Source organism: Faecalicatena contorta (assembly GCF_022835095.1).
Taxonomy (GTDB): Bacteria; Bacillota; Clostridia; order Lachnospirales; family Lachnospiraceae; genus Faecalicatena; species Faecalicatena contorta.
Genome location: NZ_BQNQ01000001.1, coordinates 3,803,924 through 3,861,594 on the forward strand (window position 1 = coordinate 3,803,924; position 57,671 = coordinate 3,861,594).

The 57,671-nt window shown below is 47.2% G+C and carries 49 protein-coding genes and 1 pseudogene (2 of these 50 running past the window's edge); 10 read left to right on the forward strand and 40 right to left on the reverse strand.

What is annotated here, in order from left to right:
- Positions 1-162, forward strand: the 3' end of a protein-coding gene (locus tag MWG26_RS17060) for a histidine kinase (protein WP_117440864.1). Its footprint begins 1,869 nt before the window's first position; 162 of the gene's 2,031 nt are visible here — the last part of the coding sequence; its start codon lies off the left edge, out of view; the stop codon is at positions 160-162.
- A 57-nt stretch (positions 163-219) separates the two neighbouring features.
- On the opposite strand, the gene MWG26_RS17065 is transcribed toward MWG26_RS17060, so the two are convergent.
- Positions 220-1,722: an L-fucose/L-arabinose isomerase family protein gene (locus tag MWG26_RS17065; RefSeq protein ID WP_117440865.1), complete on the reverse strand. Its 1,503-nt coding sequence runs from the start codon at positions 1,720-1,722 to the stop codon at positions 220-222.
- A gap of 139 nt (positions 1,723-1,861) precedes the next feature.
- Between MWG26_RS17065 and MWG26_RS17070 the strand changes: the two genes are divergently transcribed.
- On the forward strand, positions 1,862-2,740 hold the full coding sequence (locus MWG26_RS17070; RefSeq protein ID WP_025656511.1) for a helix-turn-helix domain-containing protein: 879 nt from the start codon (positions 1,862-1,864) through the stop codon (positions 2,738-2,740).
- Between the two features lie 356 nt (positions 2,741-3,096).
- On the opposite strand, the gene MWG26_RS17075 is transcribed toward MWG26_RS17070, so the two are convergent.
- From MWG26_RS17075 to MWG26_RS17165, 19 genes are all read right to left on the reverse strand, one after another.
- Positions 3,097-5,373 (reverse strand): bifunctional diguanylate cyclase/phosphodiesterase, encoded by a 2,277-nt coding sequence (locus tag MWG26_RS17075; protein WP_049915730.1) that lies wholly within the window; start codon positions 5,371-5,373, stop codon positions 3,097-3,099.
- A gap of 508 nt (positions 5,374-5,881) precedes the next feature.
- Positions 5,882-7,027: a 1-propanol dehydrogenase PduQ gene (locus MWG26_RS17080; protein WP_025656509.1), complete on the reverse strand. Its 1,146-nt coding sequence runs from the start codon at positions 7,025-7,027 to the stop codon at positions 5,882-5,884.
- 12 nt (positions 7,028-7,039) lie between these two features.
- On the reverse strand, positions 7,040-7,804 hold the full coding sequence (locus tag MWG26_RS17085) for a DeoR/GlpR family DNA-binding transcription regulator (RefSeq protein WP_025656508.1): 765 nt from the start codon (positions 7,802-7,804) through the stop codon (positions 7,040-7,042).
- A gap of 134 nt (positions 7,805-7,938) precedes the next feature.
- The gene (locus MWG26_RS17090) at positions 7,939-8,487 is read right to left on the reverse strand and encodes a BMC domain-containing protein (protein ID WP_025656507.1); all 549 of its coding nucleotides are present in this window, start codon (positions 8,485-8,487) and stop codon (positions 7,939-7,941) included.
- Positions 8,480-9,829 (reverse strand): 4Fe-4S dicluster domain-containing protein, encoded by a 1,350-nt coding sequence (locus MWG26_RS17095; protein ID WP_117440874.1) that lies wholly within the window; start codon positions 9,827-9,829, stop codon positions 8,480-8,482. The genes MWG26_RS17090 and MWG26_RS17095 overlap by 8 nt, the downstream gene beginning before the upstream one ends.
- 7 nt (positions 9,830-9,836) lie before the next feature.
- Positions 9,837-10,103 (reverse strand): EutN/CcmL family microcompartment protein, encoded by a 267-nt coding sequence (locus MWG26_RS17100; protein ID WP_025656506.1) that lies wholly within the window; start codon positions 10,101-10,103, stop codon positions 9,837-9,839.
- Between the two features lie 139 nt (positions 10,104-10,242).
- The gene (gene pduL / locus MWG26_RS17105; RefSeq protein ID WP_025656505.1) at positions 10,243-10,890 is read right to left on the reverse strand and encodes a phosphate propanoyltransferase; all 648 of its coding nucleotides are present in this window, start codon (positions 10,888-10,890) and stop codon (positions 10,243-10,245) included.
- Positions 10,891-11,111: 221 nt separating this feature from the next.
- Positions 11,112-11,390, reverse strand: a complete 279-nt coding sequence (locus MWG26_RS17110) for a BMC domain-containing protein (protein WP_025656504.1) — start codon at positions 11,388-11,390, stop codon at positions 11,112-11,114.
- A gap of 272 nt (positions 11,391-11,662) precedes the next feature.
- Positions 11,663-11,947 (reverse strand): BMC domain-containing protein, encoded by a 285-nt coding sequence (locus tag MWG26_RS17115; RefSeq protein WP_025656503.1) that lies wholly within the window; start codon positions 11,945-11,947, stop codon positions 11,663-11,665.
- Between the two features lie 75 nt (positions 11,948-12,022).
- On the reverse strand, positions 12,023-12,298 hold the full coding sequence (locus MWG26_RS17120; protein WP_009003872.1) for a BMC domain-containing protein: 276 nt from the start codon (positions 12,296-12,298) through the stop codon (positions 12,023-12,025).
- 12 nt (positions 12,299-12,310) lie between these two features.
- Positions 12,311-12,655: a BMC domain-containing protein gene (locus MWG26_RS17125; RefSeq protein ID WP_025656502.1), complete on the reverse strand. Its 345-nt coding sequence runs from the start codon at positions 12,653-12,655 to the stop codon at positions 12,311-12,313.
- Positions 12,656-12,681: 26 nt separating this feature from the next.
- Positions 12,682-13,893, reverse strand: a complete 1,212-nt coding sequence (locus MWG26_RS17130) for a zinc-dependent alcohol dehydrogenase (protein ID WP_025656501.1) — start codon at positions 13,891-13,893, stop codon at positions 12,682-12,684.
- Between the two features lie 16 nt (positions 13,894-13,909).
- On the reverse strand, positions 13,910-15,298 hold the full coding sequence (locus MWG26_RS17135) for an aldehyde dehydrogenase family protein (protein ID WP_117440867.1): 1,389 nt from the start codon (positions 15,296-15,298) through the stop codon (positions 13,910-13,912).
- Positions 15,289-15,810, reverse strand: coding sequence for a GlcG/HbpS family heme-binding protein (locus MWG26_RS17140; protein ID WP_025656500.1), 522 nt, complete (start codon positions 15,808-15,810; stop codon positions 15,289-15,291). The genes MWG26_RS17135 and MWG26_RS17140 overlap by 10 nt, the downstream gene beginning before the upstream one ends.
- A 71-nt stretch (positions 15,811-15,881) precedes the next feature.
- Entirely contained in the window at positions 15,882-16,691 is an 810-nt protein-coding gene (locus tag MWG26_RS17145; RefSeq protein ID WP_025656499.1) for a class II aldolase/adducin family protein, read from the reverse strand.
- A 124-nt stretch (positions 16,692-16,815) separates the two neighbouring features.
- Positions 16,816-17,286 (reverse strand): EutP/PduV family microcompartment system protein, encoded by a 471-nt coding sequence (locus MWG26_RS17150; protein WP_025656498.1) that lies wholly within the window; start codon positions 17,284-17,286, stop codon positions 16,816-16,818.
- 5 nt (positions 17,287-17,291) lie between these two features.
- Positions 17,292-17,654, reverse strand: a complete 363-nt coding sequence (locus tag MWG26_RS17155) for a BMC domain-containing protein (RefSeq protein ID WP_025656497.1) — start codon at positions 17,652-17,654, stop codon at positions 17,292-17,294.
- Positions 17,655-17,659: 5 nt separating this feature from the next.
- Positions 17,660-18,454, reverse strand: a complete 795-nt coding sequence (locus MWG26_RS17160) for a glycyl-radical enzyme activating protein (RefSeq protein ID WP_025656496.1) — start codon at positions 18,452-18,454, stop codon at positions 17,660-17,662.
- A 20-nt stretch (positions 18,455-18,474) separates the two neighbouring features.
- Entirely contained in the window at positions 18,475-21,006 is a 2,532-nt protein-coding gene (locus MWG26_RS17165) for a glycyl radical protein (RefSeq protein ID WP_117440868.1), read from the reverse strand.
- A 441-nt stretch (positions 21,007-21,447) separates the two neighbouring features.
- Between MWG26_RS17165 and MWG26_RS17170 the strand changes: the two genes are divergently transcribed.
- Positions 21,448-22,179 carry a phosphatase gene (locus tag MWG26_RS17170; RefSeq protein WP_025656495.1) on the forward strand — a complete coding sequence of 244 codons (732 nt, stop codon included), beginning with the start codon at positions 21,448-21,450 and terminating at the stop codon, positions 22,177-22,179.
- Positions 22,180-22,258: 79 nt separating this feature from the next.
- On the opposite strand, the gene MWG26_RS17175 is transcribed toward MWG26_RS17170, so the two are convergent.
- Positions 22,259-22,636 carry a helix-turn-helix domain-containing protein gene (locus MWG26_RS17175; RefSeq protein ID WP_025656494.1) on the reverse strand — a complete coding sequence of 126 codons (378 nt, stop codon included), beginning with the start codon at positions 22,634-22,636 and terminating at the stop codon, positions 22,259-22,261.
- A gap of 250 nt (positions 22,637-22,886) precedes the next feature.
- Here MWG26_RS17175 and MWG26_RS17180 point away from each other — a divergent pair, with 250 nt between their 5' ends.
- Positions 22,887-23,534: a Uma2 family endonuclease gene (locus MWG26_RS17180; protein WP_025656493.1), complete on the forward strand. Its 648-nt coding sequence runs from the start codon at positions 22,887-22,889 to the stop codon at positions 23,532-23,534.
- 387 nt (positions 23,535-23,921) lie between these two features.
- On the opposite strand, the gene MWG26_RS17185 is transcribed toward MWG26_RS17180, so the two are convergent.
- The 11 genes from MWG26_RS17185 to MWG26_RS17235 form a co-directional block, all read right to left on the reverse strand.
- The gene (locus tag MWG26_RS17185) at positions 23,922-25,175 is read right to left on the reverse strand and encodes an L-rhamnose isomerase (protein WP_025656492.1); all 1,254 of its coding nucleotides are present in this window, start codon (positions 25,173-25,175) and stop codon (positions 23,922-23,924) included.
- A 52-nt stretch (positions 25,176-25,227) separates the two neighbouring features.
- Entirely contained in the window at positions 25,228-26,643 is a 1,416-nt protein-coding gene (rhaB, locus tag MWG26_RS17190; RefSeq protein WP_025656491.1) for a rhamnulokinase, read from the reverse strand.
- 291 nt (positions 26,644-26,934) lie between these two features.
- Positions 26,935-27,228 (reverse strand): DUF6506 family protein, encoded by a 294-nt coding sequence (locus MWG26_RS17195; RefSeq protein ID WP_025656490.1) that lies wholly within the window; start codon positions 27,226-27,228, stop codon positions 26,935-26,937.
- Between the two features lie 255 nt (positions 27,229-27,483).
- Positions 27,484-28,992: a glycoside hydrolase family 43 protein gene (locus MWG26_RS17200; RefSeq protein WP_117440869.1), complete on the reverse strand. Its 1,509-nt coding sequence runs from the start codon at positions 28,990-28,992 to the stop codon at positions 27,484-27,486.
- 12 nt (positions 28,993-29,004) lie between these two features.
- A complete protein-coding gene (locus tag MWG26_RS17205; protein ID WP_025656489.1) occupies positions 29,005-30,948 on the reverse strand; it encodes a glycoside hydrolase family 127 protein in 1,944 nt (647 codons plus the stop codon).
- A 250-nt stretch (positions 30,949-31,198) separates the two neighbouring features.
- Positions 31,199-33,655, reverse strand: coding sequence for a glycosyl hydrolase family 95 catalytic domain-containing protein (locus MWG26_RS17210; protein ID WP_025656488.1), 2,457 nt, complete (start codon positions 33,653-33,655; stop codon positions 31,199-31,201).
- Positions 33,656-33,859: 204 nt separating this feature from the next.
- Positions 33,860-35,386, reverse strand: coding sequence for a response regulator transcription factor (locus MWG26_RS17215; RefSeq protein ID WP_025656486.1), 1,527 nt, complete (start codon positions 35,384-35,386; stop codon positions 33,860-33,862).
- Between the two features lie 73 nt (positions 35,387-35,459).
- A complete protein-coding gene (locus MWG26_RS17220) occupies positions 35,460-37,265 on the reverse strand; it encodes a cache domain-containing sensor histidine kinase (protein WP_025656485.1) in 1,806 nt (601 codons plus the stop codon).
- A 128-nt stretch (positions 37,266-37,393) separates the two neighbouring features.
- Positions 37,394-38,227, reverse strand: a complete 834-nt coding sequence (locus MWG26_RS17225; protein WP_025656484.1) for a carbohydrate ABC transporter permease — start codon at positions 38,225-38,227, stop codon at positions 37,394-37,396.
- On the reverse strand, positions 38,227-39,099 hold the full coding sequence (locus MWG26_RS17230) for a carbohydrate ABC transporter permease (RefSeq protein ID WP_117440870.1): 873 nt from the start codon (positions 39,097-39,099) through the stop codon (positions 38,227-38,229). Before MWG26_RS17230 ends, MWG26_RS17225 begins: the two co-directional genes overlap by 1 nt.
- A gap of 134 nt (positions 39,100-39,233) precedes the next feature.
- Positions 39,234-40,565: an ABC transporter substrate-binding protein gene (locus tag MWG26_RS17235; RefSeq protein ID WP_025656482.1), complete on the reverse strand. Its 1,332-nt coding sequence runs from the start codon at positions 40,563-40,565 to the stop codon at positions 39,234-39,236.
- 372 nt (positions 40,566-40,937) lie between these two features.
- On the opposite strand from MWG26_RS17235, the gene MWG26_RS17240 reads away from it, so the two are divergent.
- The 4 genes from MWG26_RS17240 to MWG26_RS17255 all read left to right on the forward strand — a co-directional run bounded on the left by MWG26_RS17240 (position 40,938) and on the right by MWG26_RS17255 (position 46,118).
- On the forward strand, positions 40,938-41,849 hold the full coding sequence (locus MWG26_RS17240; protein WP_025656481.1) for a glycyl-radical enzyme activating protein: 912 nt from the start codon (positions 40,938-40,940) through the stop codon (positions 41,847-41,849).
- 100 nt (positions 41,850-41,949) lie between these two features.
- Complete coding sequence (locus MWG26_RS17245; RefSeq protein ID WP_025656480.1) at positions 41,950-44,382, forward strand: pyruvate formate lyase family protein; 2,433 nt, start codon at positions 41,950-41,952, stop codon at positions 44,380-44,382.
- Between the two features lie 327 nt (positions 44,383-44,709).
- On the forward strand, positions 44,710-45,381 hold the full coding sequence (locus MWG26_RS17250) for a Crp/Fnr family transcriptional regulator (protein ID WP_025656479.1): 672 nt from the start codon (positions 44,710-44,712) through the stop codon (positions 45,379-45,381).
- Complete coding sequence (locus tag MWG26_RS17255) at positions 45,375-46,118, forward strand: YczE/YyaS/YitT family protein (RefSeq protein ID WP_025656478.1); 744 nt, start codon at positions 45,375-45,377, stop codon at positions 46,116-46,118. The genes MWG26_RS17250 and MWG26_RS17255 overlap by 7 nt, the downstream gene beginning before the upstream one ends.
- Positions 46,119-46,259: 141 nt before the next feature.
- Here MWG26_RS17255 and MWG26_RS23060 read toward each other — a convergent pair.
- The 7 genes and pseudogenes from MWG26_RS23060 to MWG26_RS17290 form a co-directional block, all read right to left on the reverse strand.
- A pseudogene (locus tag MWG26_RS23060) lies at positions 46,260-46,367 on the reverse strand (type II toxin-antitoxin system YoeB family toxin); the annotation flags it as partial.
- Positions 46,333-47,319, reverse strand: coding sequence for a PHP domain-containing protein (locus MWG26_RS17265; protein ID WP_240285816.1), 987 nt, complete (start codon positions 47,317-47,319; stop codon positions 46,333-46,335). The pseudogene MWG26_RS23060 and the gene MWG26_RS17265, both read right to left, overlap by 35 nt.
- A gap of 47 nt (positions 47,320-47,366) precedes the next feature.
- Positions 47,367-48,326 carry an AraC family transcriptional regulator gene (locus MWG26_RS17270; protein WP_025656476.1) on the reverse strand — a complete coding sequence of 320 codons (960 nt, stop codon included), beginning with the start codon at positions 48,324-48,326 and terminating at the stop codon, positions 47,367-47,369.
- Positions 48,327-48,381: 55 nt separating this feature from the next.
- The gene (locus MWG26_RS17275) at positions 48,382-49,167 is read right to left on the reverse strand and encodes a ParA family protein (protein ID WP_025656475.1); all 786 of its coding nucleotides are present in this window, start codon (positions 49,165-49,167) and stop codon (positions 48,382-48,384) included.
- Positions 49,168-49,182: 15 nt separating this feature from the next.
- Positions 49,183-50,298 carry an asparaginase gene (locus tag MWG26_RS17280; protein WP_276519063.1) on the reverse strand — a complete coding sequence of 372 codons (1,116 nt, stop codon included), beginning with the start codon at positions 50,296-50,298 and terminating at the stop codon, positions 49,183-49,185.
- Entirely contained in the window at positions 50,234-50,794 is a 561-nt protein-coding gene (locus MWG26_RS17285; protein WP_025656473.1) for an HD domain-containing protein, read from the reverse strand. Before MWG26_RS17285 ends, MWG26_RS17280 begins: the two co-directional genes overlap by 65 nt.
- A complete protein-coding gene (locus MWG26_RS17290; RefSeq protein WP_025656472.1) occupies positions 50,791-54,618 on the reverse strand; it encodes an efflux RND transporter permease subunit in 3,828 nt (1,275 codons plus the stop codon). Before MWG26_RS17290 ends, MWG26_RS17285 begins: the two co-directional genes overlap by 4 nt.
- A 372-nt stretch (positions 54,619-54,990) precedes the next feature.
- Between MWG26_RS17290 and fabG the strand changes: the two genes are divergently transcribed.
- Positions 54,991-55,719 (forward strand): 3-oxoacyl-ACP reductase FabG, encoded by a 729-nt coding sequence (gene fabG, locus MWG26_RS17295; protein ID WP_025656471.1) that lies wholly within the window; start codon positions 54,991-54,993, stop codon positions 55,717-55,719.
- Positions 55,720-55,787: 68 nt separating this feature from the next.
- On the forward strand, positions 55,788-56,516 hold the full coding sequence (gene pduB / locus MWG26_RS17300; protein WP_025656470.1) for a microcompartment protein PduB: 729 nt from the start codon (positions 55,788-55,790) through the stop codon (positions 56,514-56,516).
- Positions 56,517-56,530: 14 nt separating this feature from the next.
- On the opposite strand, the gene MWG26_RS17305 is transcribed toward pduB, so the two are convergent.
- Positions 56,531-57,671 carry the 3' portion of an MATE family efflux transporter gene (locus tag MWG26_RS17305; protein WP_025656469.1) on the reverse strand. 281 nt of this gene lie beyond the right edge of the window, so the window shows 1,141 of its 1,422 coding nt (coding positions 282-1,422); its start codon lies beyond the right edge, outside the window — the gene reads right to left on this strand; its stop codon occupies positions 56,531-56,533.

A 57,671-nucleotide genomic window follows, 5' to 3' on the forward strand; every position in this document is an offset into this window, starting at 1 on the left:
GAAAGCCATTTTATCCAGGCTATGACCCTGCTGTCCCGCCCGGAAATAAATATATACGAGATTGCCTCGGAATGCGGATACAACGACACACAACAGTTCTTTAACGAATTTAAAGAGCGGTTCGGTTACACACCCGAAGAATACAGGCGCCAGATGCTCTAAACTCACAATCATGAGTTTGATAAGCCGGTCCCGCGCCTGTTGATCTTCCATATACTTTTATTTATCCAATACCACTGCCGGTATCTCAAGCAAATCTGCAACTTTCTCATAAAGGGATGCATTGTGCCCGATGCTCATTGCAAAATGATGTGTCGGCGCCTCTGCAAACCATTCATCCATATAAGAATCCGGATCCTTTTTGAACTTAACAGGGGTCTGGGTGTTTCCTATAGTCATGATGTCGCCGTCCGTCGACTCCGCCTCCGTGATGATAAACTTGAGCTTTCCGTCCACGGTCTGGGTACATCCCAGGTTAGTAATGTCGCCGGTGCGCACTTTGGCTTCCACAGATACGCCGGTTCCCTGTTTCCCATGGTACAGCCCCATCCCTCTTAAGATTGGCTTTCCTTTTGCGATCTCCAGATGGAACGGGCCGTCATGCCCCAGAAGAATGGTGCCGTCTTCATAATCTGCCGTAACAATTTCACAGAAGCTCCCGCCCTTACCAAGGATGTCGCATATCTTCATCGCCAGGCAGGTTTTCAGGTCTCCCTCCCCGGCGCACGGAATTCCCCTGGCTGTTAAAAGAGAATGCCCGACAATAAAGCCTCCCTGCACCTCTTCGTAATGCCCTCCCGGCGCCCCGTGATAATAATAGGTCAATGCATCCAGACCGAACTCTTCCACCAGTTTCTCCTGTGCCACAGCCACTCTTGCCGACCAGTTCATCTGCTCATCCGTCGGTTTCTGGGCAAGAGGGTCTGCCGCCGCATCTTCGCTTATCGTAAAAAACGCCTCGATCTCCTTTCTTTTTGCCGCTGTCTCTTCTTCTGTCACACTTTGCAGGTGCCTGTCCAGATCACACATTTCCAATACCTGCAGATGGGCGCCGGTCTGTGCCTGAAACATGGTAAAATCGCTGTACATATCCAGCATTCCGCTGTAGGTATTGCCAAGGAACCCAAACCGGGCCCCCTTGAGGCCGCATTTTACTTTGGCGGCCTGAACCCACTCTTCAATCTGCCTCCACGCCCGCTTCGCCTCCGGGCGCTGTGCAGTATCTTCATCGGCAAGAGATATCTCCGGAGTATAGTCCAGTCCCAACAGGCCGTTTACAACCCGGTATTTGATTTTGGCACGGTGGAAGGCATTGGAAAGCTCAGGCACCGGGCACGCACCGCAGTGTGCCAGCCATTCCCCGGTCGTCGTCTTCTCATAATTAATCTTTGCCGCAGGCTGCAGGTTTAGAATCACGACCGGTGCGCTGCAGATCTGATGCAGCGGGAGCACCGATGCACTCGTAACATAAGTCGCGGAATGCGCCAGTATCAGATCCACATGGTTCTCATTGAAATACTCTCCCGCTTTTTTCCCTTCCTGTTCACAGTCCACCAATCCATAGAAGCAGGTATCTGCCCCGAATTCTTGTACTTTTCCTGCGATAAATTCCCCATATTCTATCAGCCGTTCCCGCAGCCCCGGAAACTGCCCCCAGTAATGCTTCAGTCCCATGGAATAAATTCCGATTCTTGGTTTTTTTACTTGTTTTCTTGAATTCATCGTTTTCCTCCTGCTTTCATGATAAAAATAATATATTAGTATTGTTTCTATTTATGTTTACAAACCCATTATATTCCTGTAAAATAGAGATTGCATCCAAGCAAATTGTTTAAAAATAACAGAATGTTGTGGTGACATTATGAGACAGAACACAAAGGTTTTGGAGCGCGGCTCCCACACCTGGAGTGAAGACTCCATCCGGATGATACTCACACCCAGCAGTACGGCACGGTCCACCTACTTCTATACGCAGGAGGTAGGTTATTTTAAGACGTTCCATCCCTATTTTTCGGAACGGGAGAATCTGGACTCCTTCCTGATCGTCTACACGGTATCGGGCAAAGGATATCTGGAATATGAAGGGCAGACTTATCCAATTACAAAGGGGCAGTGTTTTTATATCAACTGCGAACAGCACCATCTGTACCGCACGGGCCGGGAGGAAGACTGGGAGATCCTGTGGATTCATTTTAACGGAAACAGTGCGTTGGGTTATTACAAGGAATTTACCAGAAATGGATTTCAGATATTGAGCGTGCGCGACGAATTTTTCATGGAGCGCACGCTCTGGCGCATTATTGCGCTCAATCAAAAAAAGGATCTGACCACCGAGCTGGTCACATCCAATTTAATCAACGGTATGCTGACAGAACTGCTGCTTCAGACAGCTACAAATAATGCAGATACCTTTCTGATCCCGGATTATATCAGGCAAATCGTGCGGGAAATAGATAAGAATTTTAAATCCGGCCTCCCGCTGTCATATTTTGAAGAATTTACCCACCGCAGCCGCTATTATATCTTAAAAGAATTCAAAAAATATATCGGCGTCACGATCCATGAATATATTATCACTGCCCGCATTTCCTATGCAAAAGAGCTTCTGAAGTATTCTGATCTTCCGGTCAGTGAGATTGCCTTTGAAGCCGGAATGAACAATGTGACTCATTTTATTAATCTTTTTAAGGCCAGGGAAGGCGCCACCCCACTGGCATACAGAAAGGCATGGAGGAATTAAAGCTTGCATACCTTTTTTACTTATAAGAAAGTTGGTCTGTAAGATAAAAAGCCCGCCCGGCGGGATGCGCACTGCGGCGTAAGCAGTAGATGCCGCTATGCGGCCGCCTCAGGCACGAGTTTCTCTAGAGAAACTCTATTCTTATGATATAGGAAATTCCTCTGGGATTTCCTATATCATAAAAACCCTCCGGGAGGATGCACACGCCGCGTTAAGGTATATAGCTGCAAAGCGGCATCGCGGCGGCGCCAAAGCGTGCAGGCCCCTCATGAGTGAGGGGTTTAGGAGTTGAGGCGGGCTTGCCCACTTTGTTCTATCCGCCTGCTCCCATGCACAGAGCAGGAATACTAAAGTTTCTAAAACTCATACTTTTTTTGAGGTGATTTCAAAATACAAGCATACTGATCTGCGGACATTGGCCTGGCGCAATAATATCCCTGTATGTCATCTATCTTCATACTTTTTAATATATCATACTGTGCTTTATTTTCTACGCCCTCCGCTGTTACGCTAATATGAAGCGACTGTGCGAGCCTGATAATACTGCTCAGGATCAGTCTTACCTTTTCATTGTTTTCCACGGGATCGACCATACTCTTATCAATCTTTAGAATATCAATCGGCATAGACTTGAGCATCGTAACCGATGAATATCCGGAGCCAAAATCATCCATTAATATCCGGATTCCCCTGCTGCGGAGTTCTTCCAGGCTATCAGAGAGAATATCTTCATTGGAGAACAGTGCCGTCTCTGTCATTTCCAGCTGTATCAGCTCATGCGGGATCTGATGCCGGTCAATGATCTCCAGATACCGTTCCACAAAATTTAGCCTGTATAAATGCAGCTGTGATACATTAACCGAGACAGGCAGAACTTCAATGCCCTCCCGAAGCCACCGTTGTATCTGGCTGCAAGCCATCTCGAGCACGAATTCATCCAGTTCCACGATGCTGCCACTGTGTTCCAGAACGGGAATAAACTCCGCCGGGCTGATAGCCCCTGTTTTAGGATCTTCCCATCTGACCAGAGCTTCGGCGCCGCAGAACCGTTGCTCTTCCACCTGGAATTTGGGCTGGTAACACAGGTAGAACTCCTGATTTTTAAGCGCTTCCGAAAAACGGTCCTCTAGCTCTTTATTCCGCAGCATACGGCTGCGGATGGTCTCGCTGTAAAAATTACACGAATTAATCTCCGGGTTATATTCCGACCGCGCCGCCATAGCCGACCGGTCCAGCATGGATTCCAGCATTTCCTCCCTCTGCTGCACCATATAGACCCCGGCCTGTACTTTCAGCACATAAGGGGTATCCCCAACGCGGTTATCGGCCTCACATTCAATTTTTTTCAGAATCATATCCAGGCGCTCCTGCAATTGTTTCTGATCCTGGTATACCAGTAATATGGCATAATGATCAGACTGCATTCTTGCCGCACACTCATAGGTTCCGACTGCCTCCCTCAACGCCTTCATCACACGTTTCAGTGCCCGGTCTCCCTCTTCATAGCCATACAGGTCATTGATGTACTGGAACCTTTTTATATTCAATACAGCAAGGGCATACTTTTTATCCGTATATGTATGCAGAAGCTTCTGGGCATCCAGCATGAATTTAGCGTACGAAGCATCTCCGGTAACTTCATCTACATACGCCGCCCGCTCCAGCATCTTCCTGCCCGCCTTCTGGATCAGGTACACCCTGCATGCCAAATACAGGATTCCAAGCAGACACACCAGCAGGATCGCATAGGCCGTAGCCATAGGCCCATTGATATGAGTCTCAACTACCGCTTCCGGTATCACGCTCATCAGATACCAGTCATTGATCTCCAGAGGCTGGTAATATACATAGCGGCTGCCTTTTTTCGTCTGAAAAGTCACGAATCCGTCCCGGAAGGCATCTATATCTTCCTGAAGCCGCCGCATGCCCGCCCTGTTATCCTCCGATTCCTCCAGAATATAATCATAATAATTCTCAAATGAGCTCCCATTTTTGTTTTCAGAGTCAATGACACAGTCCCCATTTTTTCGAATAATGTAACTGTACCCTTCCCCTCCGAATGTCGATACGGACAAAATCTCCTTATAATACTCGATCTCATATGCTCCGAACAAAACATACCTTGTACCATCCTCCCAATTAATCGGAGTACTGTAAAGAGTAATATCTTTCCCGTCATCCAAATCCTTGAGACGATCCGAAACCACTGTTTCCCCTTCCATTGCAGCCTGGAACCGCTCCTGAATACTCTCCCGATCCGGCACAAATCCCCTGCCATCGGTAGCCTTCCCAAAGTAATCATCCCGGATAATCCCCATCCGCTTAAACCCGTTCATCTTATCCACATTCACAAGCCGCTCAATCAGCACATCAATATCCTTCGTTCCCCCCTCACTAATGTAAATTGCCAGATTCGTTAAAAGCGTCTTATTCTTTTCAACCTCCTCCTGAATCACATTCACGCTCTGACAAGATATCTCAGAAAGAGTATTCAAAACCTTCCCCTCCGAAGACTGCTGAAACTTCCACGTAAAAAAGACTGCCAGCAAAACAGTCATGGCAATAACAGCAATAATATCAATATACAATTTTCTTTGTCTTCTGCCTTCTCTTTTCATATCCCAATTATACACACTCCCCATCCCCCCGTCAAATGAGATTAGCGAGCAGATTATGCGAGCGGAAGATAGGGGGCGCCTACACATAAAAAGCTCTCCCCAGCCCATAAAACCACGCCATCGTCTGTTCCATCCACAGCTCCCGCACAAGGCCCTTCCGGGGAGGAGGGGCTCTGCCGCCTGGATGCGCATAGCTGAGTAAGAGCGGCGTCTGCAGCCTGCTGTGGGTTTCCATGCCGTTGCCGCCGACATATAGTGACGCTTAGAATATCTTACAGAAAAAATAAGGAAAAGTGAGGGCAGCATTTGATTCACAAAATCAAATGCTGTTGCCGCCGGCGGTGTGAATGCATCAGCATTCACGCCAACTGCGGCATGTCCCTCACTTTTCCTTATTTTTTCTGTTAGATATTCTTAGCCTCACGGCCAGTCGGCAGCAACGGCATGGAAACCCACAGCAGGCTGCAGACGCCGCTCTTACTCAGCGCCCCCATACCAGCCAATTCCCCTCCGCCCCCAACCGTTACCAGAGGTTTTTATAGATTTGTACTACATCCGCCTTCCGTGGCACGCGTGGATTTGTATCCGTACACCCATCTGCCATTGCCCCATCTGCCATATGATCTATGGCATTGAAGTACTCTTCTTCAGAGATTGTCCCCATCTGTGATATGGAGAGCGGTATATCCATCTCTTTCAGCATGAACTGTACCCAGTTTACGAGTGATCTTACCGTCATGATCTTATTATAACTGCTCAGTCCCAGCAGCTGTGCCACTGTGGAGTATCTTTTCACAGCCGGCAGGTACTCCGTACGGCTCTTGCTGTGCTTGTTGATATCACTGTTGAACTCAATGATATGGGGAAGCAGCATTGCGTTTGCCCGTCCGTGCGGGATGTGGAATGTTGCGCCAAGCTGATGTGCCATTCCATGGTTTAGTCCCAATGACGCGGAGTTGAATGCAAGCCCTGCCAGGCAGGATGCGGAATGCATCTTCTGGCGCGCATGGGTATCATTTCCGTCCAGATATGCACGGAGCAGGAATACGCCGCAGATTTCGATTGCTTTCTCTGCAAGCGCCGTTGAAAAATCATTTCTGTTTGTGCTTACACAAGCCTCGAGCGCGTGCGTAAATACATCCATTCCGGTGTCCGCTGTAATTGAAGGCGGCACACTCTTAACAAGCTCGGCATCCAGGATTGCCTCATCCGGTGTCAGATCTCTGGAAACCAGAGGGTATTTCATCTGTTCTTTCGGATCGGATACAACCGCGAAGGATGTAACTTCTGAACCAGTTCCGCTTGTTGTCGGTATTGCGATCAATCCGACTTCCCCGTAATTGTCCACACGAAGTGCAAACTCACGGATTGATTTGGAGGAATCAATGGCAGATCCCCCGCCGACTGCGACAATCGCGTCCGGCTTATATTCCAGCATCTTTTTGACACCTTCACTGATTTTTTCGATCGGAGGATCCGGCACAACATCCTTAAAAATGTCAAATTCTATCTTTCCCTTTTTAAGAGGATCGGTAATCAGATTAATCATACTGCTCTGAGCCATAAACGGATCAGTGATTACCAGTACCTTGTTGTATGGAATTTCTGCCAAACGATCCAGCGCCTGATCGCCAAAATATACTTTAGTCTTAATCTCAAAGCTTTTCATAGTGTTTTTCCTTTATTCCGGGTAGATGCACTCTATCCCTAACTCTTCAAATGCCTGAAGCCATTTGGCCTCGGGTTTTTCATCAGTAACAACAGTCGTTATATCTTCCAGCATTCCGATCGCTGTAAACGCAATTTGATCAAATTTACTGCTGTCTATTGCCAGAATCTTCTGTTTTCCTGATTCCAGCATGGTTTTCTTGTTGTTCGCGTGAAGCTCATCCGAATCTGTAAGACCGGAAGCAAGGTCAACTCCTTTACAGGAAATTATCGACTTATCCACGTGATAAGAACGAAGCATCTTATCCGTCTGCGGCCCCACGAGCGCAAATGAACCTTCCCTGGATACGCCCCCGGTTGACAGTACGCTCCAGTCAGGCACATCAAACAATTCAATGATAATCTCAATTGAATTTGTGATCAGCGTCAGGTTTTTTTTCTCTTTTAATGCCTTTGCGATATAAACTGCTGTCGAGCTGCCGTCCAGCATGAGGCTGTCTCCATCGTGGACCATTTTGTTCACAAGTTCTGCAATCCGCTGTTTTCCAACAACATTGCGGTTCTTTCGGATATTAAATGGAAGATCGATGTTCACATTTTCATTGATAACTGCTCCGCCATAGCTTTTTATGGCATAGCCGTCATTCACCAGTTTTTCCAGATCCCTTCGGATTGTCTCTTCAGACACATCATATATCTGGCTCAGCTCACTTACCACTACACGCCGTTCAGCCTGAAGCTTTTCTAATATTTCATTCCGTCTCTCTATTGCGAGCATCACATTGCCTCCCGGTCATATTGCCCTGCCTTGCCCTTCTGAACACACTGCAGCGGGCTATACAGCAAATATATGTTTCGAATCATGCAGCTGTGCAGTTAATGCACAATTTTGTGCTGAACAATTGCGAATGATTATAATATCGCTTCGCGGATCTGGGCATCCGGGTGCGCGATCACAGATGAATCCAGGTACATTCCCTGGTCTGCCACTGCAGCCTTTGCCCTCTCGATAGCAGCTTCTACGGCTGCCACATCACCTGTCAGCATCAGATAAGATTTCCCACACATTCCTCTGGCAATTCTGAGTTCAATCAGATCGACAATCGCTGTCTTCGCAGCCTCATCTGCAGCCACAATGATTGAGGTGGCATCGTAAGTCTCCATAATTCCGAGAGCAGATACATCTTCGATCTTAGTAGCCCCATAGATTGCCGGGAAAATGGATTTGTGCGGGTTGCCGAGTACAAAACTGTTGATCAGATGTTTCCCATGCAGGGCTTTGGAAGTCTCAACCGCAGCATTTACCGCGCTCAAATCTCCTGAGATAATTACGATATATTTTCCCGGACATACTGTCTGGGCCTCAATGATACTAACTTCAGAAGTCTTTACCATAGCATCTGCTGCTACAACACCTGCTGAAACAGTCTTATATTCTACCATTCCAATTGCCTTACTCATTGCCTGCACGTCCTTCCTGCGTTTCTATGATTATATATTTCTCATTTACTTCACTAACCGTACCGTCTATACTTGCATGTATTCCCACACTCAAGCCTTTACCCGGTTCGGCTATCATCTGTCCCTGCGTTACTTTATCACCACGTTTTACAATCGCAGATGCAGGTGCGCCTATGTGCTGGCTTAACAGGATCTTCACTTTTCTTACAGGAACTGCAGTCTCATCAAGAGGCGCCTCCCTGTCATATTTTGTAAGATCCAGTCTTGCCATAAGGCGTTCCATCGGCACCTTACGGTACTCTCTCTCTTCCCCCACCGGTTTGGGTATAACACCCTGCGGAGGTTTGAGTCCGTTGGCACGCAGGCCCGCTTTATATTCTGCCATTAATGATCTCGGTGACAATCCCTGCATACAGGAATACATTTCGCACAGACCACAGGAAGAACAAAACATGGTATTTATAAATATGTTTGGTTCCTGTAAATCTTTACAGGTTGCCGCACGCATAAACAAATGCGGCTCTATCGGATGTCCAAGCCGGTTTCTCGGACATAAATCCGTACACATCGTACACTGGCAGCAGCAAGCCGCTGCACGTTTTAAATCGATCGATGATTTTCTTCTTTTCTTTTGAATAATCAGGTGTTCCTCCGGCAGTACCAGCACGGCATTAGTCGTCTTGGTAACCGGCTGTGAACCGCTGCCGATAAATCCCATCATCGGGCCTCCGATGAAATATACCGGATCCCTGGCAGTGACATTGCCGGCCAGCCTGACGGTCTCTTCAATCGTCGTTCCGATCGGTACCCGCACCGTTACCGGGCGCTCTACCTCAGCCACGACAGATACCAGCTTATCCGTTACCGGCGCCTGCTGGTTAAGTGCTCTGTATACGTTGTATACAGTCTCCACATTGAATACGGCTACACCGCTCTCAATTGGAAGCCCTCCCGGCCTTACTACTTTACCAGTCACTTCATAGATCAGAACAACTTCGTCTCCGGCCGGATATACTTCATCCAGCAGCCCAAGCCTGACCTCGGGATATTCACCGATGACTTCTTCCAGAGCCTCAATTGTCTTTTTATAAGCCTTTTTAATTCCGATGACTACTTCTTTTGCACCTACAACCTGCCCCATCATATGGAAGGTCTCAACGATTTCCTGTGCATACTTCTCAAGCAGCTGCCTGTGCAGCCGAAGAAGCGGTTCACACTCTGCACAATTCAGGATGATTGTTTCAGCACGTTCATCTAGCTTTGCATATGTAGGAAAACCTGCACCACCTGCACCAACTATACCGTTTAACTGCAATATGCTGCTCAATTCTTTCATATCCATCATTTCATTACTCCAGTCCTGTTCCATCGTCAATAATTCCAACAATTGCTGCATCAATAGGTGCATCCGGCATTCCGGAACCAATTCTGGCCGCGCTGCCCTGTGCTACCAACACATACTCACCTATACCCGCACCAATCTTATCAATCGCAATCAGCTGATTCGCACCATTCTGCATATGCTCCAAGACATCCACAATCATAAACTTATTGCCGACCAGATTCTCACATTTGCGTGTTGAAACAACACTTCCTTTCACTTTTCCTATCAGCATAGCATCCTCCTCTTGCGGCTATAATCTTCAGTGTTTGATACTAGTACAATTACCCCGCACAGACGGCGCGTCAGTGCCGGAACTGTCCGGTACCGGAAAAGCCTGCGGGATGAATCCCCTTCGTCTGCTGCGGGGTGTTTTACTTAATGATTCTTACGGTATCTCCTGTCGCAATTTTCGCTGCATTCGCTTCATCTGTATCGATATGCATCTCAAGAGTAAAGCTGTCGTCAACGCGGATCTGAACATGGTTGAATACGGTTCCTCTCTCGTTGTCTGCCTTCACAGATACAATGTCCCCATCATGAACACCGGCTGCCATTGCATCTTTCGGTGACATATGGATATGCCTTTTTGCAATAATGCATCCTTCATCCAGATAAATAGCTCCTTTTGGCCCAACGACTGCAATTGCCGCCGAGCCGGCGGTGTTGCCGGATTCGCGGATCGGCGCCTTTACCCCGAGACGGATGGAATCTGTTGCAGACACCTCCACCTGGGATTTGCTTCTTACAGGTCCTAAGATCCTGACATTCTCTATCGCTCTAAGCTTCAGGCCGACAATTGTTACCAGTTCGTTCGATGCAAACTGGCCGCCCATCAGCTCTTTTTTCTTCGTCAACTGATATCCCGGACCAAACAGGGCCTCAACGTGCTCCTGTGTGAGGTGGATATGTCTCGCGGACACTCCGATTGGCACAAGATATCCGGTATCTCCGGAAGCTTTCTGCTTCTCAACTGCTTCCAGTACCATTTTGGTAATCAATGCTACATTGTTATTGTCCATATCAATTCTCCTCATTAAGTATTCACAGGCCTTACGCATCTGCCTGAGGAAGAGACGTAAGGCCGTAAATCTTTAGCTGAACTTATCTGTTCAAGAACAGATACTCCGCATACCCATGAAAATCGCCTGCAGCGATAGGGCTTGCTTTTGGCTGTTCAGCGCTTTCGTACATACTGTGCAGTAAATACACAGTCCTGTACTGAACAATACACTAACGCTTATTATTTCACTGCTGGAAGAATTTTTTCTACATCGCTGTGTGGTCTTGGGATTACGTGGGTTGCTACTAATTCGCCAAGTCTTCCTGCTGCCTCTGCACCTGATTCAACTGCAGATTTAACAGCTCCAACATCTCCACGAACCATTACTGTTACCAGTCCGGAACCGATCTTCTCTGTTCCTACTAATACTACATTAGCAGCTTTGAGCATGGTATCTGCTGCTTCGATTGATGCTACTAAACCTCTTGTTTCAACCATTCCTAATGCTTCCTGTGACATTCTTTTTTCCTCCTTTAATTGAATCTTTTCTTCTACCTGTTCTGCTTGCTGCGCCGACTGTTTCACCCGCTGGATGGTCTTGGCCGGCGCCTTCGCAGTCGTCGTTTTTCTGGCGGATGCAGCTTTCGCAGTGCCAGCTGTCTTTTTCGCCGTGCTTTTTGAAGTGCCGGCCGCCCTGGCTGTGCTTTTTTTGGCTGCACCTTCCGGCTTGGAAGTGTCTGGTGCTTTCTCCCCGCCGCTTGGTTTATTATCTTCTGCCATTTAACTGCCTCCTAACTTACCCGGTTCGCGCTGTTATTGATCAGCTTCAGTATCTCCCCGTGAGGATTTGCAATCACCACATGCGCTACTGGTTCTTTAATTCCGTTTGCAGCAGCAGTTTCAATGGCTTGCGATACAGCTGATACGTCTCCGCGGATAATGATGGTTACAAGTCTTCCACCTAACTTTTTTTCCCAGGTGACAAGCTGCACTTCTGCTGTCTTGCACATAATATCAATGGCAACCACCGCCGCTGTCACACTTGGGATTTCAAAAAATCCATACGCCTGTCCCATGAGACTGCTCCTTTACTCATTCTTCTTGCTGCTCCCTGTTGCAATGACAGGAAGAACTGCAGTCATCTTCGGTTCCTATACAGTAGGAAGAATTTTCTCTACGTCGTTGTGTGGTCTCGGGATTACGTGTGTTGCTACTAATTCGCCAAGTCTTCCTGCAGCGTCAGCGCCAGTTTCAACTGCAGCTTTAACAGCTCCTACGTCTCCGCGAACCATAACTGTTACTAGTCCGGAACCGATCTTCTCTGTTCCAACTAATGTAACCTCAGCAGCCTTTGTCATTGCATCTGCAGCCTCGATTGCTGCTGTCAGTCCTCTTGTTTCTACCATTCCTAATGCTAATTGTGCCATTTTCATTTCCTCCTAAACTTCTTTTACATAGATTTTATTTGGTTTGCCTTTATCTAAACCGCTCAGCTTCAGCATCTTTTCCGTATCCTCTGTGGGTCTTGCAATTTCGTATTCAGCTACAACTCCTGCAAGTTCTTCTGCTTTCATTTTCGCTGCGTCTAATGCTGCCTGAACATCGGATACGCTTCCGCGAAACTTGATCATAACAATAAGCGGTACGGGTAATTCATCTGCATTTGCCGGTTTATTCTTGTCAAAAGTCTCCAGACTCACATCGCCCGCTTTGCATCCGGCATCCGCCGCCGCAAATGCTGTTGCCAGTCCGAATACTTCCAACATGCCTACTGCTTCTCCCATGTCAATTCTCCTTTTTGGGATTGCTGCTATTTATTAACAATAGCGATCTTCAGACCTTCCATCTTCAGGTTCGTCTGATGAGCCTCGTTGATCTGATCCAGCGGGAATTCGTGTGTGATCAGGTCATCCATCGGAAGTCCGATTCCTTTTGCTCTCTTTAGGAAATCGAATGTTGTCGCATAATCTCTTAATGTATATACCCAGGAACCAACTAATGTGATTTCCTTAGAGCACAGGTCAAAATGCGGGTTGATTGTAGCGTCTCCGCCGTTGATGAAGAATCCCAGTTCGCAAAGCCCGCCGCCGTTGCGGATAAACTTATAAATGTTGGCATGTGCAACCGGTGATCCTGTACACTGGAATGCGAAGTCTGCCGGATGTCCGTCAAACGCTGCCTTAACGCCGTCTGCCAGAGCCTCAATCCCCTTGAAATCCTTGAAGTTTACAGAGCGCTCAGCCCCCATCTTCTTTGCAAAGTCGAGTCTCTTCTGCTCTCCGTCTACAGCTACAATGTTCTCGATGCCCATTGTGCGGAGAACTGCGATACAGATCAGACCGATGGGGCCGCATCCCTGTACAACAACTCTGCTGTTGAATCTCAGGATTCCTGTTGTCTTTGCTCTCTCTACAGCATGAATCAGTACTGCACATGGTTCGATCAGGATTCTGGACTTCAGGTCCAGGTCGCTTACGTTGAATACGGTAGAACCCTCACGGATCACGATGTAATCTGAGAACCAGCCGTTCAGATGAATGTCATCATCCGGGAGAAGTCCGTATACATCAGCGCCGCCTACGTTCTGTTTGTTCAGATCGTACATTGTGATGTCCGGATCATCCTTGAAGATCATACAGGTTACAACCTTGTCACCCACCTTCAGTTCTTTACCTGCGCTGTCGATCTTTACGTTCTTACCCATCTTTACGATCTCTCCGGTTCCTTCATGTCCAAGGACAACCGGGATCAGGCCGAATGGGTCTCTCTTGAATTCATGGGCGTCAGTACCGCATACGCCGCATCCTTCAACCTTTACAAGAATATCTCCGTCTCCCAGCTCAGGAATCGGGAATTCTTTGATATCATAGTGTTCCAATGCTGTCAACATAGCCACACGAGCAGTTTTTGGAACTGCCTGGTTTCCTGCTGTTGTATTTGCTGCAGGAGCAGCCTTTTCGCCCAGCATACTTTCCAGTACCTGTTTAACGACTGCTTCTACATTTGCGGAATTCATTTCCATTTTATTTCCTCCTGTCTTAACGAATGCATAAACTGTCTGACATGACGCAGCGTCTTCTCTTTGTGAAACTGCTCGCGCTTGTAAGGCCTTCGCCTGTCCTGCTGGCGATTGTGAATGTACAGAAACCCTCGCCCCCGAACCCGATTGCCGCATATGACGGGCCGTTCTTTACAAGAATCGCAGTGTCAATGGCTTTTGCATACTTCGTGATGTTGTCTACGTTCTTGGAATGTATGTGTGCGGAATGTCTGTTGCCGTGTTCCAGCCATACAGCCTGTTCAACCGCATCATCAAAATCTTTTGCCCTGACTACGCCGAGGATCGGCATCATTAGTTCTGTTGCAATCAACGGATGCTCCTTCGGTCCCTCAAATGTGATACACCTGATGTTATCCGGAACACTCACACCGATCATTCCCAGAAGCGTCTTCGCATCTCTGCCCACGCACTTTCTGTTCAGTCTGCCGTCTTTCAGGACAACTGCCGTCAGGGCATCCTGCTCTTCCTTAGAAGCCAGGTAACATCCCTGCTCGCTTACCAAATAGTGCATTAATTCGTCTGTGACAGAGTCCACAGCTACGATTTCCTTCTCAGCGATACATGGCAGGTTATTGTCGAATGTACATCCGTTTACAATATCTTCTGCTGCTTTCCGGATATCTGCTGTCTCGTCTACAAGTGCCGGCGGGTTGCCTGCCCCTGCTCCGATTCCCCTCTTGCCCGAGGAAAGGACGGCTGTTACAACTCCCGGTCCGCCTGTTGCTGCGATCAGATGAATATCTTTGTGTTTCATCATGATGCTGCTTGATTCCAGTGTCGGCTTCTCTACCGTGCATGCGATGTTGTCCGGACCGCCCGCCTCAAGAGAAGCTTCATTAATCATGTTGATCGCATAGATTGATGTCTTGATCGCTCCCGGATGAGGATTAAACACAACTGTATTGCCGCCGGCCAGCATGCCGATTGTATTACAAAGTACGGTCTCACTGGGGTTGGTACACGGAGTAATCGCACCGATCACACCAAACGGCCCCATTTCTATCAGTGTCAGGCCTCTGTCCCCTGACCATGCAGTTGTTGTGATGTCTTCCGTTCCCGGCGTCTTCTCCGCAACTAACTGATGTTTTAAAATCTTATGCCCGACATTTCCCATGCCTGTCTCCTGTACGCCCATGCGTGCAAGTATCTCGGCATTCTCAACTGTCTTCTTTCTGATGTTGGATATGATTTTTTCTCTTTGATCCATGGACATTCTGCCCACGATCTTCTGCGCTTTTTTCGCAGCTTCTATTGCTTCATTCATATCAGCAAATACGCCGTGGTTTCCTGATACTTCGGAAGCAATCTGCATCTTTGCCATGACTTCTGAAACGATGTCCTGGATCATCTGTTCATTTACAGACACGCTAATACCTCCTCGAAAACTTCTCTGCCATAAGCGGCTATTGCGGTATCTTCCTCAGCGGTACCGCCGCTCACACCCAAGGCCCCGATTATTTTTCCATCTGCTTCAAGCGGCTCCCCGCCGCCAAATATAACGATTTTCCCTTCATTCGTGAATTGGATTCCGTACAAAGGCTGTCCCGGCTGGCTTAGATGGCTAAGCGCCTCTGTGGACATCTTGAGGCTCGCTGAAGTAAATGTTTTATTGATCGCAATATCAAAGCTTGCTATGTAGGCCCCATCCATACTCTGAACCGCAACAGGCCTGCCCGCCTGGTCTGACACGGCGGCCACCACATTGACGCCCATGCTGGCAGCCTTTGCAGTCACTTTTTCGATCAGTGCATTGGCAGCCTTCAATGTCATCTTATGCTTGTGGCACCTGCATACATGTCCTTTTTCGTGATGAGAACCACTTTCCTTCATCTGGCCCAGTACCGCTTTTACGGCATTGGTAATATCCTGTTCGTTCATAGCAGTCTCCTAATATAATTTGATTCTGCCCGCGGGACGTTCTTTTTGGAACCTCCTTTGGGTAAGCTTTCTTACAGTCCCAGCTGATCCATCACTTTCTTTGTGATAGATGCAACTAAATCAGCATCTGCAGTGGAAGCTTCCGGTGCAGCAGCACTGCATGATCCTCCGCAGCTGTGGCAGCTTGGCTTGCCTGCTTTTGCGTTCGGGCATACGTTTGCAGGATGTTTTCCTGGAAGTCCCATTTTTCTTCTGATTTCATACAGCTTGTCCATCTGCTCTTTGTTGAACTCCTGTGGCTCGCCAAGCATCTTTGACTGATACAGAAGCTGTGCGTAGAATTCCAGGGATTCCATCTTGTGGTATGCGCTCAGAAGGCTGTCTGAGTATGCAAGCGCTCCGTGGTTCTCAAGCAGAACTGCATCGAAATACTGTAAGTGCTCAGAAACAGCGTCCGGAATCTCCATTGTAGAAGGTGTGCCGTATTTTGCGATCGGTACGCATCCCAGAGCGATAACAGCTTCCGGCATGATCGGCTGTGTCAGCGGAATACCGCAGATAGCAAATGTTGTCGCGTACAGAGGGTGAGCATGTACTACGGAGTTTACGTCCGGTCTTTCTTTATATACACGCATATGCATCTTTATCTCAGAAGAAGGTCTGAATCCTTTGTTTGCCTGCAGTACATTACCTTCAGCGTCTACTTTGCAGATATATTCCGGTGTCATGAATCCTTTGCTGACACCTGTTGGTGTACATAAGAATTCATTGTCATTCAATTTAACAGAGAAGTTTCCATCATTTGCAGCAACCATCCCGCGGTTGTACACTCTTTTACCGATTTCACACATTTCTTTTTTGATTTCGTATTCGTTTTGCATCCTTTTTTTCCTCCTTGGATTCTTAAAACAAAACTAAACATTTGTTTTTTGTTGTTTCTAACTCGATATTACCACACAATCCCACAGTAGTCAACTTATTATTGTGTTGGATTTGTTGTTTTCTCTATCCTTTTTCAGCCTCTTCCAGCTCCCACGGAAGCACATCCCCTTCTTCTTTTAAGTACTCCAGAATTTCCGGAATTCCCTCATAATTTTTCGAGTCAACGAAGAAGATTTTCTTGCAGCCTGTCAGCCTGAGCCACCTCTCGGCGCGCTCTACATTTGCATTCTTATCATGGATCTTTGTCACAATGCCGATGACTTCCCGGTTGCACATAGCCGTACAGCATGGCGGATAAAGGGAATACGGCTCCGTTGCCGATATCAGGAGCCCAACAACATCCGCCTCATAGGAGTATAACGCAAGGGCGTATCCCAAATGCTTGGTCTGGGCGTATTCCCCCGGAGTGTCTATGATAACATCGAAGTTATTCACATACTGTGTTTTGTGATACTGGATTTTTTCACCTTTTAATGCCTGGGTCAATGTGGTTTTCCCACATTCGCTCCTGCCCATCAATACGATTTTCTTCATATTTATTAAGTCCTTGTTATCTCACATACAGAGAAGCCCATTTTATCCCTCACATAATCCAGAACTGCGCGGATCGCGGCCTCTGTCTCTGAAATCGTACCGGTTACAATCAAAGTACCGCTGAAACGGTCTACGAATCCCAGCTCGATCCCCGCCGCTTTAATTGCAATATCTGCCGCAATAATAGCGGTTTCTGCGGGACTGATTGTAAGTACACCAATTGCTGACTTACTGTATTCCACCCTTGGGTCCAATCCCAGCTTTTCATACAATGTGATATCCGGACTTGCAATCAAGTGGGCGATTGTTATTTCCTTACCGGGAACTAGTTCCTGTACGATTCTTTCCGGCATTTGTTCATAACTCATGTTTCCTAGCCTCCTATCTGACATTCAATTCCGGATGCCAGTTCTGCAGTTTTGAGCAGCATTTCCATCGTTTCGTTTGACGGCGGCTCTATATTCCCCATCAGGTATTCTCTTCCCAGCCCTTCGTACTTGTCCTGACCTAGTCTGTGGTAGGGAAGCAGGTGAAGCCTTTTTACGCTGCCCAGTCTTTTTGTATACTCTGCGATATCCCGGATCTCTTCTTGTGTATCGTTAAACCCTGGAATGACTGGTACCCGGATGCTCAGCTCCGTCATGCCTGACTTTGCAATCTTCATCGCATTTTCCAGCATCAGTTCATTGGAGCGCCCGGTGAATGCTTTATGCTTTGCCGGATTCATATGTTTGATATCCAGCAGGTACTGATCCAGATACGGGAGCAGGCCCTCGATTACTTTGTAATCGGCGCATCCCATGCTTTCCATCGCCGTGCTGATTCCGGCTTCAGATGCCGCCCTCAAAAGCGCAGCGGCAAATTCGGGCTGACACAGGCTCTCGCCTCCCGACAGCGTCAGGCCGCCTCCGGTCCTGCGGTAATAGGTACGGTCTTTTTCAACCGTCTCCATCACTTCTTTTACAGTGACGTCCTCTCCGATTACCTTTGGCTCCCCCTGTACCATCATGGTCTCGATCTCAAACTGCTGCGATTCCGGATTACAGCACCACCGGCATCTCAGAACACAGCCCTTCAAAAATACAATCGTCCGTATTCCGTTGCCATCGTGGATAGAATATCTCTGTATATCGAAAATGCGGCCTTTCGTATTTAAATAATCTTCCATGCTGCGATTCCTCTCTTCCATCAGAAGCCCTGTTCCGTTCTCCGGATGATATCATCCTGAAGCGATTTGGAAAGCGTGGTGAACAAAGCGCTGTATCCGGCTACCCGGACAACCAGATGCTTGTACTGCTCCGGGTTCTTTTGTGCATCCAGCAGTGTTTCACGGCTGACTACATTAAACTGCATATGGCTTCCCTTCTGATCAAAGTAGGAACGGATCAGGCCTACGAAGTTCTCAAGCCCTCTTCTGCCGCTCAATGCGGATGGGTGGAACTTCTGGTTAAACAGTGTCCCGTTGGATGCAATATAGTGATCCAGCCTGGAGACAGAATTCGCTGCCGCAGTCGGGCCGTTTATGTCTTTCCCTGCGGACGGTGAAACGCCGTCGGCAACCGGTGTATGTGCAAGACGCCCATCCGGTGTGGCGCCTGTCTGTGCCCCCAGCGGAACATTGGCAGATACCGGGTATAAGCCTGCCTGGAATATACCGCCTCTTGGATTCTTATAATTCTGCAGAGGCTTCGTATATGTATAGGCCACATCTCTTGCAAAAGCATCCACTTCCGGAATATCATTACCGAACTTCGGAACTTCCTCGATCAATTTGAGGATACGTTCTCCGTTTGCTTTTACTTCCGGAGCCTCTGAAGCGGCTACTACCGTTTTCAGAATTGCTGCAACCTCGCGCTCAGTGACAGCCTGTCCGGCCGCTTTCATACCGCCTGCAATCTCTGCAGTCATGGACGCAACATCCTCACCGCTTAAGCCTTTGCCGTAGTTTGTAGCCAGAGCCTCTTTGAGTTCCTTCATCGTAACTTTCTTTTCCTCGTAAACCAGCTTTTTCACTGCAAACAGGGAATCTGCCATGTTCGCGACTCCGAATCCCTGAGGGCCGGTAAAGTTGTAGACTGCTCCGCCTTCCTGCACCGTCTTCCCTTTCTTCATACAATCATCGACCATAGAAGAAAGGAACGGAAGCGGGCATCTCTCTGCATGGGCAACGTCAATGGCATTGTCCGCATTCACCAAAAGTTTGATCGCGTAATCCATCTGAATCTTATATGCATGGTAGAATTCCCCGAAGGTCTTCATATCTTCTACCCGTCCAGTCTGCGGTCCTACCTGCACCCCTTTATCCTTGCCGTTGTTAAAAACCAGCTCCAGCGGACGGCACATATTAAAGAATGCCGCATCATGCCAGCCCTCTGTCTTACCTGCCTTCTGAGGTTCAACACAGCCGATAATATTGTAATCCCTTGCATCCTCCAGCGTCAGTCCTCTGCTCACCAGGGAGGGAATAATCACTTCGTCATTGTAATACGCCGGAAGTCCGATACCTGTACGGGTCAGTTCCGCCGCTTTAATAAGGAATTCATGAGGTGAACCGTTCCATACTCTCACGGACAGGGAAGGCTGCGGAAGGTAAACATGCATGGATGCCTCAATGCTCATAAAAGATAAATCATTCGTTACATCAATCCCTTCCTCATTCTGACCTCCTGCGATCAGATTCTGGAAAAGGCTGTATCCTGCAAATCCCTCTGCTGAAACAGCATCACGGCACTTATTCAGGTCATTTAACTTCACCCAGATGCAGTCCATCAGTTCCTGCGCAAATTCTCTTGTTATCTTTCCACTGTCCAAATCCTTCTTATAATAAGGATACATATACTGGTCAAATCTTCCCGGAGAGATTGAGTGTCCGCTGGATTCTATCTGAAGCAGCTGCTGTACAAACCAGAATGACTGGCATGCTTCATAAAATCCCGATGCCCCTTTTTCCGGAACATTTGCACAATTTTGGGCAATCTGAAGCAGCTCTTTTTTGCGTATCATATCCGAACACTTTTCCGCCTCTTCCAGAGCCAGCTTTGCATAGCGTCTGGCATAGGTAACGACAGCATCACAGCTGATCATCACAGCTTCCAGAAATCTCGACTTCTGCTGATAATCACCATCGGCCAGGCACAGCTTTGCCATCTCGGCTTCCGCTTTAGCCTTTATACCGGAGAATCCAATTTCCAGGACTTCTCCATACTTCACCGTAACATGGCCTACGCCATTATAAAAATAATTGCCCGGTGTGAAAATGTTATGTTCCATAGCAAGCAGTGTCTCAGGCTCCATATAGGAGGTAGCCAGCTCACTTGTTGTCTTTCCCTTCCAGTATGCATTGGCCTGCTTCAGCTCCGCCTTGGTCTGATCTGATATATAGAACGGATCTGCACTTCTGTTCTCCACGGTTTCAAATTCCTCTTCCAGCCACTCATACGAAAATTCCGGATAAGTCTGACAGCCTCTTGGCGCAAGCGTTGTGCTGCCTACAATCAGCTCCAGGTCCCGGATGATAATCGGAATGTTTTCCAAAATATGCTGAAATGCCTTTGCACGGCGGATAATCACCGGCTCGCTCTCTGTCTGCTTATATGATTCCGTCAAAAGAACAGCTCGAGCTGATTCTATCTCCGGCATCTTGGCATACAGGTTCTCCACAAGCTTTGGAATACGATCCGACTTTGGTATGTCCGTACTGTCATAGGTATATAATCCCATTTACTTTGTTACTCCTTTCCTTATGTATAAATACAGCCTGCATCTATACATAGAATATTAACCTTCAGAAGATAAATCAGAGTTTAGCCTGCGGCGGTGGCACCGCAGCATCTGCTTACACTGCAATATGCATCCCCCGCCGGGTTTTAATGAATCTCCACCCAGTCTTAATTATTATACTTGAACACTGCTCAGAAGTCAACACGAAGCAACATGATTTAAACGATTTTTATATGTGAATCCAACTAATCCCAATACTTATTTTGTTGTTTTTGTTGGTATTTTCATTTTTTATTTTAGTTTTTTATTGACAAACCAAAGAGCATCGCGCATACTATAAATTAGGGTATTTATAATGAAAGTGTTCATTTCGTTACTATGCATGGTTTATGGGCCGTGAATCGTAACTTCATTTATTACTGATAGAAAGGCCTAAAAGATATGTCTTCTTTCCAATTTGATATACATACACACACAATAGCAAGCGGACATGCCTCTACTGCAACCATCACAGACATGGCAAAAGCCGCTGCTTCCAGGAATCTGAAAATGCTCGGAATATCCGACCACGGCCCTGCCACCTGCGGCGGCGGAAAGCCCTCTTATTTTCGCAGCCTGTCCTATGCCCAAAAGGAGCGTCTTGGAGTTGAGATGCTTTATGGTGCGGAAGCAAATATTTTAAATAATGAAGGAAAGCTGGATCTGGAGGATTCCATACTTGCAAAACTGGATTATGTAATCGCCAGCATACACAAGCCGGTCAAAAAACCCGGCACCATGGAGGAGAATACAGCCGCATACATTGCAGCCATGAAAAATCCCTATGTCCGTATTATCGGGCACTGTGATGATGTAAAGTATCCGGTTGATTATCTGGAAATTGTAAAGACGGCCATGAAATATGATGTTCTTCTGGAGATAAACAACAGTTCCTTAAGCCCTGACGGCTACCGGGGAGATACCCGTTTTAACGACTTGATGATCTTAAATCTATGCAGGCATTATCATTACCCGGTTATATTCGCAAGTGACAGCCACGGCACAAAGCATGTCGGAGACTTTACTTTTTCGCTGGAACTGGCGCAGCTTGCCGGGATGCCGGATTCTCTGATCATGAATTATTCTCTGAAGGCCTTCAAATGTTTTCTGGAGAGGTCCCGTCAGGATGTCTGATGAATTATGTGATCGGCTGAGTGTTCCATCTTGAACTCTTTATGGAACATTCAGCCGGTCACATCAGTTATCTGGCATACTAAAGCTTCAGGCGGTATGACAGGATTCTTATGCCGGCCTTCCCCACCCTTTTGCAAAACCCTCCGGGCAGCTGCTCATCCCAGTTTATGATGAGCTCATCGAGGGGCATGTGCAGCATCTGGCTTAACGTGTAGAAGTTGTCCAGAGATGGCAGTGTTCTCCCTCCAAACCAGCCATAGACCGACTGGGGACATGCCAGGCCAAGGCATTCGCAGATCTTTTTCACGGGTATGCTATGAATCTTGCAGACAAAACGCAGCCACCTTCCTGTTCTTGCCATCTGAATCCCGGGGTAACGGCTTATCTTGGATAGATCTTCTTTTTTTCGTCCCCCCTCCGCCGGACCGCCTCCCGCTTTGTTCTGTTTTTCTTTCATCCGTCCTCACATCCTTTTTCATTTATCAGGGCTGCAGCATGTTTCTCAATTCCCTGTCCATGGTGAATCATATCCTGTAAGCAGGCAGTGAAAAACATGTCCCTTAGCTCTGCCCTTCCTTCCCGTTCCATCATAACACAGGCGGCACAAATTTAGCTACTGCTTAGTATGTCAAGCAGTTTGTAACTGCATGACTCTGTCTGCCTTTGCATGTAAAATAGATCTATATCAAATGTAAAGGAGGCGCTCTATGAGTAATTTTAAAGACCTTTCCCCGGACAGCCAGCCAAATGATAATTCTATGAAGCCTGTATTAAATGGCGCAAAGTCGGAAAGCTGTTTACCTGACTGGATTGCCCGGAAACAGGGGCAGTGCTCCCGCCAGGATTATGAATTGCTGCCTTCTTCTCTTCATGCCCAGCTAATGAACGGATATATTCTAACCCGTCCTCCTGTTTCATTTTTGCATCAGGCTGTCATCACGGAATTACTCTGCCAAATTGTAGCATATGGCAAAGAATCTTATTCTCCCTGCAAAGCTGTTACCTTTCCCGTTCGTTTTTACCTCAATGGGGGAAATACTATACTGATTCCCGATATTGCCATAATTCTGCATCCCGGCAGAATCATTGGATATAAGATCACAGAAGTTCCTGTTTTCGCTGCGGAAGTAGTTTCACCTGACAGCAAAGATCTGGACTGTTCTGTAAAGGTTCATTTGTACAGGGAGCTGGGAGTCCGCGAGTACTGGATTATTGACGGACAGAAACAGACGGTAACCGCCTGCCTGTATCATTCGAAGGAAAAGGATGAAATGGAGGAATACAGCTTTTCTGACAGAATACGTGTGCATACGGTAGAAGGGCTTTATCTGGATTTTAAGCAGCTTAGGGAATAGATCAGCCGGACAGTCCCGAATAACCACACCAAAAATAGTATACTTACCCAGGCAGCCGGGAGGGCGGATCCATCCGTTTCGGAGTTTAACGAAAGGGGTGGTGCTTATGTATGTTACATACGATAACTTATTTACATTTGTATTGAGGATTATTGCTATCATTACCTTGTGAAAAGTTTATATGATAAACGAAAAAAGTAATCGCCCCGTCTTGGCAGGATAGGCGATTACTCTTTGCAGTAACATCTTACCCGGTACGGATAGGCTTCATCTATCAATCCCGGCTGTCTTGTTAAGTATATTATAACAAATTTGTCTTGAATGTCAATTTTAGATTTTCTTCTTATATCTAACCTCTGTCCACGTTTTACTAAAGATCATCTAAGGTTAAGCTCTTTTAGAAAGTACTTCTGCCTCATAGTTCTGTACTTCTTTAAACCAGTCTTCTCTTTCCGGAACATTGTTGATTTCGCAGAAATAATTCCATACATCGCCAAACGGATAGCATTTCAGTTCTTCCTGCATTGCCATCAGCTCTGTAAACTGCTGTGTATCCTGCAGTTCTTTCAGCCGTGCATTCGGGCTTAACATCGCGCACATCAGAGCCTTCTGCATATTTCTCATGCCCACTACCCATGCGGAGATTCTGTTAATACTTGCGTCAAAGAAGTCAAGGCCGATGATCACTCTGTTCAGAGCATCATTTCTTACAATCTCTTTTGCAATCTCTTTTGTCTCATCATCCAGCAGTACTACATGGTCACTGTCCCAGCGGATTGGTCTTGTTACATGAAGGGCAATCTTATCATTGAACAGAAGCATAGATGAAATCTTATCAGAAACGACTTCTGTCGGATGATAATGTCCATTGTCCATCAGAGGCACAATCCCCTTGTTCATTACATAATTCATTGTAAACTCTGCTGAACCTGCTGTGTAAGCTTCCAGGCCAATACCAAACACTTTAGACTCCAGGCATACCAGCACTTTTTCTTTATCATAGTCAATGCCCAGAATCTGATCCAGAGAGTCTTTATATCTCGCTCTCGGTCCAAGCCTGTCAGCCGGAATATCCTTAAAACCATCCGGAATCCAGATGTTCATCAGACAAGGGGTTCCCAGTTCCTCGGCAAAATACTGAGAGATGCGGATGCAGGCTTTTCCATGCTCGATCCAGAACTTGCGGATCTCTTCATCCGGGCTTGTCAAAGTATATTCATCAGCCTTCGGGTGTGAGAAGTAGGTCGGGTTGAAGTCCAGTCCAAGACCTCTTTCCTTGGCAAACTCCACCCATTTAGCAAAATGCTTTGGCTCCAGCTTATCACGGTCTACCCATTCACCCTCTTCAAAAATAGCATAACTTGCATGAACATTGATTCTGTGTGTTCCCGGTATCAGGGTCAGAGCCTTGTCGATATCTGCCATCAGCTCTTCCGGAGTTCTTGCCTTACCAGGATAATTGCCTGTAGCCTGGATACCGCCTGTAAGTGCGCCCTCACTGTCAAACCCGCCAACATCATCCCCCTGCCAGCAGTGCATAGAAATCGGAACTGACTTTAATGTCTCCAGAACCTTATCAGTATCCACACCAATTTTCCCATAGATCTCTTTCGCTGATTCATATCTTTCCTTCGTTGTCATCGTAAATCCTCCTTCATTTTTCAAAGGGGTCTGACCCCTTTGCGTCTCATTGTCAGAATTGTTTTCCATTTTCATCGTACTTCTTTATATCAAATGACCGATCGATACATGTCCGCGCCTCCGGAAGGCTTGCAAACACGCCATCATGCATCATCTGAACGGTTACATTGCCGATTGCAGTTGCCTCGGTGGGGCCTGCCGAAACTTTCTTTCCGGTATATTTTGCAGTCAATTCATTTAAATATCCGGCATTGGCACCTCCGCCCACTACGTAAATCGTGTCGTATGTATTGCCTGTGATTGCTTCGATCTCTTTCACGGTATCGCCATAGCATTTTGCAAGGCTGTTGTATATGACTGCTGCAATCTCTCCGATCGTGAGCGGAACCTGCTGGCCTGTTCTGCTGCAGAAATCCTGCACTGCCTTAATCATGCTCTCAGGTGCCAGGAAACAGTCGTCATTGCAGTCTACTATGGATGGAATCGTTTCTTTGGATGCCCTGTCGCAGATTTCTGCAAAGGACAGATCCTCCGCAAACTCTTTTTTTACTGACTGGATCATCCATAATCCCATAATGTTCTTTAGAAAGCGGAATCTGTGGTCATATCCGCCTTCGTTTGTAAAGTTGGCTTGCATGCTTTCCATCGAACAGTCTGCTTCTTTTCTTTCGATGCCCATCAGTGACCAGGTACCGGAGCTTATATAGATTGCATTATCATCGTTTGTCGGCACTGCCAGTACCGCTGAGCCGGTGTCATGAGTGGCAGGAAGTACGACTTTACAGTCAAAGCCAACTTCATCTTGGATTTCTTTTGTAAAATTGCCAACCACAGTGCCCGGCATAGATACTGGATGGAACATTTTTGAATGATATCCCAGCATATCGATCATCTCGTAATCCCAGTCGTTTGTTGTAGGATTAATCAGCTGCCCCGTTGTAGCATTGGTGTATTCGTTCTTCTTAACACCGGTCAGCAGGAAATGGAAATAATCCGGAATCATAAGTATCGCCTCCGCCTGCTCCAGATGTTCCGGATGGCTCTCCTTCACCGCCATCAGCTGGTAAATGGTATTGAAGACCTGCTTTTGGATTCCTGTTCTTGCATACAATTCTTCCGGGGAGATCTTCTCATATACCTTCTTGTCTATCCCACTGGTACGGCTGTCACGGTATCCAACGGTATCTCCCAGAATCTGATCTTCTTTATCAAGCAGCACATAATCAACGCCCCAGGTATCAATCCCCATCGAAACCGGGATCTTTCCGATCTCTTTACATTTTTTCAGCCCGTTTTTGATCTCATTGAATAAACGCTCTACATCCCAGCACAAGGTACCGTCCTTATTATCCATGCCATTCGGAAAGCGGTACACTTCCTCGAGCCGCATCCTGCCTTCGGCCATATATGCAAGCATATGGCGTCCGCTGGATGCCCCGATATCAACGGCCAAATAACATTTCTCCATGTTGTGCCTCCTTATATTTTCTTCATACTTTTTCAATTGTAAGTCTATTATAATTGGTAAAAGGGTACAAAAAAAGGACGCTATTTATTTATCACAGCGTCCTTATTTGCATCTTAATCTGCACACTTTAAGAAAAGCACTTTCAGAAGATTCGTTTCTTCCGCTGGTGCTTTTTATCTTTATCGTACTTTTTTTATGCAGTAGTTTTTCATAAATTCTATAATCTCAGCATCATCATCCTTTTCATAAAATTTAATTAACAGCGTTTTAAACTATTCTAATTTTTGGTTATCATAACATACCGCCGAACACCTTTGCAAAAATCTCATCCTGTTCCTGAAGATGAGTCACATATCCGACCGGAATCTTATTCTCTGTAGCATCAATAATTGATTTAGCTCCCGCTTCTCCAAAAGCACCGCAGAGTTCAATGCAGTCTATCCCTTCTTCATATAGCTTTTTTGCTACTTCGCATGCTTCTTCCAGACTTGATACGCCGATTGTCTGCACCCCTCCATCGTGTATACTGGCACAATCTCTCTGTGAATCAAAATTCTCTCCCATAATTATAAATACAAATCTCATAAGAATCCTCCTCATATTACTGGCTTTATTAATTTTTTTTAACTAATTATACCATACTATGGAAAGGAAATATATGAATAGAGGCAAGTTGGTTACTATTCACGGGGCCGTGCACCACGCTGCACGGCATCCGAGCCAATAAAGTGATGGGGTCGGGCATCTGGCTCTTCGCCACGGGCGACTTTAAATGAGCCAGATGCCGTTACTATGCACGGTCTATAGACCGTACATATCAATGCTTATTTCCCATGCCCTCTATACCGGGCAGTATTGAAACCGCTCAAACCAAGCGTCTGTTTTTTCAGCAAACACCCCCACATAGCATCCGGTGAAAGTCATGGGCATACACTCTGTTGATAAAAGCTGTGTCCTCCCGCTGCCTGCCATTTGCAGATGATTCTCATCTCTTCCTGCAAGAAAACGATACTCCAGTGCATCAGACTCAATCCTCAGAAGCATTTTCTCCGAAACGTCCAAAAATAAGGGCTGGCTCTCCGTCTGCATATCGCCCACCCTTTTATACAGAATTACACACCGTTTCCCCTCTCTGCATGAGACGGCAAGGTCATAGTGGTGCTCATTCGTATGATAAACGGTTAATCCTGCACGCGCTTGCGGTCCCTGCGGTGCGGCATCCAGCCATACCTCAGCCCGCATACAGAAATGCTGCTGCCTCCGCCCCACAAATGCAGGCGAACACAGTTCATCTAATGTCTCATCCCCACCGGCCAGCTTAAGGCTTCCCTTCCTGTCAGTGAGACTGTACTGGCGCAGATCCGGGTTTCTCAAATAATTCCACACCTTAGGCAAGACAGAACCATAAAAGGAATCCGGATCCTCCCATCTGATCTCATAAGCCTCTTCCGGAAGCCGCATGACCTCCATGTTTTCCAGAATCTTTTCCCCCTGGTTCACCACAGGCCATCCGTTTTCGTCCCACGTAACTGGGGCAAGCATGGTTTCCCTGCCCAGATGATGGAGCATGTACTGGCTTGTCCGTATCCCATGGAATACCATCCAGGAGTCCCCTTCTTTTGTGTCGGTTACATCCCCGTGCCCAATCGCCTGAAAATGATGCAGCATCGTATCACGGTGGCTCAGTATCGGGTTATACGGACAGCTTTCAAATGGTCCCCATGGAGAGGTTCCTCTTGCAATCGTGACCATGTGGCCGTACTCCGTTCCCCCTTCCGCTGCCAGCAGGTAGTACCATCCCTCCCGTTTAAACATGTGGGGACCCTCGGGATATTTGCCTCCGCTCCCTTCCCAGATGATCTTTGTGTCGGAAAGCCTCTTTCCGCTATCGATATCAATCTGGCACTGCCCAATCGCCTGGCTGTCCGGCAGGTCATAGGTGCTTGTTAAATATACGCAGTGGTCAGAGTCAAAAAACAGGGAAGGGTCGATCCCGCCCTGTTCCATCCAGATTGGGTCCGACCACTCCCCATAAATATCGTCTGTCCAGACGAAAAAATTTCCACCATGGCTGAAGTTCGTGGCTGACACATAGAATCTGCCTTTATGGTGACGTATTGCAGGCGCCCATATTCCACCGGAAGCCGGACACTTTTCCAGCAATGCCTGGGATTTTCTGGTCAGAACATGCCCAATCTGTTCCCAGTGAACCAGATCCCGGCTGTGGAACAGAGGGATCCCAGGAAAGTATTCAAAAGAACTGGTCACCAGGAAGTAATCTTCTTTCACCCGGCAAATGCTCGGGTCAGGGTAAAACCCCGGTATGATCGGATTTTGATAATGTATCATTGGCTTCCTCCTTTACACGCGCACCCACACCAGCATTTCGCCCGTCTCTCTGTTCCCCCAGAGGAAATAGGGGACCGCTTTTACGGCCACTTCTTTCTCCCTCCGGATATATGGACGGTAAAGCTCCGCGGCCCATCCGTCTTCCTCTGTACGATATCCTTTTGCCGTAATTGCTGGTATGCCGCCGGACAGTACAGTTTCCGCAATCTGCAGTCCGCAGTCCGTATCTAACCGAATTGCAGAAAGATTGCTTCCGTTGTCTTCCTCTTCCAGACAGTACACAACCGGCCCTCTTTGAATTGCAGCCTTCCCGGCATCTGCCCTGACCTTTGGATTTGCCTGAATCAGCTCTGCGGCCATAACGAACAGCAGACGAATCTCATCTCCCGCCCGGATGCCATTTTCAAGATATACATATCCCTTTTCCACCCGGCATTCTGCCGCTTTTCCATTCTGCCGTACTTCATACTCATGGCACCATCCCGGAATCCGCAGCGCAATCCTGCTGTCCGTATCCGGCACTGAACGCACCGTAAGCCGGATGTCTCCGTCCCACGGATAATTGCCGTTCTGCCTTACACAAAAGTCACCGCGGCCTGTTTTTATCCTTACTTCCCCGGCTATATAGAGATGGACGTACAGCGTATGTTCCCCATAGGCATACACGTATTTTCCCAGAGAAGAAAGCAGTCTTGCGATATTAGGCGGACAGCAGGCACAGCCAAACCATTTCTGGCGTTTCGCTTTTACATGACTCCGGTCCGGATTTTTTTCGTTAGCCAGAGGCCAGACTTCCTGCGGATTCACATAAAAGAAATGTTTTCCGTCACGCGACATGGAGCTAAGAACCACATTATATAATGCCTTTTCCAAGACATCCCCATATATCCCGTCTGCCTCTATCATCTGCATCCGATGCGCAAAAAAAATCAGTCCGATGGAGGCGCATGTCTCCGCATATGCAGTCTCATTGGGCAGGTCATAATCCACGGTGAAAGCCTCTCCTGTCCTCGTGGAACCTATAGCCCCGGTAATATACATCTGCCGTTCCACCACATTTTCCCAGAGCCGCCTGCATGACAGATACATTTCTCTGCTTCCCGCCGCCCTTGCCACATCTGCCATTGCTGCGTACATATACATTGCCCTGACCGCATGGCCGGCTGCCGAAGTCTGGTCATACACAGGCAAATGTGACTGATTATAAACCAGGTCAGGACTCTCCGCCGGCAGGTCTGTCTTAAAGGAACATTGTTGGCGTAAAGTCTCCCATTCCCATACAAAATAATTCGGTTCCCTGCCCCGCTCCTCCAAAAAATAACGGCTCAGCTCCAGATACTCCCTGTTACCCGTTGCTTCATACAGTTTGACCAGCGCAAGTTCTATCTCCTGATGGCCCGGATACCCCTTCTGTCCTCCTTTCCTGAAATGTTCCGCAATATGATCCGCACATCTGCACATCACGTCCAGCAGCTTTCTCTTTCCTGTCGCTCTGAAATAGGCAGCCGCCGCCTCCATCATATGTCCTGCGCAATACATCTCATGGCATTCATACAGATTGGTCCATTCCTTCTCCTGATTCCCTATCGAAAAATAGGTATCCAGATACCCATTCTCCTGCTGGGCCGCGGCTATAAGATCAATTACCTCATCCATGACGGCTTCCAGCTCAGGCTCCGGAGCGCTCTCCAGACAGTATGACGCAGCCTCCAGCCATTTTGCCAGGTCGCTGTCTTGGAACACCTCCCCATAAAAACAACCTTTCTCCACGCCTGCTGCAATTTTAAAATTCCGAACCGCATGGCTTCGCTCAACGTCCGGCACCCGGTCATTCAGAATCTCCCACTGATAGGGAATCACCGTATCCCTTACCAATTCCATATACTGTGACCAGAAAGTATCCTGAATCTGTACCTCTTTTATTTCTGCCGGTCTGCATATTTCCAGCCGTTCCATATTCCGCCTCCTTCTTCATACATTATTTTGCAGCTTGCTGCAACCCCACCCCGCAAGGGCATGTATTACGGGACGCCCTTTGGGTATACATTATTTTGCAGCTTGCTGCAAACCCGCCCCGCAGGGTATAATTCCGGTGTGCCCTTGGATATAGAATTTGATCCCGGAACCACATGGCTCCGGGACACTCTTTTCCTTAAGCTTTAAATTCCTCGAGAACCCCATGTTTCAATGCCCCGGTGAACCTGACTCAGAATAAATATTCTAAATGAACCACTGTATTCTTTTTGAATTCTATATCAGCTCCGTTTCCGTCTTTATCATAAAGCTTCCCGTTCACCCGCAACTCCTTGTAGCCCACCGGGAAGGAGACATAAATCACCTGGTCTTCCATACTAAATATTTCAACCTCCGCTTTTCCGGCCTCCATATCCCAGCTCATCTTCTCAATCTTAGCAAATGTATAAAGCCACATTCCTTCCAGATTTCCTTTGCTTAAATCCCCCGGAACTGCAGGCAGCAGCTTTATAAAGCCTTCATCGGAATAAACCAGCATTTCCAGAACAATTGCCGGCATAGCTCCCAGCAGGTCCGGACAGAATACCCGGTATGGATAATGCACGGTGTTCAGTGTACGTGTTACGTAGCCGTGCTCCATCAGAGTACGAAGGTTATGCATGGCATCCGGCAGATCGCCCAGCCTTACCGCTGTAAAATACCGATGGATGACGCCATGGGCAGAATCATCCTGATGCCCGCGTTTCCGGTTGGAAAGAATAAACGGCTTTACAAGCTCCGGCGTTTTCTCCGGTGAAACAGCCCGCCCCGGCCAGATATCATAATGGTGGGAAACGTGCCGGTGATCATAGTTTTCCCCTGAATACTTGAAGGACCACTCCTTAATCGCCCCGTCCTCATCCATCAGATAGTCCGGCAGTCTGCCCCTGAGCGCTTTCCATTTCGGAAGATCCGGTTCGTCCAGGCCAAGAACCTCACATGCCTCCATCAGGTTATCCAGTACCTCTCTGCATACCATCACATCCATCAGTGAATTCACATTCATTGCATAGACATCCTTCGGGAATGGCACGTGATAATCATTCATGGAAGGATCTTCCGGCGAATAACTCGGATAGAACATTACCTTTCCATTTTCATCCACATCAGTGAGATAGTCTTCATAAAATAATGCGATTTCCTTCAGGCCCGGGACAATACGTTCACGCAGGAATTCTTTGTCTCCTGTCACCAGATAGTGCCCCCAGAACTCGTTATAAATCCATCCCAGACATGCGGTCCAGCAGTAATGTGGATATACAATCGAAAACTGATAGAACTTTCCTGAGTTATAATCACAGTGAATATTTCCGAGTACGCCCCTCGCTCCGTAAAAACGCTCTGCATTCAGACGGAAGTCATCGAATTTGTCCTCATAGAATTTGAAATAGGTATCCATGATTTCAGGCAGCCCCGTCATGTTCCCGGAGCAGACCTGCAGGTTGGTATTAATATTATGCTGGAACAAGGACGGCGGATCATCTCCGGTGTCCGTTATCATAAAGAAACGTCCCATATCATACAGCTTTTCCAGCATCATAGCACTTAACTCGCCCCCGCCGTGCTGTTCGTTGAGCAATTCCTCTGCCGCCATAGCCCAGTCCCCCTTAAGCCGTATCACGGAGCGTTCCATCAAAGGCTCCAAATATGCCCGGTTTGCTGCCAGCATATCTTCGTAGGAATCCTGGATTTGGTTCACTTCCTCCAGCACCTTTTCAGCCAGAGCATGGCGGTATGCTTCTTCATATTTTACAGTTCGGGAAATAATGGTGATCTCCTTTGCGCCCTCCACCTGCAGATAACCGCCCTCACGGCAGGATACCTTTCCATCCGTGCGGATCACAGAACAGCAGCAGTACCCACGTTCACCGAACTGCGGGTCATATGCCAATGATACTGTACAGCTTTCGGGCGTTGTCTTGATTTCCACATCGCTGCCTTCTATCTGATACATATCGTTATAGGTGACAAGCACAAACTGGTCGAAATGGTCAGGAAGATCGTACCCGCCCGGTGCAACAAAGCGTATGTTCATATCAAACTGCTCTTTATTCAGGCGCTCTGTTTTTTGCACAACTGCCTCTTTATCAAAGGAGACAAAAGACCTGCGGAGAATGCCTCCTTTTTCATCCTGTATGCGCACCACTGCTTCTCCCGACATCATATCAAGATACCGCAGGTAATCGCAGCGCTCCTTTCCTTCTTCGATTTCGGTCAGCAGCTCAATAACCGAATGGAGACGCGGATGCAGGCGCGGAAATTCAACGCCAAAGGGGCGGCTGTCTATCCACTGATCATACCCCGCCGCTTTCGTTGCTTCGTCCATCACCCTTGCAGCCTCTTCAAATTTCCCCTGTTTCAGAAAACTTCTCGCTTCCGGGATCGCATAAGCCACATCCGGCGGTTCGGGCGTGTCCTTCCAGCGCATATCCATGATCCTTTCACGGCGGTAGATTACGCGCTCATGATAAGGATCCCCCACAATATCAATTCTCTGCCTCCCGTTTGCAGTCACCAGAACATCTTCATCCGCCTTAGCCGGATACAGGCTGCTCACACTTTTATAAGGGAGAAGCTCTCGTCTTTTTTCAATTCCCATGGGTGGATATTTCAGGGCAAATTCCACTGCTTTCATACCATAACTGCTCATAAAATCCTCCTTATCCTCTCTTCATATGATTCAGAATTTCCTCTCGTGCCTGCCGGCGTCTGATGCCGGACGGAGCACTTGTATGAGCAGATTATACGTCCCGCAGGGCTGATGGTAAATGGAATATCATGGACTGAGGGAGGGAATATTTTGAACGTATAGGCACACTGCGGTAAGGCGCGCTTCTGCGGACGGCCTCCGGCTTTATCTTCCCCCGCCCGTTTCATCCGCAATATCTTTCTGCATTTGCGACTTATACACAATTGGACTGACTCCATACTGCTGTTTAAACACTTTGCTGAAGTAATACTGGTCACTGAACCCCAGCAACTCTGCAATATCCTTCACCCGTATGTTCTCGTATTCCTCCAGCATCTGTTTTGCTTCATTGATTTTGAGCCTGTTATAATAACTGATAGGAGTATCGCTGTAATATACTTTAAACAGCCTGCAGATATAGGACGGCGAAATATCAAAATAATCCGCTATTTCCTGCAGAGATAAGTTCTTATACAGATTCGCCTGCATGTATTCGGTCAATTTATACGCAGCTTCCATCGACACCCCGCTTTTTTCCTCTTTTGAGGCCGACATAAATTCGCTGTACCCCTGCAGACATTCTTCCAGCTCCCCGTACCTTCTGCAGTCATTCAGTATCTGATCCGCCAGCGTACCCGGCTCATCCGCCAGTTCCCCGTTCCCGCCTGCTGCCGCAAACATTTCGTCCAGCAGCGCCAGGAGGAATTTCCGCAGTACCGCGACGGTATAATGCTTTTCTTCCCAGGATAGAATATTCTTATGAATTTCTTTGCGATAATCATCTGCAGCCTTATTTTTCAGAATCCATTCTATTTTCCTGCGGAATACTTCAATCTCCTCTTTCTGCCGGATATACCGCTCTCTCACCTCTATATATTTCTCATCCTCAAAGACTTTGCTGCATTCCAGCATCACCATCCTCCCCAGCCGGTTAGAAAGATGGGTATACTGCATATGGAGCTGAGTGATATCCGTTAGGCAGCCCGAACAGATAATATTGACACGTGTATACTTCTTCCGCAGTTCCGACAAGAGTAACGTATTTAACAGCATGATCCTCTTTTGGGAACTGCTTTCCAGATTAAACATCACGATTTTTTCACTGTTCAGCCTGGTATTTGCTGTCCGAACATCCGGCCCCGCCTTATTCTCTGCCATAATTTCTTTGACCAATTCCTTTGACAAGGGCGCCGCATACTGCTGAAAAAGCCCTACCCGTACCAAAGAGAGCATGTAACGTCCCGGGAATCCGTTCTCCTCTGTTCCAATGCCTTCCTGAATCATCTTTTGCAGGGCAGATTCTTCCTCCTGTACCTTTTTGCTGTCCGCCTTCATGGTCAGCTTCTTTAAAATCTCAGCAAACTCCCCTGCATCCACAGGCTTCATGATATAGTCATCTACCTGCAGCATCAGAGCCTCGTGGGTAAAGGTAAAGTCTGCATATCCACTGATAATAACGCTTTTCACCCCCGGATAAAGCGCCTTGGCCTTCTGGATGAGTGTCAGCCCGTCTATGACCGGCATTTTGATATCCGTAAAGATGATATCCGGCTCAAAGTCTTTCAAAAGCTCGGCGGCAGCTTCTCCGTCATATGCCGTTTTAATAACGGAATCATAGCCTGCTTCATTAATAAGATGGACAATGTCTCTTAAGATGACTTTGCTGTCCTCTGCAACAAGAAACTTATACATGTTTCATCCCTCCCCCAGTGCAAAGGGGTCAGACCCCTTTTGTAGTGTTTGCGTTTTTATAACTTATTTGACACTATTCATTCTCAAATATGAACCTGCCGCCCAGACAGACTGCCGCGCCATCTTCCGGAGAATTATTCTTTATACTGAATTCAAAATCTCCTGCAAAGTAGATTCTCAGCCGAAGGAGTGTGTTCAGAATCCCCAATCCTCCCATGCCTGGTTCCCCCTCAGAGCTGTCTTGCAAATTGATGACCAGACTTTCTTCTTTCATCCTGTTTTCGATCTCTTTTATTTTATCCTTTGAAAATCCTCTCCCATTGTCTCTGACCTCAACTTTCCATTTCCCGTCCCTGGCGATTGCCGTCACACAGATATGATAGGGCGGTTTTTGTCCCTCAAAAGCATGCTGTATGGCGTTTTCTACAAATGGAAGGATACAAAGCCTGGGGATCAGGATAGAACGTGCCTCCTCCTGCACCTCAATCTGATATTGCAGAAAATCTTCATAGTACTGCTTCTGAAGTGCAAGATAGTTTGTAATGTATTGCATCTCCTCCCCAAGAGTTACCGTATGCGCATTGGAGTTCACCGTATAGCGCAGCATGTCCGAAAGCTGTTTGCACATGGCCTGTGCGTCCTCCGTGCGGCCTTCTCTTGCAGAGATGCTGATCGAATACAGAACATTATGGATAAAATGTGGGGAAATCTGCGCCTGCAGGGCAGAAATCCTCGCCCCTGCCTCCGCCTTATTGGACTCAATTTCTCTGAAAGCCGCTAATTTTAGATCATCCAGTATCTTCTGGAACGCATCTTTAAGCTCGATAATTTCATTATTAGAGACATCCTCCAGATTCAGACCCATATTCTCATAGGTAACCTTCAATACGCTGTTGCGCAGTTCCTGGAGGGGTTTTACCAGCATCCGCGAAAATACAACTACCATCAAAATTGCAGCAGCCGTCACGCATATAAAAAAGATGATCGTAGTATGCTGCAGTAATTTCATTGAGGAATATATTGTATCTTTTGGATACTGTATATAAGTCGTGATCCCCGAATAATCTGATGAGGCATAAAAGTACATATGGTTCTCCACGCTAAAGACACCGCTTTTATTCTTTTCCGCCAGATTTCTTTTGAATAAACCGCTCTCTTCTTCAGAAACGGAACTGGACGGATATACGGTATCGCCTTTATCATTCAAAAGAAGGACATTGCCTATATGGTTAATGTTGCAGATTTCATCCAGCTTCTTATAATCTGACTGCACCTCAATATAACCATATCTGTTGGCGCTTACATCAAAGACCGCACGGATAAATGATATCGTTGCACCCTGTTCATCCTGTGAGCCGCTGTCATGATCCGCATAGATAACAAGCTCCTTCTTACCTAGCTTTTCCCCATTGTCCTCCATTGTAAGGGCGGATTTAAAATTGCTTTTGTGCTGGTTGTATACATAAGAATAAGAACCATCCTGACTGTAAAGATATACATTGACATGAGGAAAAGACGTCAGCGTAATCGCATTAGAGACAATGGCTGCGATTTCTCTGTTCCGCTTTAATTCCTCATAGTCCGACAATGCTTTGGGATTGTTTTTCACCTCCCGCATGATCTGCAGAAGACCCGGATTTGAGATCAGCTTTTTTGTGATATCATCCATTTTTTCGATATAGGTGTCGACATTTTCGGATATTTTTATGCATAGCTGCATATCATTATAGGCTGACTCCTCTTCCATCTGTCTAAAGATGTGCATACGGATAAACAGGCTGAAAGATGCCGCTGCAAATAAAATAATAATAGAAAAAACGACATATAGTTTAGTCCTGAACTTAAAATTCATATGGGTTCCGCTCCTCCTGATCTGCATGGCTGTTCCTCCTTTATTATCCCAAATAACAGTAAAAAGTCAAACCGTTGTAACAGTTCAGACAGGACTGCACTGTTACAACCCGTTACTATGCTCGGCCTATAGGCCGAGCATAGTAACGTCAAACCTCATCCTTTTACCGCGCCTTCTGTCAGGCCGCTGATAAATTGCTTCTGCATAAACAAAAACAGCAGGATCACCGGCAGCGCCGCCAGCGTCAGGTCTGCAAACACCAGATTCCAGTTACTGCCTCCATACATTCCGAAAAACTGGTACACAGAAAGGGGCAGCGTCCTCTTTGCCGGGTCGTTTAAGAAGTAAAGCGGTATATTAATTTCATTCCATATTCCTGTGAACAGAAGAATCAGTACGGTGATATTACATGATTTCAGGAGCGGAAGGATGATGTAGAAATACGTCTGCAATGTGGATGCCCCCTCGATAAATGCGGATTCATCCAACACCCCTGGAATCCCCCGTATAAATCCGGTATAAAGAAAACAGCTGAAGGGTATGTTGATCGCCGTGTATAAAATGATAACATTCAGATAACCGCCATAGATATCCAGAACCGTAAATAAACGAATCGTAGGCATAATCTGCATCGGGATAATCGTGCCGATAAAGAAAAAATAATACAGGAATCTCGAGAACCTGGTCTTTCGCCGGGCAAGGATAAAGGATGCCAGAGAACTTGTGAATATCGTGATCACGGTGGAGGCTATGGTAATCAGAATACTGTTCTTAAATGCCAGCAATAATTTTCCCTGTTCAAAGACAGTTTTAAAATTATCCACCAGCCATTGCTCCGGAAGTGTCAGATCAAACGCCGTCACTTCTGCCGAATTCTTAAAAGCCCCCAGCAGCATAATCAGAAGCGGAATCACAATAACCAAAGAGATCAGAATCAGCACGATCTGCAGAAGTACCTTTGTTACTTTCTCTTTTTTTCTGCCATACATTATTCCTCCACCTCCCTCTTCCTCATCTTATACAATACCGGAATGCAGATAATAGAAACGAAAACCGCCAGCGTAACGTTCAGTGCGGTGCCGAGCCCCCATTGACCTCTTCCAAACTTAGAGAACACTTCCAGTGCAATTGCCTGAGACGCATTTCCGGGACCCCCGTTCGTAAGTGCATATGGTTCACTGAACACCTTCAGCCCGCCAATCAAGCTTAACAGCATATTAATATTAAATGCAGGGGCCAGCATCGGAAACGTAATATTCGTAAAACGCTGCAGGGCGCTGGCCCCGTCAATCTTCGCCGCCTCATAATAAGATGCCGGTACAGCCTGCAGGCCGGCGAGATAAACAACCATATGATACCCGCTCCATTGCCAGATTGATACCCCCGCTATGGATACCATTACGATCCTGGTATCTACCAGCCATTTCTGCTGCAGGGCCTGAAGGCCCACATGCCCCAGAAATTCATTCAGGATTCCGTTAGGATGTAAAATGGGCACAAACACAAGCCCGATGATGATCGTAGAAATCACGCATGGCAGAAAGAAAATTACCCGGAAATACCCTCGCAGTTTTGTCTTTGTATTTACCGCCAGCGCCAGCAGAAGCCCATTGACATTTTTCCCGATCACCACAATAATGGCGTATACGAAGGTATTATATATAGCATGTTTCAATTCACCGCTTTGAAAAATCGTCTTATAATTCTCAAGCCCCACAAAGCTGATGGTATCCTTCCCTATCGTCCAGTCTGTCAAGGAATAATATATTCCATAGATGCTGGGTACCACAAAAAAGATTCCAAATATCAGCAGTGCCGGCAGGATTAGCAGATATGTATATAAGTGTCTGGTCCGTCGCATTGTGATGCACCTTGCCTTTCTATCATGATTATCTCGAAGAAGATTCAAAAGAAAAGCACCGCCCAGTCTGACAGAAGCCCGCCTTTCATACGCTCCTTCCGGACTGTCCGGTGCCTAATTTTCGTTATTTCTGTTTAGAAGTTTTCTATTCCTTTTGACTTCATCAGTTCTTCAAAAGTAGTATCCCAGGAAGAAAGTACCTCCTCCGGTGTTTTCGCTCCCGCAAACATATCCTGGAAATATACCCAGAGGTCGTTTAAGTCAACCTTCATATAGGCATTCATTTCCAACACCGTCTTACCCGTCTTATTATATTCTTCGTATAAACGCCCCTCAAACTCATCGAATTCCGGTTCCTTAGCGCCTTTTACGTTCGGAACAAAAGAGGCTGCCTTCTGAGCAGTATCGCATTGCTCAGGCTGTGCCATGAAATTCAGAAACTTCCTGGCCTCCTCGATATGCTTTGCATCTTTCGGAATAAAGAACTCCGCATCCAGCTGGCTGATGGTAAGATATTCGTCCTCCCCCTCATATACAGGATAGGGGAACATATCAAACTGAATATCCGGATAAGCATTCAGTAAATCTCTTACCGTGGTATTTGAGCCCACTGTCATGGCATAATCGCCGCTGCTCATTGCCGCCGGTATGCTGTTGTAATCGTCGGAAAGTACCGTGCTCTGCATATATCCGTCTTTATACAGATCATATGCCTTCTCCAGGCTCTCCCTGAATGCGGGCACCTCATCCCAGCCAATCTCGTTTGCATTCAAACGGTCCCACAGATCCGGCTCTGATTTTGCTGCATAATAACCCCAGGTAGAAGTTGTCCACATCTGGAATGTCCACACATCTTTAAATGGACCGTAAAACGGAGTGACTCCCTGTGCTTTTAAATTTTCGCAGACTGCCAGAAATTCCTCATATGTCTTCGGAATTTCCACCCCTTTCTCCTCAAACAGATCTTTATTATATACAACACCCATGCCGCCGGTCTTCACTGCAAATGCAAACCCATAAATCTTCCCGTCCGGTGCCGTCAGGATTTCTTTGTCTGCAAGGTTCTCCACAAACGGCTCGTCTGATAAATCAACACAGTTTTTCGCAACTTCCAGTTCGTTCTCTGCGGAAACTTTGTTGTAGCAAATTAAATCCGACGGCTGTCCTGAGGCCAGCTTTGTCTGAATGATCGACGTGTTCTGCGCATCTGGGTTCAGCACCAGCTCTACCTTGATCTCCGGATATTGTTCCTCAAAGGCCGCTATATTTTCTTCGCTGAAAGCATATGGGATATTATTTACGATCTCCTGGCTTGCCTCCACGGTTAGGGTGACGCTTTCTGCCTTCTTATTCCCACCGCTCTCTTTTCCCTCATCCGAAGAATTGCCGGCCGAAGAACCGCAGCCTGCGGTTAAAAGGGACACTGCCATAAGCATTCCGGCAGCTTTCATTAACTTTCTCTTCATTTCTCCTTCCTCCTTATCAATAATTCTGTTGTAACGATCTACATGCACCTTCCGCGGAACTTTCGTTTGTGTTAGGTTTATTTTAACTTTCGGCTTTAAAGAAGTAAATGGAATTAAATGAACGACAGGATTAACAATATTGAACAATTAACTAAAAATGTAAAAAAACGCAAAACAACGCAGTTTGCACTTCATATTTTTGTTTAAATCTTATAGAATACACCTAATATCAGGAAACAGATAGGGCACTTTCACCAGAAGTAATTTGTAATCCTTAGATATATACGAATCAATTGCATCCGTATTTTAACTCTAAACAGCATAATTACGCAAAAAGAATAGTAATAAAATTTTCAAGAAAGGAGGTGTGAAATGAGTACAGTATATAACGCAGAACTCGTCGGACAGGTCTTTAACATTCAGAGATATTCTACACATGACGGCCCCGGGGTTCGTACAACCGTTTTCTTAAAGGGATGTCCTCTTCGCTGTTATTGGTGTCAGAATCCGGAGTCGCAGAGTCTCAAACCAGTGCTGATGATCAAAAAGGACCGGTGCACGGGCTGTGGTCGATGTGTGCAGGCCTGTCCGCAGAAAGCAAACTATTTTGCAGATGGTGCTGTGGCAACGAACCGCTCACTATGTACTGTATGCGGACGATGTGTCAGCGCATGTTTTAACAATGTCCGCTCAGTAGAAGGAGAGCCCATGACCGTGAAACAGGTCATCCATAAGGTCAGGAGAGATTACAACTTATTTTGTAATTCCGGAGGCGGCATGACAATATCAGGCGGAGCCTGTGAAATGCAGCCGGAATTTACAATTAATCTTTTAAAGGCCGCTCATGATGAAGGCATTCGTACTGCCGTAGAAATGGAAGGGGCTTTTCCCTGGGAAACGGTACGGGCGATTGCAGAACATTGTGATTTTATCATGTATGATCTAAAACATATGGACAAGGAAAAACATATAATGGGTACGAAAGTATCAAACGAAAGAATCCTGGATAATGCGAAACGCCTTGTAAAGATGGGGAAAAAACTGCAATTCCGTACACCATTGATACCCGGCTTCAACGATTCTCTGGAGTCCGTTGCAGCTATTGCTCATTTCATTAGGAATGAGCTTGGACTTAGCCCGGCAGAATACCATGAACTTTTAGGATATAACAATCTTGGCGAAGACAAATATGAACGTCTTGATATGCCGGGAATCTGTCCGAAAAACAAACGTCAGTCTGAGGAATATCTGGCCGAATTAAATGCAATACGTGAATCTATTTAAACACGCGATTCCATTCTGTTTCTATTTACCTGACCGAAAGGGCCCACGGTCAGGTAAGAATATAGATATTAATGTTTAATATGAGAAAGGTGGAAATAAAATGACAAAAGTTACCTATAAGCAATATCATGGAAAAACTCGTGGTGAAACTATTTGGGAAAGATTAAATCCTCTGCGCTATACACAGACAATGTCCATGGCACGCGCCCAGCTTCTTGCAGACGCTTATGAAGAATACGCCGGTTATTCATTTTATCGTAAACGTGGATATTCCATTGCAAAAATACTGAAAGAAATCCCTATTTATATTGATGATGAGCAGCTGTTAGTTGGTGATTTCAGTGCGAAACCAATGGGGCCTGAGTGGTTCCCGGATCTAGCTGCAACATGGGTCAGTGATTATGCCGATAAATATGGATGGAAGGGAAGCGGAAAGTTCTTCGCATTCGAAAGCCCTGAACAGGCACAACAGGCAAAAGATATCGCCCATAAGTTCCAAAATGTGGGCGGCAAAGAAATGTGGTACAAGTATCTTGGTGAAGAAGAGGTCGCTTTTGCAGAGAGTGTCGGTGAACAGGGCGCATGGGTCTGCAACTTCCTTTCAGAGGTCTATGCTGAAAAGGCATGGCATGTTCCGGATATTTCAAGAATCGTATCAAAGGGCGTTAGAGGCCTGATTGCAGATATTGACGAGCAGCTTGAAAAACTCGTGATCTTAACAGATGAGGATTACCGTGCACACGAGTTCTGGCTTGGGCTTAAGTTAATGCTGGAAGGAGGCATTGAATATGCACATCGCTATGCAGCACTTGCTTCTGAAAAAGCGGCAGCGGAGAAAGACCCGATGCGTAAGGCTGAGCTCGAGGAAATTGCAAGGGTATGCATGCGGGTTCCGGAGTATCCGGCAGAAACATTCCAGGAAGCTCTTCAGTCATTCTACTTTGGGATCCTGATGATCTTCTATGATACACGTACATATGGAATGGGGTTTGGCCGTGTTGATCAGTTCTTATTTCCCTGCTTTAAATCAGATATTGAAACAGGCTACATCGATGAAGAATATGCCACACAGCTTCTCGAGTGCTTCCGCTGCAAGGTCATGGGCAAGCGTCAGTTCTGGCCGGATCTCATGACTCCAAACTTAAGTTCAGAGTCACATTTCCATAATTGTATCCTTGGTGGTGTTGATCCAATCACAGGACGGGACGCAACAAACCGTTTATCTTATCTGTGGCTTGATGCTGCTGAGCGCGTCCATACACCGCATCCAACCCTTTCCGTCCGCTACCATGCAAACATTGACAGAAAATTCATGGAACGTGCGCTGGAAATTGTGGCACTTGGCATGGGCTTCCCTGCATTTATGGGTGATGATAACAGTATTCAGTATCTGCTCAGCCGTGGATACACTGTACAGGAAGCCCGGGATTATGCCGTCGGCGGATGTGTTCTTCATGGGGTTCCCGGTAAGACTAGCTCTGTATGGCCAATTGTAATCAACTGCGGTAAGATGCTTGAATATGCACTCCGTAACGGTTATGATGTCCGCATGAATAAGCAGCTCGGGCCCAAGACAGGTGATTTCTTTCAGATGGAGACATATGAAGAGTTTATTGAAGCATACAAGGCACAGTGGGCGTACTGGGGGGATTACTCTGCAAACAGTAACCGTCAATGCCGTATCCAGCATATAGAGTCCTTCCCGGATATTATGATGTCTGCATTTACAGATGACTGTATCAAACGTGGGAAGGTAACCAGCCTGGGCGGCGCGGTTCATAATGATAATACACAGTATATCGTTCCGGTAGGTGTCCAGGACTTCGGCAATGTGGCTTATGTTCTTAAAAATTATATCTTCTGTGAGGATCCTATCTGCAGCAAAGAAGAACTGATGGCAGCTATTGATGCAAACTGGGAAGGTTATGAAGAGCTTCATGCAAAATTATCTGACCTTCCTAAATATGGCAATGATATCGCTGAAGTTGATGACCTTGTAGATGAGGGTTACAGAATCATTGAAAATGTATGGTATCAAATTCCTTCTGCATATGGACACCACTTTGAGGTTGCTCCTCATTCCCTTGGCTTCCATGCTGGAACAGGAGCTAAGACAGGAGCCCTCCCGGATGGGCGCTGCGCATGGGAAGCCATGTCAGATGGTGCAGTATCGCCCAGACAGGGAACAGATTGCGAAGGCCCTGCGGCTGTAATTGCATCAGCGGGCCGCGTAGACCACACAGAGTTATATGGTGTGCTGTTCAATATGAGGTTTACTCCTGAGTCTCTAAAGACTAAGGAGGGCCGTGAACAACTGCATGCTCTGATTCGAACTTACTTACATGACCTAGGCGGTAAGCACATCCAGTTTAATGTGATCAGCAACGAAATTATGAAGGACGCCAAACAGCATCCGGAAAAATACACGGATCTTATCGTTCGTGTGGCAGGTTACAGTGCGTACTGGACAGACCTTACCGATACAATTCACGATGAATTGATTCTTCGCTCAGAACAGGAATTCTCCTTATAGGATGCAACTTATATAAACCGAAAAATCAACAGCTGGGCTTCGAAAAGTCTGGCTGTTGGTGTAAAATATAAGTATACAGTTCCCTTGCAAATATGATATACCCAAAGGGCACCCCGTAATTCATGCCCCGTGGGGCGGGTTTACAGCGAGCTGCAAATATTGGTTGCATAAGTTTGTGAGGGACATAGATGTAATGGAAAATGAACTCCATTTTCCTAAAGTGAAACTATTATTTGTAATCGAGTTAGAAATGGCCCGAAAAACAGATAGCTTTGCAGGACTTCATGAGGGTTCGTTTTTATACTTGTATGAGAGTGAGGTTTAAGTATGAGTACGGGGAATATATTAGAGGAAATTATACCCAGGCATATTTTGGAAAAGCTGACGGTTGTTGAGTTAAAAAAGAAGGTTGTTTTTATTCCTTTAGAGGAGCAGAAGGATATCGAACTGTATTATATATTAGAGGGTAAAGTTTCGTGCTTTACTGTGGACTTTAACGGACGGGAATTCTTAGTTGATTCATTAGGGCCCGGAGAATTTATCGGAAAGTTCTCACAAATGCGCAACATGAATTTTAACTGCGGCGTCCGAACAGCCACAGACTGTAAGCTGCTGAGGCTGACACCCTGCAAAAAGGAGCTGTTAAGTGATAAGAACTTTTCCCTGTATTTCTATTTGAAGACATCGGACCGCGTGTACGAAATGTACAAGCTGGCGATGCTCCGCATGCTGTTCCCTTCTAATGAGGTACTGGCCTACTGGCTTTTAAAACTGGCGAAAGACGGAACTAATATTGAAGAAAAAGCTGAGAGTATCTGTCTGCAGACGAATATCAGCAAGCGGCAGTTTTTCTATTGTATTAAGAATTTTTGCGATGAAGGGTTGATTGAAAAATCCGGAAAGCAAATTAATATTTTAGACAAGGACGGCTTAAAGGACATCGCGGGTAATGTGTATTTATTTATGAATGAAAATAAAAAGGAGGATCCGGTATGTTAAAATCCAAACCGGTTAATTTAGTAAAACAATTTGTATGTTATGTATTTGGCTTGTTTCTAATCTCTATTGGCATTAATTTTTCCAAAATGTCAAATCTAGGGATCACTCCGGTAAGTTCCATTCCTCGGGCATGTGAACAGATCTGGGGATTTACCCTTGGTGTTACAACAATGATTATCTATATACTGTTAGTTGTACTACAGCTCATTATCCTGCGTAAACGCTTCAAGGTAACTAACGCACTGGGTATTATCGTCACCTTCATTTTCAGTTGGCTGGTAGATTTTACTGGTACTGACCCAAATGCCTTCGGCCATCTGCTGCTCAACTTCCCGCGCCCTCAGAATTACCCCATGCAGCTTGTGTATCTGCTAGTCAGCCTGGTCATTAGCGCCCTCGGTGTTTTTATTTACTTGCGTCCCCAGTGGCCGCCTATGCCGGCGGAAGGCTTTGCCGGGGCCATAGCAACGGTTACGGGTAAACCCTTTGGAAACTGTAAGTCTATCGCAGACACTTCTATGGTTGTGATCGCCCTCATCCTGCAGATTGCATTTTTAGGCGGCCTGAACTCCTTTACCGGCGACGGAGTCGTCGTACGTGAAGGAACGGTCATTGCAGCCATCGCCATCGGGCAGCTTGTAAAACTTTTGTCCAAACCCTTTGGGAAACCGCTTACCGACTGGCTTCATAAAGGTGATGATAAAATTGAGGCAAGAGCTGTGGCTGCCGGCAAATAAAGAATACAGCCGTTGGTTTTTCCACTGTAAAATGCCCGGCAGATTCATTTCCTGTTTTAAAATAGCTGAATCTTTATCAGCATAATGATTGCTGCAGGCTAATATGTATACATTTTCTTCATCAATCTTATATATTAGCCTGTCTTTGTCATTAATACGCCTGCTCCTAAATCCCGTCAAATTTACTGTTAATGTCTCTGGTTTCCCAATGCCTTCATTGTAATAACGCAGCCAGCAGCGGGTTGCCATAAAAATACTCCTCCGTAACCCCGCATTCTCCAAGTTCCCTCGGATGCACCGCCCCTTTTTTCTGATCCGCATGGTAATCCGATCCGCCCGACATAATGGCTACCCGATCCGCATAATTCTCCCGGATATAAGACTCCGCCTCGCACTTGGTCAGCGTGCCCTCATAGCTGGTCTTGTCATAGGTATAACAGGCCTCAATTCCATCCAGTCCTGCCTCTACGAGCCGGTCGATATACGCTTTCCTTGTCATGATTGTTCCGTCTGTTTGGGGCTGTTCCGCAATGAGCAGTGGATGTGCCAATATCGCAATCCCACCCGCACGGTGCACCTCCCGGATCAATGCAGCAGGATCCGGTTTCTTCCTCTTGATCTGGTATCCCGGCGTATTTCTTACCATAAGCTTAGCCTGCTTCCAATCCTTTGCATAGCCTTTCCTTGCCATCTGTTCAAATATCATCTTCTTCAGGACATGTTCCTCACTCACCGGATGCCCTCCGTTGTCGAGAACTTCCTCCCAGGTAATATGCATCCCATCCTCCTGGAGACGTTCCAGGAGTAACTGATATCCCTCACTTCTGGATCTGGAAAGCTCCCGTTCAAGCTCTGCAAACCATGCATCCTCCCATCTGCAGCCGAGGCAGACTATATGCACGTCCTCCACATCTGTCTCGCAGGATATCTCGGTACCCAGCAGCAGCTTCACTCCAGATGTCTCTGCGAGTTCCAGAAGATCAACCAGATTCCCGTCCTCATCCATATATCTCTGCTCCGGAACGGCATCGTGGTCTGTCAGGGCCAGCACCCGTACTCCCAGGGCGGCCGCGCGGCGGATCACCTCCGGCGGAGTATCTGCTCCATCTGAACGTGTCGTATGAGTATGAAGATCGCAGGCATAATTACATTTTTCCATAGCGGCTTCTTTTCCTTTCTTACCATAAATATTTTCTTTCATAAAAATAGCTTTTTACCATTAAGAAAAGCAGGGACCTTCATCCCCGCCTAAAGTCTTTCACGGTATTCCTTAGGGCTCATACCGTACTTTTCCTTAAATTTCCGGTAAAAATAACTGGTATTGTCATAGCCCACAGACTCTATAATATCAGCAACCGGCAGTGTCGTACTGGACAGCAGGTAGGCGGCCTGGCTCATGCGCCGCGCCTGCAGAAGTTCTTTATAGTTTCTGCCTGTACGCCTCTTGATCTCCCGGCTCAGCCAATACACATCGTAACCAAGCATTTCCGCCAGCTCAGACAGTGTTCCGTTCCGGTAGTGCTCCTCCACATAGTTCAGCACAACTCCGGTCAGTTCCCTGTCAAACTGCCTGCTGCCCGTCTCCATCTTATCCATGTAATTCAGAAGCTGAAGAAATAACAGTCCCATGGTAATTTGGTTACAGCTGCGTTTATTTGACAGGTCATAGAAAATGGTCCACACCATGTTCTCCACCAGATTCTGGATAGGAAGCACGTCCGCCACATGAAAATACAAATAAGAGGTTTTCTCATTTTTACCACAGAGCGTCCCCACCAGAAACTCCTTCAGCATATTGTCCTCTTCTTCCATCATGGAAAAAGCCATATTAAAAAATTCAGGAAGAATGATAAAATTAACTGCAATGTCTTCTTTTCCCGCCGGCAGTATCTCCTGCACTGCGTTCTGGTTGAGGAACAGCAGGTCTCCCTGCTCAAGAACCACCCGGTTTCCATCCACAATATGCGTGGTAGTCCCCTGGCACATATAGATCACTTCCACATAATTATGTCTGTGTTTTGGAAAATTTACAAAACGGGTGTGCGGCCTGACCTGGATCAGCTTCCCCTTTTTCAAAAGCTTCTCACAGTCCACGATCAGTTCCTTCTTCTCCGTATAAAGGTGCTGGTCGATTCCCTCTCTTCCGTCCAATATCATCTGTTCTTCTTCCGTGATCACAGACAATTCTCTGATCAATTCCGGATGCATGCACTCACCTTTTCCATTTCTGTACGCTGGCTTCTGTACTCTTTTTGCCGTACTCCTATTGCTGTTCTGCAATCTCTGCTGCCAGTTCCATGTATTCTGCGGCGCTCCTGCTGCTTTTCTTGTAAGCCATGATCGGCGCATTATTATCCTGTGACCACTCGATAGCGCTGTCCACACGGATATATGTATCAAAAACCTTTACCTGTTCCAGTTCCCTGAGTGTCTCCAGCGTTTGCTTAAAATAATTTTTCCTTGTATCAACCTTTGTAATCACAATGCCGCCCAGCTGCAGATCCGGGGCTATCTGCTTTACCTCTTCCAGAAATTCAAACATATTGCCGAGTCCGAAGAGCCCCCACGGTGTTGATTCCACCGGAATGATTACCCGGTCAGAAGCACAGAGTATATTCATCACCCAGCCGCCCAGTGTCGGCGGCGCATCGATCAGAATATAGTCGTACACGTCAGAGTCTCTGACAGACACCAGGCATTTTCTCAGGATATACTCTCTCTGCCACTTTGTAAACAGTTCATACTCAATGGAACTCATCAGCGTAGAAGACGGAATAAGATCCAGTCCTTCATAGGGAGAATGCACGATATAGCTGGACAGATCATCCTGCCGCCTGATCCCCTCGTACAAATTCTTTTCCCCCTGGGCAAATTCCAGGACCTGTTCCTCATCAAACAGGGAAAGTGACAGGTTCAGCTGCATATCCCCATCGATCAGCAGCACCTTCTTTCCCAGTTGGGTGAGCCCATACCCCACATTGGAACAGGTCGTGGATTTTCCGCTGCCCCCCTTGTTATTTGCAAAACATATCACTTTTGTCTTTCCCATCTTTGCGCCTCCGTATCATCGGCCCGAAACCGAATCCTGCCTCTTTCTGTAGCACAGTATATCATAGTTTACGGTTCTGTAAAACTCTGATTTCATATCCTCATAACTCATATCCTGCCTCGCCATGAGCCACATGGCCTTCGTGATGGTCGCCTCCAGGGTCATGTCATAGGTCTCCAGCAGGTCCAGATCCTGTTTCACTTTTTTCCCTACTTCATACACCATCATATCGCTGCCCTCTTTTACAACCTGTGTTGCAACAATGGCCAGCTTCCCCTGCTTCCCGCAGTCCCTCATTACTTTGTAAAATTTATCCACCAGGTACTCCGGTATGCCGCCAACGCCGAAGCTTTCGATTACGATACACCGATACCGGCCAAACAGACAGTCCAGAATCTCCGGATCTATACCGGGGATCAGCTTCAGCACATAGATACTGTCCTCCATCTCATGATAGAACTTTACCCCTCCATGATATTCCAACGGCGGTATATAACGGATCACTTCCTGTTCCCGGATCACTGCGGGATATGGAAAGTTAATGCTGGAAAAAGCATTGTAGCTCTTTGCCCGTTCCTTTTTGGCTCTGGTTCCTACGATCACTTTTCCATCAAAAACGATATTAACATCTCTCGAGCCCTCATCTGCTGCATAGATAAAACTATCCAGAAGATTGTTTCTGGCATCCGTATTTTCCTCGTCAATCGGTTTCTGCGCCCCGGTTATTACAACCGGCTTTTCGGAATTCTGGATCATGTACGACAGTGCAGCCGCAGTGTAAGCCAGCGTATCCGTTCCATGGCATATCACAAACCCGTCATAATCTTTATAATGATCTTCTACCGCCCGGCTCATCATTTTCCAGTGTGCAGGGGTTACATTGGTGCTGTCCACATTGCATACCTGATGCGTATACACTTCGCATACATCCTTTACATCCGGAATAAACCCGACCAGTTCCTCAGGCGTTATCGCAGGCGTCAGTCCGCCCTCCGTATGTTTGCACGCAATGGTGCCGCCCGTCCCCAGCATTAAAATCCGTTTCAATCCATAGCCCCCAATTCTATTACCACTCCAGCGAAGCCGGCTCGCTGCCGAAATTCTTCTCCACCAGAGTGCAGTATTCTTCATAGGCTTCCGAGCCTTCGAACTCTGCCTTCAGGGCGTCCCTGATCCCCTTGTAATACCAGCCTATCGCCGCCTTACTCTGCATACGGAACCTTTTCCAGAGTTCATCCCCCAACACCGGGTAATCCCTGTCGATGTCTCTCATGTTGGAAAGCTTATCCGCCAATCCGATCATCTTCACGGGCAGCGGAGCCATCCCAAGGTGCTGGATCGTGGCGCCCTTCCTCTCTTCCCAGCTCAGAGACTTGTCCTCGCTCTCCTGCGCCACAATAGACGCTACGCGCTCCCCGAATCTCAGTTTGAGGATCTCTTCCGTCACCTCTTTACAGTCCTCAATCGTGTCATGCAGGACTGCGGCACATATAATTTCTTCATCCGCAGTCATCGTGGCCACAATCTCCGCCACCTCCACAGGATGTACAATATAAGGTCTTCTTGTCCCTTTCCGAAATTGCCCCTCATGCGCCTTTGAGGCAAATTCTATGGCTTCATCAATCATTCAAACGGCTCCTCCTCGATGCCTTCCCGCAATCTTGCCTTTTCCTTTTTGTGGAATAAGGCATAGATACACGGTACCACAAACAGTGTTAATGCAGTTCCATATATAAGACCGCCGATCGTCACCACTGCCATCGGCTGTACCATATCTGCACCGGAACCAAAACCAATTGCCATTGTGGACAGACCCAGAATCGTCGTGAGTGCCGTCATGATAATCGGCCGCAGCCTTGTCCTTCCGGCTTCCACCAGCGCTTCCTTCTGATCCATCCCCTGGGAGATCAGCTGATTCGTATAATCAATGAACACAATACCATTATTGACAATAATTCCAGATAACATAACAAATCCGACCATAGCAATTACACTTACCGGACTTCCTGTGAGCCAGAGCCCAAGCAGCCCGCCTGTAAATGCAAGCGGAATTGTAAACATAACGATAAACGGTGACCTTAATGACTGGAACTGTGCGACCATGATCAAGTACATGAACACCACTGCCAGTGCCAGCATCTTAAGCAGTTCCACCATGGTCTCCCGGATCGTTTCATCCTCCCCCTGCATTTCTGCAGTATAACCATCCGGCAGATCATAAGACTTCATCGCCTTTTCCACACGGCTGCTCACCAATCCGATATTATCATCCTCGTCTACTTCTGCCGTTACATTGATATATCTGCTCTGAGCGCTTCTGGAAATGGACTGAAGCCCATATCCGGTCTCAAAAGATGCGATATCCTTCAACGCAATCTGCTCTGTTGACCCGTCCTGTTTTTTTACATCCAGTTTCATATCCCGGATTTCATCGCGGGTCAGCTCCTGATTCTTTTGATCCGCCACTACGATTCCGATCGAAGCCGTATCCATATCCAGCTTTGTTGTGGAGGCCGGTTCTTTCAGTTTCTTAGCCAATTCCTGATAAACCTGGGCAACGGTCAGATTATGGGAAACTGCCTTGTCCTTATCTACGATCACCCGCAGTTCTTCTGTGGTCTCCTCCATTCCGTCGGACACGTTCTTCGTTCCTTTGACCCCTTCCAGTATCCCTGCTATATCCTTTGCAATTTTCTGAAGTTTATCCAATTCCCGCCCTTTTATCTGAACGGATATCCCCGATGCACCGAGAGAACTCATATCCATATTGGACATGCTCAGGGAAAGCTCAACATTTTCTTCCCTGGCCAGCTTTTCTATGGCTTTCTGGATGGCGTTGTCTGACATGGACCGTTTTTCTTTCAGCAGTGCATAGAATTCCACCTGATTCGTCACCGTACCGCCGCTGCCCATCATGCCGCCGCTCATGACCATACCGCCCACATCACCGATATCTTTGATTTTCCGGAGCTTCTCCGTAAAACGGTCTGCAATCTCTGCCGTATCCTGCAGCGGCGTTCCGTCCGGCGTCTCGATTGACATACTGATCTCCGTGCTCTGCATTGCAGGCATGAACGCGGTTCCCCTTGAAAGAGAAAGCACACCGCTCACCACAAACAAAACAAGGGCGCCGATCAGTACGAGGGGTTTAAAGCGCAGCGCGCCCCGCAGTAACTTTTCATATATGTCTTTCAGATGTACGAAGAACCGGGATTCTTTTTGATCCGTCTTTCTCAGCAGCCCCGCGGACATCATTGGCACAAGTGTAAGCGCCACAATCAGGCTGGCGAGGAGCGAGTAAGCGATCGTCAGTCCCATGTCTACAAAAAGCTGTCTTGCAATTCCCTCCGTAAATACAATGGGCAGGAATACGCATACCGTTGTCAGCGTGGAGGCCATGATAGCCCCGGCAACCTGACGGGCTCCCTGAATGGCCGCTTCCTTTGCCGATGCATGTTCCTCATTGCGCATACGGTAAATATTTTCAATCACGACAATCGAATTGTCTACCAGCATTCCAACACCGAGCGCCAGACCGGACAGCGAAATGACGTTCATCGTCACTCCGCTGAAATACATCAGGACAATGGCCGTCAGAATACTGATCGGGATGGAGCATGCGATTACAAAAGTCGGACGGATGTCCTTTAAAAACAGCAGCAGAATCAGAATGGCCAGTACTGCCCCAAACAGCAGATTCTGCAGCACGGAGCCGATTACCATGTCTATGTAGACTCCCTGGTTCATCAGAACAACTACCTGGATGTCGTTGTTCTCTTTTTTAATCTGTTCAAAACGTTCCAGAATCCGGTCCGTCACTTCCCCTGTGGAATATCCGGTCTGCTTCTGCACCTGCAGCAGAATCCCGTTCTCTCCATTCAGTTTGGCATAGGTTTCATCTGCGTTATCTATCCGTTCTACTTCTGCAATATCGGACAATTTAATCGGATTGATCCCCTCCATGTCCACCAGAACCAGATTTTTAAGTTCTTCTATAGACTCAAACTTGTCCCCCACACGGATTAAGTAGTCGATCCCTTCTTCATTTACATAGCCGGCAGGCATATTGAAATTCTGAGCCGCCAGGACGGTCTGGATCGTCTCGGCGGTCAGCATAGATTTTACGTTTGCCGCTGCCTTTGCTTCCTCCTTGGCCGACTTGAGTTCCGCCTCTTTGTTCTTTAACTCTGCCTCGCCGACTGCCAGCTGGGCAGATGCCTCGCTCATCTGCATGGCCGCCTCCAGCTGCGCCGCGGAGAGCTGGGCCCTCGCCTGCGCCAGCGTGATGGTTCCCTCGCTAAGCTGTGCCTGTACCTGTGTCAGCATGGATTTTCCTTCCGCAAGCTCGGCCTGCTTCCGGGTGATCGTCTCCCTGCTCTGAGCCGCCTGCCCAAGTCCCTGCTCAATCGCAGCCATAGATTCATCGAAACGCTCTAAAACAGCCAGCTGTGCGGTCAGCGTCCCCTTTGCTATCAGCAGCTCCGGGGTCTCACCACTCTCTTTAATTGCCTGTTCAACCTGTTGGTATTGGGATTCTATCTCCGCTCGCTGCCCGTTCAGATCTTCCAGTTCCTGCTTCTGCTGCAGCAGCGCCTGCTCGCTGGCATCGATCTGTGCCACAGACTGCTCCAGCGCAGCCTCTGCCAGCTGGATCTCGCTGAGTTTCTCATTGACCTCCATCTGCCCCTGGGTCAGTTCCGCATCGCTCTGTGCGAGCTGCGCCTCTGCATCGGCCATCTGCCCCGCTGCCTGGCTCTTGCCTGACTCCAGCTGTGCCTTGCCGTTCTCCACCTGGGTCTTTGCCTCGTTCAGTGCGTCCGAAGCTTCATTGAACTTATTGTCCAGCTGATTCTGCACGGAGCCGTCCACGCTGCTGACCTTGTCTTCCTTTACCGTGATCCGGATGGTCTCCTCGATATCTCCGAACGCATTTACCGAGGCCACGCCCTCCAGACTCTCAATCTCAGGGAGTACCTCTTCCTCTATGATCTTCGTGCTCTCCGCCGGCTCTTTGCCGTCTACGCTGATTGCGGGAATCATGACAGGCATCATGGTCGGATTCAGCTTCATGATGATCGGGTTGCCTACCGTATCCGGCCAGTATGAACTGATCTGATCCAGACTCTCCCGCATCTCAATGGTGGCAGAATCCATATTGGCGGTCTGCTCAAACTCCAGCATGACTGTGGATGCATTTTCTCTTGATGAAGAACTGACGGTTTTGATATTGCTGATGGTTGCCATTGCCTGCTCTACCGGTTTTGTCACGGTAGTTTCCACTTCCTCCGGGCTTGCTCCTGCGTACGTAGTCATGACGACCGCGTAGGGGAGATTCATATCCGGCAGCAGGTCCACTGTCATTTTATCAAAGGATACAAACCCCAGAATTAATATCAGTACCACGGCTACTACAACGGTGTACGGTTTCTTCACACTGAACTTGGATAACATATGTCTACCTCTTTCTCTTTTTCGCTTTATGCTTCACCCGGTTCGCCTGAGAATCGAAGTGGAGGAAGGATCTGTTAAATCCCATTTATATAGAAATCATATCATATGAGCAACCCAATCACAACCAGAAAATGCGGGAGTTTTATAGGTAGAGAACGCAGTACCGTGTCCCAAAACATCAAGGGGCAGGACAGCGGATTTTGCCGGGCTAAAGATTATTTCTTACTGTACAGACTGTGCCGTGCACGCCTGCAGGGTGTGAACAGTAACGATTATTTTTTGTTTGTGGAATGGATTCTGTGAATGGTTGTGGTGTACTTTTTGTGGTACATAGAGTATAATAGCAGGAGAATTATTGAAGTGAGGTTTTTTATGGGACGGAAGTGTGTTCTTATTACGGGGGCGTCCAGAGGGATTGGACGGGCCTGTGCCGCCGCTTTTGGGCGGCTGGGGTATTATGTTTTTGTGAATAGCAGGCATCCCGATGATCTGGCAGGTGTGTGTGGCGAGATTCGTTCGGCAGGGGGAATCTGCCGGGCTGTTCCCGGGGATGTGGGATCCGCATTGGATGTCCGGCGTATCTTTCAGGAGATTGAGGCGGAGGTTCCCGGGCTGGATGTATTAGTGAATAATGCGGGGACTGCATTTATCGGGCTGCTGACGGATATGACGGATTCGGACTGGGACAGGATTCTGCAGACAAATCTGTCTTCGGTGTTTTACTGTTCTCGTGCAGCGGTTCCATATATGGTGTCCCAGAAAGCAGGGAAGATTCTTAATATTTCCTCTATGTGGGGCATTTCCGGGGCTTCCTGTGAGGCAGCCTACTCGGCTTCCAAGGCAGGGGTAAACGGACTGACCAAGGCGCTGGCGAAGGAGCTGGCTCCAAGTAATATTCAGGTCAATGCGATTGCCTGCGGTGTGATCGACACCATAATGAACGCCCAGCTTTCCGAGGAAGAGAGGCAGCTGCTGATGGAAGAGGTTCCGGCGGGACGGTTTGGGACTCCGGAGGAAGTGGCTGAACTGGTTCTTTGCCTGGCGCAGGGACATGCATATCTGACTGGCCAGGTAATTGGGCTGGATGGTGGATTTTTGTAAAAGGTAATGAAATTATGATGTGTTTATGCTAAATAGGTTAAATTAAGATAGATAAAAGGAGTTGTTTTATGTTAAAGGTAAAAGGAATTGAGAATATACCAATGGACTGTTCTATGACAGAGTTTGTGGGCAAGACGGTCCTGGATACGATTGGGCTTGTAATTCCAGGTGTAACCCCCGCTTTGCTGGAGCAGATGCAGCTGCCCAAACCTTACCGCAGCCTTGGGCTGCTCAGCTCCCGGACTGGTGCGGCGGGACAAATTAATGCCGTAGATGAAGCAGTGAAATCAACCAACACGGAAGTCGTATCCATTGAGCTGCCCCGGGACACAAAAGGCTGGGGCGGCCATGGTAACTACATCATCCTTGGCGGAAACAATGTTTCCGATGTCCGCAGAGCCGTTGAGATTGCCGTGGAATATACAACAAAATATGCGGGAGAACTCTACATCAGCGATGCCGGACACCTGGAGTTTACCTATTCCGCAAATGCAGACCAGGCGCTGAATATGGCCTTCGGCGCTCCCATTGGAAAACCTTTTGGTTTCTTCTGTGGGTCGCCGGCTGCGATTGGCCTTGTGATGGCTGATCTGGCCGTCAAGTCCTCCCCTGTTGAGATCATCAGATACATGACTCCTGACAGAGGAACCAGCCATTCGAATGAAGTTATCGTGGCTGTGACCGGCGATGCAAGCGCTGTTAAGAATTCGGTACTGACTGCCCGCGAGGCCGGACTGCAGCTGCTGGTATCTATGGGAAGTTATCCGGAGACCCCCTCCGCCCCCTACTTGTTTTAAAATGAAATATCCGCCTAATTGGCAGACTTATTCTCCGGCATTTCTGACAGAAGAGCCGGAGATTTCATTTTTTTCAACTGTCTGTAGGCAAATACAATTGCTATGACAGCCGCCGCGGCATCTGCTATCGGTCCCGCATACATCACTCCGTCTATCCCCAGGAATAAAGGGAATATCAGGATCAGCGGAAGCAGAAAGAGAACCTGTCTGGTCAGTGACATGACAATTCCTAATTTTGCTTTGCCGATAGAGGTAAAGAATCCGGAAGACATAGGCTGTATGCCGTTTGCAAAAGTCATGAACATGAAGATCTCCAGGTATCTGTCTGCAAAATGGAAGTACCGCTCACTGCCGCTCCCAAAAATACTGACTATCTGGCGTGGGAATATCTGAAAACTCAAAAAGAATAATGTGGCGATTGTGGTGCATAAAATGGCTGCTTTTTTGTATGTACTCCTGACTCTCTCATAGTTTCCGGCTCCATAATTGAATCCCCAGATCGGCTGGCAGCCCTGAGAGATTCCGATACAGATTGCCAGAAACACACTGTTCACTTTCGAAATTACCCCTACGCAGGCCAGCGGGATGTCGCTTCCATATGAGGAGGCAGCTCCATAATAGCGGAGAGTATTATTCATGGCAATCTGTACGACAGTCATAGCAAGCTGGTTGATACAGGATGCCATTCCCAGGGCTGCAACCGCCTTTAGATAGACCGCCCTCGGGCGCAGAGCGGAGACTTTCATATCCATTTTCTTATACTTCACAAAATAAAGGATAACAAGAAGCCCGGAAACTACCTGACCAATCACTGTAGCGGCAGCAGCACCTTTAATCCCCCAGTGGAACACAAAGATAAAGAGGGGATCCAGGATTGTATTCAGGATTGCTCCTGTCAACATACTCACCATTGAATAGGTGGGGCTTCTATCCGCCCGGATCAAATGATTTCCACCAGTTGTTAATATAAAAAAGGGAATTCCAATTGCTGTTATCCCTGTATAGTCCACGGCATAGGGCAGGACTTCGCTTGTCGCTCCGAAAGCATGCAGCAGATGCTCTAAAAACAGGAGAACAATAGCGGCGATTACCACGCCGCTAATAACAAGTGTGGACAGGCCAGTGCCTGCAATTTCACTCGCTCTTTTCTCTTTT

What these genes read in the sequence shown, in the direction of transcription:
- MWG26_RS17065 (WP_117440865.1), bottom strand. Translation starts at nt 1,722, where the DNA reads ATGAATTCAAGAAAACAAGTAAAAAAACCAAGAATCGGAATTTATTCC.
- MWG26_RS17070 (WP_025656511.1), top strand. Translation starts at nt 1,862, where the DNA reads ATGAGACAGAACACAAAGGTTTTGGAGCGCGGCTCCCACACCTGGAGT.
- MWG26_RS17080 (WP_025656509.1), bottom strand. Translation starts at nt 7,027, where the DNA reads ATGAAAAGCTTTGAGATTAAGACTAAAGTATATTTTGGCGATCAGGCG.
- MWG26_RS17085 (WP_025656508.1), bottom strand. Translation starts at nt 7,804, where the DNA reads ATGCTCGCAATAGAGAGACGGAATGAAATATTAGAAAAGCTTCAGGCT.
- MWG26_RS17090 (WP_025656507.1), bottom strand. Translation starts at nt 8,487, where the DNA reads ATGAGTAAGGCAATTGGAATGGTAGAATATAAGACTGTTTCAGCAGGT.
- MWG26_RS17095 (WP_117440874.1), bottom strand. Translation starts at nt 9,829, where the DNA reads ATGGATATGAAAGAATTGAGCAGCATATTGCAGTTAAACGGTATAGTT.
- MWG26_RS17100 (WP_025656506.1), bottom strand. Translation starts at nt 10,103, where the DNA reads ATGCTGATAGGAAAAGTGAAAGGAAGTGTTGTTTCAACACGCAAATGT.
- pduL (WP_025656505.1), bottom strand. Translation starts at nt 10,890, where the DNA reads ATGGACAATAACAATGTAGCATTGATTACCAAAATGGTACTGGAAGCA.
- MWG26_RS17110 (WP_025656504.1), bottom strand. Translation starts at nt 11,390, where the DNA reads ATGTCACAGGAAGCATTAGGAATGGTTGAAACAAGAGGTTTAGTAGCA.
- MWG26_RS17115 (WP_025656503.1), bottom strand. Translation starts at nt 11,947, where the DNA reads ATGGGACAGGCGTATGGATTTTTTGAAATCCCAAGTGTGACAGCGGCG.
- MWG26_RS17120 (WP_009003872.1), bottom strand. Translation starts at nt 12,298, where the DNA reads ATGGCACAATTAGCATTAGGAATGGTAGAAACAAGAGGACTGACAGCA.
- MWG26_RS17125 (WP_025656502.1), bottom strand. Translation starts at nt 12,655, where the DNA reads ATGGGAGAAGCAGTAGGCATGTTGGAAGTATTCGGACTGGCAACAGCA.
- MWG26_RS17130 (WP_025656501.1), bottom strand. Translation starts at nt 13,893, where the DNA reads ATGGAAATGAATTCCGCAAATGTAGAAGCAGTCGTTAAACAGGTACTG.
- MWG26_RS17140 (WP_025656500.1), bottom strand. Translation starts at nt 15,810, where the DNA reads ATGAACGAACAGGATATTACCAATGCCGTAAAAGCGGTACTGGGCCAG.
- MWG26_RS17145 (WP_025656499.1), bottom strand. Translation starts at nt 16,691, where the DNA reads ATGCAAAACGAATACGAAATCAAAAAAGAAATGTGTGAAATCGGTAAA.
- MWG26_RS17150 (WP_025656498.1), bottom strand. Translation starts at nt 17,286, where the DNA reads ATGAAGAAAATCGTATTGATGGGCAGGAGCGAATGTGGGAAAACCACA.
- MWG26_RS17155 (WP_025656497.1), bottom strand. Translation starts at nt 17,654, where the DNA reads ATGAGTTATGAACAAATGCCGGAAAGAATCGTACAGGAACTAGTTCCC.
- MWG26_RS17160 (WP_025656496.1), bottom strand. Translation starts at nt 18,454, where the DNA reads ATGGAAGATTATTTAAATACGAAAGGCCGCATTTTCGATATACAGAGA.
- MWG26_RS17165 (WP_117440868.1), bottom strand. Translation starts at nt 21,006, where the DNA reads ATGGGATTATATACCTATGACAGTACGGACATACCAAAGTCGGATCGT.
- MWG26_RS17170 (WP_025656495.1), top strand. Translation starts at nt 21,448, where the DNA reads ATGTCTTCTTTCCAATTTGATATACATACACACACAATAGCAAGCGGA.
- MWG26_RS17175 (WP_025656494.1), bottom strand. Translation starts at nt 22,636, where the DNA reads ATGAAAGAAAAACAGAACAAAGCGGGAGGCGGTCCGGCGGAGGGGGGA.
- MWG26_RS17180 (WP_025656493.1), top strand. Translation starts at nt 22,887, where the DNA reads ATGAGTAATTTTAAAGACCTTTCCCCGGACAGCCAGCCAAATGATAAT.
- MWG26_RS17185 (WP_025656492.1), bottom strand. Translation starts at nt 25,175, where the DNA reads ATGACAACGAAGGAAAGATATGAATCAGCGAAAGAGATCTATGGGAAA.
- rhaB (WP_025656491.1), bottom strand. Translation starts at nt 26,643, where the DNA reads ATGGAGAAATGTTATTTGGCCGTTGATATCGGGGCATCCAGCGGACGC.
- MWG26_RS17195 (WP_025656490.1), bottom strand. Translation starts at nt 27,228, where the DNA reads ATGAGATTTGTATTTATAATTATGGGAGAGAATTTTGATTCACAGAGA.
- MWG26_RS17200 (WP_117440869.1), bottom strand. Translation starts at nt 28,992, where the DNA reads ATGATACATTATCAAAATCCGATCATACCGGGGTTTTACCCTGACCCG.
- MWG26_RS17205 (WP_025656489.1), bottom strand. Translation starts at nt 30,948, where the DNA reads ATGGAACGGCTGGAAATATGCAGACCGGCAGAAATAAAAGAGGTACAG.
- MWG26_RS17210 (WP_025656488.1), bottom strand. Translation starts at nt 33,655, where the DNA reads ATGAGCAGTTATGGTATGAAAGCAGTGGAATTTGCCCTGAAATATCCA.
- MWG26_RS17215 (WP_025656486.1), bottom strand. Translation starts at nt 35,386, where the DNA reads ATGTATAAGTTTCTTGTTGCAGAGGACAGCAAAGTCATCTTAAGAGAC.
- MWG26_RS17220 (WP_025656485.1), bottom strand. Translation starts at nt 37,265, where the DNA reads ATGCAGATCAGGAGGAGCGGAACCCATATGAATTTTAAGTTCAGGACT.
- MWG26_RS17225 (WP_025656484.1), bottom strand. Translation starts at nt 38,227, where the DNA reads ATGTATGGCAGAAAAAAAGAGAAAGTAACAAAGGTACTTCTGCAGATC.
- MWG26_RS17230 (WP_117440870.1), bottom strand. Translation starts at nt 39,099, where the DNA reads ATGCGACGGACCAGACACTTATATACATATCTGCTAATCCTGCCGGCA.
- MWG26_RS17235 (WP_025656482.1), bottom strand. Translation starts at nt 40,565, where the DNA reads ATGAAGAGAAAGTTAATGAAAGCTGCCGGAATGCTTATGGCAGTGTCC.
- MWG26_RS17240 (WP_025656481.1), top strand. Translation starts at nt 40,938, where the DNA reads ATGAGTACAGTATATAACGCAGAACTCGTCGGACAGGTCTTTAACATT.
- MWG26_RS17245 (WP_025656480.1), top strand. Translation starts at nt 41,950, where the DNA reads ATGACAAAAGTTACCTATAAGCAATATCATGGAAAAACTCGTGGTGAA.
- MWG26_RS17250 (WP_025656479.1), top strand. Translation starts at nt 44,710, where the DNA reads ATGAGTACGGGGAATATATTAGAGGAAATTATACCCAGGCATATTTTG.
- MWG26_RS17255 (WP_025656478.1), top strand. Translation starts at nt 45,375, where the DNA reads ATGTTAAAATCCAAACCGGTTAATTTAGTAAAACAATTTGTATGTTAT.
- MWG26_RS17265 (WP_240285816.1), bottom strand. Translation starts at nt 47,319, where the DNA reads ATGAAAGAAAATATTTATGGTAAGAAAGGAAAAGAAGCCGCTATGGAA.
- MWG26_RS17270 (WP_025656476.1), bottom strand. Translation starts at nt 48,326, where the DNA reads ATGCATCCGGAATTGATCAGAGAATTGTCTGTGATCACGGAAGAAGAA.
- MWG26_RS17275 (WP_025656475.1), bottom strand. Translation starts at nt 49,167, where the DNA reads ATGGGAAAGACAAAAGTGATATGTTTTGCAAATAACAAGGGGGGCAGC.
- MWG26_RS17280 (WP_276519063.1), bottom strand. Translation starts at nt 50,298, where the DNA reads ATGAAGAATACTGCACTCTGGTGGAGAAGAATTTCGGCAGCGAGCCGG.
- MWG26_RS17285 (WP_025656473.1), bottom strand. Translation starts at nt 50,794, where the DNA reads ATGATTGATGAAGCCATAGAATTTGCCTCAAAGGCGCATGAGGGGCAA.
- MWG26_RS17290 (WP_025656472.1), bottom strand. Translation starts at nt 54,618, where the DNA reads ATGTTATCCAAGTTCAGTGTGAAGAAACCGTACACCGTTGTAGTAGCC.
- fabG (WP_025656471.1), top strand. Translation starts at nt 54,991, where the DNA reads ATGGGACGGAAGTGTGTTCTTATTACGGGGGCGTCCAGAGGGATTGGA.
- pduB (WP_025656470.1), top strand. Translation starts at nt 55,788, where the DNA reads ATGTTAAAGGTAAAAGGAATTGAGAATATACCAATGGACTGTTCTATG.